Here is a 42,655-nt window from a genome sequence, read left to right as displayed (position 1 = left end):
GTTTTCAGCACGTGCTGGCCCATCTGGACGTTGTCGAGGCCGGTCGGCCCCATCCACCCGATGATTTGCTCGTTGGGGATCTCCTCGTATTGCCGGACCGCCTCCAGGGCTAGGGAGGGGTACCACTCGAAGTTCTGAGTCCTGCCCCCAGCTCCCGGGGTATGGGGCGGTCGCGCGGACGAGGAAGTAGTACACGACGCCGGGCGCCGGATCGTCTGGCGGACTCCAGCAGGTCGCCGTCGTGATCGTCCCCGGGCAAATCCCCGAGAAGCGCGGCGAAGGCGAGCGGACCACCCCGTACTCCGTCGCTCCGGCCTGCGCCTGCCAGCAGAAAGCGTTCTTGTCGCCCGGGACGGAGAACCCGCTGGTCCCGGAGATCTCGTCCACGACACCGTAGCCGGGCTCGCCGGGACACTGGTTGTCCAGGCCGTCGTTCACCTCGGGAGCGTCGGGATGAACGGAAGAGCACACGTCGTCGCAGTCGCCCGCGCACTCGCTAAAACCATCCCCGTCGCCGTCGGATTCATTCGTCCCCGCGAGCGACGGCCAGCCTGTCGAATTGCAGTCGTTGTTGACACCGTCGCAGATCTGGGGCGCGCCCGGGTAGATCGCCGCGTTCGTGTCGTCGCAGTCGTGGCAAGAGTCCGACCCGTCACCGTCGGCGTCTTCGCAGCACGCTACGCGTGCGAAGTAGATCTCCCAGTTTCCGTCCCGATTGAAGAGGGTTCACCGAGGAGTTCAGAGCCGGGGCGGTCCGGTTGGTCGTGGATGAGGGGAAGACCATCGGAGCGGTGTCGCGAGAGCTGGATCTGACCCCTTCGGCGTTGGGGAACTGGGTGCGGCAGGCGCGGGCGGACCGCTCGACGGGGAAGACCGGCCTGACGACCGAGGAGCGCGCGGCCTTTTTCGCCAAGAACCAGGCGTGACGGTTGTCTGGGTCGAAGCGGAGAGGGCCGAGTTTCCGGTCGCGTCGCTCTGCCGGGCTCTGCGGATCTCTCGGAGTGGTTTCTACGCGGGTCGCAACCGACCGGAATCGACGCACGCGACGGACGACCGACGCCAGCTCGGCTCCAACGTCGCCAATCAGGACCACAACTAGCAAGCCAGGTGCAGCGTGCTCACAGGCCGAATAGCAGTATGCGCAGGACTACGATCACCCCTCCCCACCCGGAGATGAGGAGCGCTCCTCGGCCGTACTTCGCAAGGTAGTAGGACGGTGAGCCCGTGTCGTACCGGGAGGGTTTTGCCCGCAGACCCACATAGATCGCCACGGGGCTGGTCAGGAACACCAGACAGTGAATCGGCTGTAGTTTATCCACCGTCTTTGACCGTGCGCCGACCCGGCCTGGGCCTGTGCTCCTTCCCACTGGTAGCGCCCGTACAGGGGTTCATCTTAGCCCCAGCCGTGCTTCCGGTTGTGCGGGAACCGTGCGGGAACGCCTCCCGGCGGGCCGCTACTCCGCCGGGAGGCATTGCCCGGAATTGTTGTATCTTTTCGGCCGTCTGTTGTGACGCGGCGGCTATGGGGGCCGGAAACGGGTTCGACTCCCACTCGCTTCCGCCAAGCTCGCGCCCCGCCGCCGCGGAGCGCTTCCCAAGGAGGACGACGTGCCCCTCGCCCTCGCGATCCACGGCGGTGCCTGGAACATCCCCGACGACGCAGTGGAAACTCACGCGGAGGGGATCGATCGCGCGATCCGGCAGGTCTGGCCGGAGATGGGCCGCGGCATGAGTGCGCTCGACGCGGTGGAGCTCGCGGTCCGCCTCCTCGAGGACGATCCCACGTTCAACGCCGGGCGGGGCGCCCACCTGAACCGGGACTTCAGGGTCGAGCTGGACGCGTCGATCATGGAGGGAACGAACCTCGATGCCGGGGCCGTCGCGGTCGTCGAGGGAGTGCGACACCCGGTGAGCGTCGCGCGGCTCGTGATGGAGCGCTCGGCCCACGTGATGCTGGCGGGCGCCGGCGCTCGCCGGTTTGCGCGGGAGCAGGGAGCGGAGATGTGCCGCACCCGGGACCTCTTGGTGGGGCGCGAGCTCGTCCGCTACGTCCGCGTGCGCCGGGGCGAGCGCGATCTCGTCAACTACGAGTTCCGCGCGAAGCGCAAGAGCGCCCCGTCCGACACCGTGGGCGCGGTCGCCCTCGACCGGCTTGGACGAGTCGCCGCGGCGACCTCCACCGGCGGAACCCAGGACAAGTCGCACGGGCGGGTCGGCGACTCCCCCGTGATCGGCGCCGGGACCTACGCGGACGACCGGGCCGGGGGGGCGTCGTCCACGGGATGGGGTGAGGGGATCCTGCGCGTCGTGCTCGCGAAGGCGGCGGTGGACCGGATGGCGGCGGGTGCTGTGCCGGCGGCCGCGGGGCGCACCGCGCTGGCGTCGCTCAGCCGGGTGCGCGGAACCGGCGGCCTGATCCTGGTGGACCGGCGTGGACGGGCCGCCGCCGTCTTCAACACGCCCCGCATGGCCCGCGGCATCGCCAGCGAGACGGGCGGGATCAGGGTCCGGGTGGACCCGGCGGGCGCGGGGCGTTGAGAGTCCCGGCCTGGCTCGCCTGGATCCTCCTCGGGATCACGTTCCTGACCGCCGGGTTGCTCCGCCAGTTCCACTCGGAGATCCCCCGCTCACCTTACGTGAACCCGCTGGTCGGCAGCTTGCTGTTCGCTGCAGTCTTCTTCCTCCTTCTGGTCGCGGCGCGCGAATGGCGGCTCGGACCGCTCCCGGGCCACGGCATCCGAATGGGAAGCATCACGCCGATCCTCCTCATGCTCCTGCTCGAGAAGTGGATCTCGCTCGGCCTGTACGGCCCCGTCTTCTATCTGGTCGCCCCCGAGGGCTTGGCGGAGGCGAACCTGGACGCGAGGTATCGCGCGTTCGCCGGCCTCGGGCTCCTCTTGACCTGCGCGCTGCTCTCGGGGTTTTCGCCGCCCGCCTGGCGCCGCACCTGGCGGCGCATCCGGCCGGGGCGATGGCCGGCGGGGGTCCTCGGCGTCGCGGCCGTCGTCGCCGGCGTCTACCTCGTCCTGGGGGGGCTCGCCGCGGCGCTCGGGGGCCGCCTGCGCCTCCACTGGCCCGCGCCGGAGGCGCTCCTGGGGTGGATCCTCTGCGGCCAGGCGCTGCGGGCGTTCGCCGAGGAGTACTACTACCGCAGCCTGCTGCTCGCCGAGATGCAGCGGCTCGGTCCGAGGCTGGGCGCGAGGGGCCGAGTGGCCTCGCGCTGGGTCGCGCTGATTCCGACCTCTCTCGTGTTCGGCCTCGAGCACGTCGCGCTCGGACCGCCGTGGGAGGAGCCGCTCCGTCAGGCGGCATTCACCCTCGCGCTCGGCTTGCTTCTGGGCGTCCTGGTGCTCGCGACCGAGAATCTCCCGTTCGTCGCCGGCCTGCACGCGTTCATCAACTGGCTCGTGCTCGGAGCGGCCCCCCGATTCGTCGACGAGACCGGGGCTCCGGCGCTCCCGGTCGGAACCTATGTGGGGCTGGCGCTGGCGCTGGCGTTCGTCCTCGCGTACCTCGCCGAACGACGCCGCGTCAGCCGCGCGCGACGGGGGAGCGCCCGGGCTTCTTGAGCGAGGCGGCGGCGCTGGCCACGTCGTCGTGCAGCTCGAAGATCCGGTCGAGCTTGATCACCTGGAGCACCGAGCGGACGCCGGGCGTGACCCCGGCGAAGCGGGCGTCCCGTCCGTTCTTCCTCGCCGCCTTGAACAGGCTGACCAGGACGCCGACGCCGGTGGAGTCCATGAAGGAAATCCCGGAGAGGTCCACCACCACGTCCGCGTCCCCGATGATGAGGTCCAGCGCCTCCGCCTTCACCTTGGCCGCGACGAGGGTGTCGAGCGCGTCCGTGCCCAGGAAGCGCAGGTGGAGGACTCCGAGCGACCGGTCCGATCGTACGTTCATCACGCGCCCCCCCCCGAGCCCGGCCCGGTGTCGATGCTGAGGACCTTCTCCACGGCCTCCTGACGGCCCTCCTTCACGACGTTCGCCAGCTCGCGGATCAGCTCGGCGATCCGGACCGCGGATTCCTCGATCACCGCCGCGGCCTTCAGGACCTTCGGGTCCGTCCCGGCCGCCAGCTTGAGCATCTGTGCCCGGCCCAGCAACGACGTCAGCGGGTTGTTGATCTTGTGGCTCAGGACGCTGAGCGTGCGCAGGACCTCGGAGAGCTTCTCGATCCGGTGGCGCTCCTCGATCTCGAGGGAACGCCGCGTGATGTCGCTGAGGAGCACCACCTCTCCTCCCTCGCCGCCGTCGAGGTTCCGGCGCGCGACCATGAGCAGCCGACCGTCGCCGCTCTCGCCCGCGACGCGCACCTCGGCGTCGGCGCCCCGGGGAACGCCGTCCAGGAACTTCGTGGACGGCCGGTCCGCGTCTGCGGAATGTCCCAGGGCGAGACGGCGTCCCGCGGGGTTGGCATGCCGCACGGACCCGTCGGCGCCGAGGATCAGGATCCCCGCGTCCAGAGCGGCGAGGACCCCGTCCAGCTCGCGGCGCGCCGCCTCGGCGTCGGCGAGGGCCCGCCCGAGGCTCGCGTTGGCCTCGGCGAGCGCGCCCGCCCGAGCCCGCAGCTCTCCCGCGACCGCCGCCTTCTGCTTGAGCGCCGCGGCCTCCGCCGCGAACGTGACCAGCGCGCGGAGCTTTCCCGCCGCGGCCGGTGAAAGGGTGCCGCGATCCTCTTTCAGCGCCTCGCAGGGGAGCTCGTTATTGATAACATCCTTTCCCGGTTCACCGGAAAAATCATTTACGTTATCAATCTCTTCTGTTTTTTTTGTTTTTAAAGTTGTGCTGATTTTTTTTTGAGTAGAGGTTCTATTCATTCAGTATTTTTTAAAGTTTATGTTCTTGAAAACGCAACATATTTTAGTTTATTGTATAAAAACAACAATTTTTAAATCTATTTATTAAAAACGTCCATCCGTCCTGCCGCGGTAGGAGTGGCGATGGGAGTTGGAGCAGACCTCGCTCAAGGCCACGGCGAGATCGTGGGTCTCCTCCTCGGTGAAGCCCGCGGACCGGGCGACCGCCGCGATCCACGTCCTGGCGTCACGGATCCGCGCGGGATCGCTCCTTATGGACAGCGCCTCCAATCGCGCGCCCTCAGGCACGAGCCACCTCTCCCGGCCCCGCGCCGACGTCCGCCCTGAGCGGCACCAGCAGCCGGAACTCGCTTCCCCCCTCGTCGCGCTTCTGCCACTTGAGCGCCCCGCCGTGCATCCTGGCGATGCGCAGCGCCTCGTGGAGGCCGAGGCCCACCCCCTTGGGCTTGCCTGTCAGCGCGTCGCCCCCCTGCTCGAAGGGTGCGAAGACGCGCTCGCGCTCCGCCGGCGGGATCCCGGGTCCCCGGTCGAGGACCGAGAAGGCCACACCGTCCACCACGCTCTCGCCCCGCCTCAGGCGGGCCGGGCCGATTCGGATCGACACCGGCGAGCCCGCCGGCGAGAACTTCACCGCGTTGTCCACGAGGTTGGCGAGCGCCCGCGCCACGCGCGCCGCGTCGACGGAGACGGGCCCGATCTTCTTCGACGCCTCGACCCGGACGCCACGAGCCCCGGCCAGCTCGATCGCTTTCGCGACGACGTCCTCGGGGGTCGTCTCGCCGACCTCGAGCGGCTCCTCGCCGTTCTCGAGGCGAACGAGCCGGAACAGACCGGTCAGGAGCTGGTCGAGGGACCGCGACGCCTGCACGATCGCATCGAGCATCTCCGCCCTGAGCTCCGGCGAGCCCCCATAATCGCGCAGCGCGGTGGCCGCGCTCAGGATGGCCGTGATCGGGGATCGCATCTCGTGGGACAGATTGGACAGGAAGCGGTCCTTCATGACGTCGAGCTCGCGAAGCTCGTCCAAGGCCTTTCTGAGCGCCGCCGTCCGGAGCCGAACGACCTCCTCGAGCCGGTCGCGGTGCAGCGTCAGCTCCTCGTGGATCCGCGCCTTGTCGAGGCCCGCGGCGAGGTGACCCGCCACGGTGGAGAGGAACCTCACGTCCGCGTCGCCGAAGGAGCCGTCGGGCGCGGGAGCGTAGGCCAGGAGGGTCATCTTCGCGTCGCCCCCGATCGGGGAGGACGCCCCGGCGCGGATGCCGGCGAGCGACGGCGGCACGTGCGTCCCCCCGACCTCCCGAGGAAGATCGTCCACCACCGTCGAGGCGGCGCTTCCGAGGAGCGTCGCGGCGAGGGCCCGTCCCTCGGGGAACGCCAGGAGCGGGTCGGCCGACCCCTTCCAGGTTCCCACCATCCCGGGAACGCCCCCGGGATCCTCGCGGAGGAGCGAGACCTGCGCCGAGCCGAGGACTTCGCCCACCGCGGCGAGCGCGGACTCGACGATCACGGTCCGGTCAAAGCTCGGACCCACCCGACGGAGCGAGTCGCTGAGCCGGCGCAGGGCGTCCGCCTCGCGCTCGAGACGCTCGGCTCGCACGGTCTGGCTGGCGAGGCCGTCCCCGAGCACCAGGCTCGCGCGCACGGACTGCTCCAGCACGTCGTCGCCGTCGAGGACGATGGACGTGGCGGCATCCTTCCCCGGGGAGGGCGCGGCGAGCCCGCCGCGCGCCTCGGCTCGGAGACGCGCCAGGCACGGGGCGAATGCCCGCTCCACTTCCCTCCCCAGTTCCGCCGGATCGAACCGCTCCCGGGTCCCTGCGGCCGCGAAGGAGGCGAGGCGCTCGAGCATCGCCCGCGCCGCCGCGACGAAGGTCTCCACGACGCCGACCGCCTTCACCGCCACCGCGGGAAAGCCGCTCGCCGGATCGGCGTTGAGCCAGCCCGCGACTTCCGCGGGCGGCGCGGCATCCGGCAGGTCCTGCTTGTTGAACTGGAAAAGGAGTGGGACGTTGACGGGATCGAGGCCGTTGGCGCGAAGGTTGATCCTGAGGTTCTCGAGGGAACCCCGGTTCTCGACCTCGCGCTCGCGGCGGGAGTCGGCCACGAAGACCACCGCGTCCGCGCCCGACAGCACGATCCTCCGGGTCGCGTCGTACCGGACCTGCCCGGGGACCGTGTAGAGCTTGAGCGCGACCCGGTAACCCAGGATCTTCCCCAGCTCCACGGGGAGCAGATCGAAGAACAGCGTGCGGTCATCCGAGGTCTCGACGGAGAGGAGCTTCGTGGTCGACCGAGGGTCGATCAGCCGGTGCAGCTCCCGGAGGTTCGTGGTCTTTCCCCCGAGCGCGGGCCCGTAGTACACGAGCTTCGCGAAGAGCGTCCGACTGCCGTGACTCCACTGGGCCACGCGTTCCCCCGGTCAGTTGTCCGCGGTGAGCCGTCGCATCCGGCCGGTCAGCGCGCCCACCGGGATGAGGCGCGGGCGGAGCGGATCCTCGGGCCCCGCGCCGCCTTCCCCCACCCCCGTGTCGATCGCCGCCCCCAGGTCGCGCAGGATCGCTTCGATCCGCCGGTCGATTTCCTGCTTCGAGAGCGGCCGGAGCGGCGCCCGTTCCTCCCGCTTCCGCCGCTTCGCGCTCATGTCCCCACGCTCCCCGACGTCCGTTCCGACAGGATCTCTCGCACGCGCCGAAGCAGCTCCGACGGGGAGTAGGGCTTGCTGATGAACTCGGTGGCCCCGGCGGCCAGCCCGCGATCGCGATCCCCTTCCTGACCCTTGGCGGTCAGCATGATCACCGGGATCGAGGAGAACCGCGGGTCGGTCCTGACGCGGCGGCAAACGGCGAATCCATCCATGCCCGGCATCATCACGTCCAGGAAGATCAGGTCGGGCCGTCCGCCCTCGAGCTTGGCGAGCCCGTCTTCCCCGTCCACCGCGGTGACGGGCAGGAACCCCTCTTCGCGCAGGATGAACTCCAGCGGTCGCCTGATGAAGGCGTCGTCGTCGATGATCAGGATCTTCTTCTCGCTCACTCGACCCTCTCCTCCTGCACTCGCTTGACCACCACGAGCGTCACATCGTCTCCGGGCGGCACGCCGGCGCAGTGCTCGACCATCGCCTGGAGGAGTCGCTCCCGGATCCGATCGGCGCCGGCGGACCGCGCCCGCACGGAGGCTTCGATCAGCCGCTCGATGCCGAACAGCCTGCGGCGCGGGTCTCTCGCCTCGACGAGCCCGTCGGTGTAGACCACCAGCACGTCGCCGGGATCGAAGTCGCGCTCGTCCTCCTCGTACGTCATCGCGGGAAAGAGGCCGAGCGCCGAGCCCCCCCGCTCGAGCCGCTCGACGCGTCCGTCCCGTCGAATCAGCAGCGGCGGGTTGTGCCCCGCGTTGCCGTAGGCGAAGCGCTCTCCCCCCGGCGGGAACCGGAAGAGCACCGCGGTAGCGAACACGTCCGAGTCGGAGAAGTCCGCCGCCAGCACCTCGTTGGTCCTCTCGAGCACGGTCGCCGGGGAGGGCTCACGCCTAGCTTCCGCCTGGAGGGCCCCTTTGGCGGCCGCCATGTAGAGCGCGGCCCCGACACCGTGCCCCGAGACGTCGGCCATGGCGAGTCCGAGCCCGCCGGGCAGCGACAGGTAGCCGTAGTAGTCGCCGCCGACGTTCTCGGCGGCGCGGTGGCCGCCGGCGATGCGGAGACCGTGCACGGTGGGGTCGCTCCGCGGCAGGAGCCCGAGGTGGATCTGGCGGGCGATCTCGTCCTCGCGCTTCCGCCTCTCGGCCCGGCGCACTTCGGCGGCGAGCCTTGTGTTCCGGATGAAGGCGGAGGTGAGGGACGCCAGCGCGGCGAGGAGCTTGACCTCACCGGTCCGGTACGACCGTTCGCCGGGCCGTCCACGAAGCACCAGCGCCCCCATCGGCTCGCTCGACTCCGAGGGGAGCGGCACCGATACGATCGCTTCCTGCTCCGGGGCCGCCTCCGCGAGAAAAGTCCGGCCGGTCTCGGCGGCGATCCGGGGAGCGTCGTCCCACGTCATGCCGCTCGGCGAGCGGTCCCGGGGAACCGCCGCGACGAGTCGCGGGCCGTCCGCCCCGCGGAGCCAGATCTCGCCGGCGCGCGCGCCGAGGGTGCGGGAAGCGTCGTCCAGTACCAGGCGCGCGATGGACTCCTCTCCCAGCACGCTGCCCAGGCGTTCGCACAACCGGTAGACGAGGGTGACCTCTTCGTATCGGTCGAGCAGCTCCACGCAGAGACTGCGGATCTCCTCCTCGTAGCCCTCGACCGGCGGCGCGACGCTCATCCCAGGACACTCCTCCACCCGTCGCTTACGCTCATGGAATCGAACAGCAATACATGAGCCATTTTATGAATATGCGTCTCAAGTTTATGTAATAATTCAACTTGATCGGTACGGGTGCCATCCTCACACGTCATTCCGATGACATCCCTTGGAATGCCGGGGCGACTCACGCGGCCGTCTTCCGCGAGTTTCTCGCTGAGACGGAGCTAGCAAGCGAGCAAGTCTTTTAAAATCAGCGGAACCGCGGCTGACAGTTTGGGGCGTCGGGCCGGGGTAAGATGGACGACGATTGTCGGGCCGGATCGCTCGATGCGACGCGGGGGAGGGTTCGGCTCCGAAGATTCGAGCGAGTACGCGCTTTCTCTCGTCCAAAGGGAAGCCTCGCGCGTTTCAATGTCGGGGTCCCTGGTGGAGGACGCGTTGGGCGCGCCGAGCGACGAAGACCTGGTGCTTGCGGTCCAGTCGGGCGACACCGATTCCCTCGGCGTGCTCGTGGCACGTTGGGAGCAGCCTCTCTTCCGCTTCGCATTCCGGCTGCTCCAGCGAACGGAGGACGCGCGCGACGTCTGTCAGGAGACCTTCCTCCGGATCCTGACCCGTTCGGAGCGATTCCGGGTCGGCGCGAGGTTCTCGACCTGGATGTACCAGATCGCGCTCAACCTCTGCCGCGACCACGTCAGACGACGGAAACGCTGGCGCTTTCTCACGTTCGAGGCGGACGAGGGGGCCGTCGAGCACCGAGTTCGGGAGCGGGTGGAAGGCCCGGTGTCGGCCGATCCGGCGGCGTCGCTCGAACGGGACGAGATCCGCCGGGCGATCCACAAGGCGCTCGGGACGCTGGCGCCGGAGCAGCGCGAGGTGCTGGTTCTCAAGGAGTTCGAGGGGCTCAAGTTCCGGGAGATTGCCGAGATCCTCGGCTGTCCCGAGAGCACGGTCAAATCCCGGATGTACTACGGCCTTACGGCCCTCAAGGGCGCCCTGGCCCGCCAGGGCGTCGAGGCGCCCTGAGAGGACGGGGAGTCTGGCCATGGCGTGCGAAGCTTATAGGGATCTCCTGGTCGCCCGGCTGTACGACGAACTGGACCCAGCCGACGCCGGGCGGCTCGACGCACACCTCGAGCGATGCACCGCTTGCAGGGACGATCTCGCGCAGCTCGCGTTCGCGCGAGAGCAGCTGCGCCGGGCCGAGTCTCTCTTCCCGGTATCGCCGCGCGTGGTTCTCCTGTCGCCGCGCCCCTTCCGCCGTCCGATTTGGGCGTTCGCGGCGGGCTTCGCGTGCGCGATGATCGTCCTGGCCGCAGGGCTCGGTGCCGGCTGGACTCTGAGGGACCGCGAGACGCCTGTCGGCGCCGGCTCGAACCCGCTCGCGGCCGGGGTCACGCGGGCGGAGGTGGAGGGACTTCTCCGTCAACAGGAGGCGACCCTCGACCACCGCCTCGAGGCGGCGCGAATCTCCGCGCCGGCGTCGCCGGCTGCAGCGCTCACCCGCGAGGATCTGGACGCCGCGTTCTCCCGCCTCGAGAAGAAGATCGAGGGCCGGAGGGCGGCGGACATGGGCTACCTTCTCGATGCGATCTCCGCGTCGGAGCTGCGGTCGAACACCCGGCTCGGCCAGACGCGGGAAGCGCTCCGGTACGTCGCGCTCGCGAGCGACCCGAGGGTCAGCGCCCAGTAGGTTGAGCGGCCGGCTCGGGCGCGACGCCGAGATCCGCGAGATGATCCGCGGCCGCCGGCGCCACTTCCAGCCCGTCGTCGTCCGGCGCCGTGGAGAGCGACGCACGAGCCCGCAAGAATGCGGTCCGCGCATCCGCCTCGAGGCCCTGGAACTCCAGCTCCCTCCCCAGGAGGTAGGCTCCCGTTCCCGCACCGACCCCCTTGCGCTCCCCCCATGGGATCCGGCGCAGGACATCGGCCGCGAGATCGTGGCGGCCGGCGCCGGAGAGCAGCAAGGCGAGATTCGCGAGCGCCGACGGCGCCGCGCCTCCGGCCACCGCACCGTCGGCGGCCGCCCAGGCGGCGACCACGGCAGGCGAGCGCGCACCGTCGTGACGGACGGGGATCACGGGAGTCGGGGCCGTGCGGACGCGGACCGCCCTTGGAGCCCCTTGCGGCCCGGCGACGTGGACCTCGATCTCCGATCCGGGCGCGGCGTCCCGAAGGGCGGCGGCGGCTTGTCGAGAGCCGTCGACGGCCGATGATCCAACGGCCAGGACGCGGTCCCCGACCGAGATGTTCGCGGCCGCCGCGGGACCGCCCGGCGCAACTTCCACGACCACCGCTTTCCCCCAGACCGAGCTGTCCGCCAGTTTCATGCCCGTCGAGCTCTCGAGCCACGCGGGGCGGGAGGGGTCGGGAAGCGTGCCCTCGATCCGCTCCACGGTGCGAAGAATCGGGCTATAGAGCGCGCCGCGGTCTGCGGGCCCGCCGCCGGGCGCCGGGGTTACCGTGACCGCGAGGTCGGTGCCGCCCGGGAGCTGGACCGCCTCCCAGCCGTGGGTCGAGGACAAGTCGGCGCCGGGCGGAAGCGGCAGCGGAGGCGCCGCGCTGAACGACTCCGCGAACGGCGAGAGCGCTCGGGGCCACTCGGCCACCACGCGAGCGAGGTTCGGCCGCGGGCGGACCTCGACCTCGAGCCCACCCTCTTCGGGCAGCTCGACCCTGGCCCACCAAACCACCCGACCACCGGCGCGGACCTCGACGTCCCGCGGTCCCGGGCAGAGCTCGAGGGGCTCGATCGGCAGGGTTCCCGCGGGATTCCCGTCGACTCGAACTTCGCCTCCCTCGATCGAGCCCATGAGCTTGAGGCGGGACCGGACCGGGTCGAGCGCCACCGTCTCGATGGCGAGGGGCGCGTGATCCATGAGATCCACCGTGATCATTCGCCGGTGACGCACGGTTCGATAGCAGGGCTTCCTCAACGTGATCGCGTGCTCGCCCGGAGCGAGATCGTCGATCTCGAGCTGCGCCGGGGCGTCGGGCGCGCCCGATTTCGGCCTCGCCGTCTCGCCCGAGGGTTGATCGTCCACCGAGACCAGGACGCCATCCGGCTCGGTACGGACGACGATGCTGCGGACATTGGGGACCAAACGGACGACGAACGGGGTCTCGTGTCCCGGCTGCACGTCGATCGTCCGCTCGAGCGGATCGAACCCCTTCCTCTCCAGGCGAAGGGTCCGGCTCCCGGCGAGCGCGGGGAGGGTGCCGTCGGCCAGGCGGCGCGCCGGCCGGCCATCCACCAGCACGGTGGCGTCTGAAGGGTCGAGGTCGATGCGCAGCATGCCCACACGATCCGCTCGGGCCTTCTCGAACCGGGCGATCGCCTTCCTCGAGGCGACCGCCGGGTCCGGCTCGAACGCCGGGTCGAGATCGAGGACTTCCCGGTAGTCCTGTTCCGCGGCGTCCAACGCGCCGCTGGCGGCGTGAGCCTGCGAGCGAAGCACCAGCGCGTCGAGCCTCGTCGACGCAGGCAGCGCGGGATCGCGGAGCATCGCGTCGATCGCGGCCAGCGCGGACTCGAACCGAAGCGCGAGGAGGTCGTCGCGGATCGCGTCGAGAGGCGAGGACGGGCGCGCCGGGGTCGGCGGGGGCGGCTCCTCGGCGCGCGGAACGGCCGGGCTCATGAGGCAGACCGAGACGGCGAGCGCGACGAGCGCGATGCTTGCCTGAGTTTTCACGGGAACCTCGCCGTCGTCCCGCCCCCCTCCGCCTGGAGGTCGAGGGAGCCGTCCGCGCCCAGGACGATCGTGTCGGCCCGCGGGAGGCCCGCGGCCCGGATCGAGACGCGATCGCGGACCTGGCCGTCCGGGCCGAGCAACAGGACCTCGTCCGCCTTCGAGTCGAGCACGGCCACCTCCCCCGCCGGATCCGCTGCGAGCGCCTCGGGCCGCTCGCACGGGACCGCGGCGATCGGTCGCAAGCTCCCGTCGGCGAGCACTTCGACGAGCCCCTTGGCCCGCGCATCGAGGCTCACGAGCCGCGCTCCGTCCCAGACGAGACCGGTCAGCCGAGGAGCCTTGGCAACCCCGGCGAGCGCCGCGGGCGACGGAGCGCCCGGCTCGAGCACGCCGATTCTCTCGCCGTGCCGGTCGAGGAGATAGAGCCGGCCCCACCCGTCGGCGGTCATGGCCGAGGCCGGCGAGAAGGCTCCCAGCTCGGCGACGGCAACGGGTCCCGACGGCAACAAGCGGTAGAGGCGCTCGCCCGCCGCCGCGAACCGGCGTCCCATCGAATCCTCCGTGAGCGCCTGCACCCCGTCCAGCGCGAAGCGCGCGCCGGTCTTCCCGTCGGCTTCGATTTCGATCACCGCTCCCGTGCGCCGGTCGGCCAGGAGCAGTCCTCCGTCGCGGAGGCGTGCCGCCGCGGCGACACCCTTGAGACCGGATGGCGCGGTCACGGCGGTTCCGCCTGTCCAGCGCCCCCCGACGCCCGCCTGCCGCAGCGTGCTCCGCACGGCCAGGTCCCGGAGCGCCAAGGTCTCTCGCTCACCGCCTTCCTCCGCGTTCTCCTCGATCAGCGCCGCGGCGCGTCCGGGCTTCCCGTCGCGCAGCAGCATCCTCGCGAGGCGGGCACGACTCCTGTCGCCGGCCGGGGTCGTCGCCCCGTCGATCGCCAGGCGCTGGTAGGCCGATCTGGCCCGCTCCCGCTCTCCCGAACGCTCGTCGATCCAGGCGATCCCGAACCGCGCGGAGGAGCGCCAGCGCTCGTCCACTGCGCCCGTGGCCACCCCGAGCAGATCGAGGCGAGCGCGCGCGGGGTCGCGCCCCAGCAGCGGCTCCAGGCGCAGGAAGGCGCGGAGCACCCTCGCCTCGCTCGCGCGGTCCCCACCCGGGAATCCGTCGATCGCCCGATCGAGGAGCGCCGCGGCGCGGAGAGCCTCCGGCGCCGCGATCCGGCCGAGATCCCCGGGCCACGTGGCGACCGGCAGCAGCAGCGCCTGCTCCACCAGCGCGTCGTCGGCGAGCGGTCCGGCCGGGTCGAGATCGAAGACCTTCGCCAGCGCGGCGGCCGCGTCCGCCGATCCCTCCGCCACCAATCGTCGCGCGATCCTGTACTGCCGTGCCGCGCCCTCCGGATCGCGAACCGGGGCCGTCTCCGCCGCCTTCGATAGGAGCGTCACCACGAAAATCGCGACGATCAAGGCCGGCGTTCGCCGAGGTCGGGTCATCTCCTGCCCCCCCTTTCGAATCCGAAGCGGAGCGGAGGGTTGTTCGGCCCGGCGACGAGATCCACGTCCTGCTCCTTCGACTCCCCGGTGGGTTCGTACTCGACCTTGACTCGGTAGTGCCCGGCGCCCACCTCCCGCTTCACGGGAGTCTCGTCGAGGAATCGCCATTCGGTACCGTCGCGCCGAAGGTACACCTTGCAGTTGCCGGGAAACGCCTGGACCGTGAGCACGGCCATCCCCGGAATCTCCAGTCGAGGGGTCGTGGTCACGCCTCCACCCACCTCCGCTTCGCCGTGGACGTCGATCCAATGTTCCTCGTCCACCGCGCGGATCGAGTGCTTCCCTTCCGGCAGATCGATGGCGCCTCCCCCCCGGTCGACGCGGCGCCCGTCCACGAAGAACGTGACCGGGAAGGGCGTAGCCGGGAGTTTCAACCGGCCGGTGGGGATCGCCGCGAGCCGCAGTCCCGCCGCGGCGGTTCGAGCCTCGAGGGGCGTGGCGCCGGATGGGATCGCCACGCTCGCGGCGTGGTGTCCCGGCGCCGACGCTTCGAGCGCGTTCTCCCGGCACAGCTCGAGCGTCAGGTGGGCCGGCGCGGGGATCGCCGATCCACCGTTCAAGCGCACTCGCGCGCCGGAAACGCCCGGGTCCACGACGACCTCCGCTCGCACGGGGTCCAGAACCAGGACGATCTCGCGGCCGCCGTCCGCGGGAGCCAGCGTATGGGTCGCCTTGCGGCAGTCCTGCGCCGCGGATAGGACGCCGAACGGCTCCATCGACGTGAAGCGGACGCTGTTGCCCGTCACCGGTTTCCCGTCGAGGGAAACCGGGACTCCCACCGGTTCGGTCTTGACTCGGGCTTCGATCCACACCTCAGCTGGCTTCGGCGGCGCCCCTGGCACTCCGCGGAACACGACGTAGGCGGCCGCCGCCACCGCGAGAACTCCGCCTGTGGCGCCGAGCGCCGCCACGACGCGCCCTCCGCGCCGTCTCGGCTTCGCCGGCTCCGGCGCGTCCGCCTCAGGGAGGCGCGCCCCGCGCGCGCGCCTGGGCGACGGCCCTTGGGCAGGCGGAGCGGCGGCCGCGCCCGGAGCGGCGGCGTCCGTGGCAGCCCGGCGGAGCGACGCGGCGAACGCCTCGCCGTCGGGGAACCTGTCGTCCGGCTCCTTGGCCAGTGCCTTGCGGAGGAACACCGACAGGCCGGCCGGAAGCGTGGGCCTCTGGATGAACGCGTCGGCCGCGTCCTCGTTCACGATCCTGTAGAGCACCGAGGAGACCGACTCGCCCCCGAACGGCTTCTCTCCGGTCAGCATCTCGTAGAGGACGACCCCGAGCGAGAACAGGTCGCTTCGTCGATCGAGGGTGGCGCCGCGGACCTGCTCCGGGGACATGTAATTCGGCGTCCCCATCAGCGTCCCGTCGTGGGTGAGCTGGGACGCCGGGTTCTTGGCGAGGCCGAAGTCCATGATCTTCACGGAGGTCTCGCCGACGCGCATCAGATTCGCCGGCTTCACGTCCCGGTGAACGATGCCCGCGCGATGCGCGTAGGCGAGGGCCTCGGCGGCGCGGGCGACGATCTCCACAACCGTTCCGATGGGCAGGAGGCCGTCGGCCCCGCAGAAGCCGTCGAGGGTCTGGCCCTCGACGTACTCCATCGCGAGGTAAGGAACGCCTTCGGCCTCGCCGACGTCGAAGATCGTGACGATGCCGGGGTGGAGGAGCTTCCCCGCGGACCTCGCCTCCCTCAGGAACCGCTCGCGCGCGGAGGTCTGGTCCTGCTCCGGAAGCCCTGCGAAGACCTGGATCGCCTTGATCGCCACCGGCCGGTCGATCTCCGGATCGTGTGCCAGGTACACCCGGCCCATGGCGCCGCGACCCAGCTCCTTGACGATCCGGTAGCGGCCGAGATTCTGGAGCTCCATCGCTCGGGGTGGCCCCGGCGCGCGGCTCGATTCAGGACGGCAAGGAGCCCGACGGACCGGCCTGACTCTCCAGGTCGGCCAGGTACTCCTCGACGAGCCTGCGCTGCGCGGATTCGTCCAGGCTCGAGGCCACGAGCTTCGAGGCGGCGCGGACCGCCAGGTCCGCCGCCGCCGCCCTCAGCTCACCCTGCGCCTGCCGCAAGGCGGTCTCGACCTGCGATTCGGTCTGCTTCAAGGTCTGCTCGCGCTGGCGGCGGGCGTCGTCGAGGATCTCGGCCTTGAGCCGCTCCGCGTCCTTCCGGCCGGCCTCGACCGCCTCCAGTCGTTCCTGGCGTGCCTTCCCGAGGATCTGCCGGTGCTGCTCGAGCAGGGCGGCGGCCTCCTCGCGATCCTGTCGGGCCTGGTCCTGGCTCTCGCGGATCATCCGCTCCCGCCTATCGATGGCTCCCAAGAGAGGGTTCCAGGCGACGATGCGAAGGAAGATCGCCAGCGCGAGGAACGTCACCACCGTCCAGAAGACGGTCCCGATCTTCGGAGTGATCAGGGCGCTGCTGCCCCCTCCCCCCTCCGCCTCCGCGGCGGCCGTCGCGGTGGCGAGGCACGCCAACGCCAGCGGGACGAGGAATCGACGCCACATCGCCGGTTCTCCTACTTGAACGCGAGGATGATGCAGATCACCAGCGCGAAAAGCGTGGCCCCCTCGATCAGCGCCGCGGAGACGATCATCGCCGTCTGGATCAGTCCAGCGGCCTGAGGCTGGCGCGCGATGCCGTCCATCGCGCTCGCGGCGAGGCGGCCGATGCCGGCCCCCGCGCCGATGATCGCCAGTCCCGCTCCCAGACCCGCTCCGAGGAACGCAAGGGCCAGATTCAGATTCAGATGCTCCATGTCGGCGGTCCTCCTTTCGATCTCTCGATGCCGGCCCGGTCAGTGCGCCGGGTGCACGGCCATACCGATGAAAAGTGACGTCAGCATCGTGAAGATGTACGCCTGCAGAAAGGCCACCAGGATCTCGAGCAGGTAGATGAACAGCGCGAACGGCACCGACACGGTCGCCATGAACGCCGTCTTCATGATGAAGATCAGGGAGATCAAGCTCAGGATCACCACGTGCCCCGCGGTCATGTTGGCGAAGAGCCGGATGCACAGCGCGAACGGCTTGGTGAACATCCCGAGGAACTCCACGGGGAGCATGATCGGAATCAGCCAGACCGGGAGGCCGTGGGGCAACAGGTTGCGGAAGTGGCCGAGGAACCCGAATTCCCGAATCCCCGAAGCCTGCACCATGACGAAAGCCATGGCCGCGAGGCCGGCGGTGACGCTGATCCCCGAGGTGGGCGTCGAGAATCCGGGGACGAGCCCCAGCAGGTTGCACGTCAGGATGAAGAAAAACGTGGAGAGGAGGTATCCCACGTACCGATCGGCATGACGTGGGATGTTCTTGTGGGCGATCTCGTCCCGCACGAACAGGACGAGCATCTCGAGGAGACCGCGGAGTCCCCGGGGGACCGGGTCCTTGGACCGCCTCGCCGCGAGGCCGAGGATCGCCAGGAGCAACACCCCGGCGATCCACATCATGACCACGTTGCGCGTGATCGAGAAGTCGTAGCCCGCGATCTCGATCCGCGGCAGGTGGATCACCGCCTGTGTGAAGGGGACCTCGATTTCGTTGGAGTCGAGGATGTGGTGCAGGATGTGCTCGCCGGCGTTGAAGGTCGCCGGCGCCTGCTGCGCCGCGTGCGCTTCGGCTCCGCTCATGCCTGCCGCACCGCTCCGTCCGGGCCGGTGCGCCGCCGACCCGCCCTGTAGAAGAAGATCGCCTCGTAGACCTGCAACGGCACGAAGCCCGCCCCCAGGCCCACGAGAAACGCGGAGAGCGCACCACGTCCCGCTCTCGCCGCCCCCAGGGCACCGCCCAGGGTGGCCGCGAGCCTGCTCAGGATACCTGCAACGATCGCCACAAGAAAGCCCGTACCGGTCTTGCCGTACGCGGCGGCGAGCCCGGCGCCCGACGCCAGGCCGATCGCGGCCATCACCCCCCAGCCCACCGCTCCCCATGCGAGGCCGACGGATGCATCGGGCCGGAACGTCGCGAACGCCGCCACGGCGGAGGCCACGGACACCGCCGAGGCCCCGGCGACGAAGCGGAGGGATCGAGTCCGAATCATCGCACTCCGTCCCCCGCTCCCCCTCGCGGGGGCAGCACCGTCCGGAAGAAGGCCAGGAAGCCCGCGGCCATCCCCAGCGCCGCTCCGACGAGGAGCAGCCACGGCCCGGTCCCGAGCCACACATCCAAGCGGCGCCCGAGCACCACCCCGAGGAGCAGCGGCACGGCGATCTCGAACCCCAACCCGACGTAGGACCAGGGCGAAGGCCCCGACGATCCCGGCTCGACCTCGACCGGTCCGCTCACGGCGCCCCTCGTGCCGCCCGGGTCAATGTAGCAGCCCTGTCAAGGCTACGGTGCCGCGAGGGGCAGCAGCGCGTACTGAGCGAAACGGATGAATGGCTGGGGGTACACGCCGATGATCAGCGTGAAGGCGAGCGAGACCGTGAGCGCGGCGGCGAGCGGGACCGACACGACCACCCGGTGCTCGGTCTCCGGCGCGGTCATGTACATCGCCACCACGAGACGGGCGTAGTAGTAGAGGGAGATCGCGCTGTTCACCACGGCGATGACGGCGAGCCACGCGTAATCCGCCTTCACCGCAGAGCCGAACAGCCACCACTTCCCGATGAAACCTGCCGTGGACGGGATGCCGGCCAGTGAAAGCAGGAACACCAGCATCGTGACCGCCGCCAGCGGGTTGGTGCGCGCGAGCCCCCGGAAGTCCTCGACCCGGTCGCCGACGATCTCGCGCCGCCTGAGCATCGCGACCATCCCGAAGGCACCCATGTTGGTGAATGTGTAGACCAGGAGGTACAGGACCACCGCGGTCATCCCGTAGCGCTGGGTGAGAGCGTCCCCGCGTGCTGCCCCCACGGCGATCAGGCCGAGCAGCATGTAGCCCGCGTGGGCGATGGACGAGTACGCCAGCATCCTCTTGACGTTGTCCTGGAGGATCGCCACGACGTTGCCGAGGGTCATCGACGCGATCGCCAGCACGACCAGGAGCGGCGTCCAGTCCGCCGCGAGGCCGTAGAACCCGCGGAGGAACACGCGGAGGAACATGGCGAACGCGGCGGCCTTCGCCGCAGTCGAGATGAACGCGGTGACCGGCGTCGGCGCGCCCTCGTACGCGTCGGGGGTCCACATGTGGAACGGTACCGCCGCGACCTTGAACGCCATGCCCACCAGCACCAGGATCGCGCCGATCTCGAGCAAGCTCCGCGGCCCCGTCTCCCCCCCGGCGATCGCCATCGCGACGCCGTCCAGGTTGTAAGTGCCGGTCGTACCGTAGACCAGCGAGACGCCGTACAGGAGGATCGCCGAGGCGAACACCCCGAGGAGGAAATACTTCAGCGCGGCCTCGTTGGACTTGCGGTTCCCCTTGGTGAACCCTACCAGCACGTAGACCGACAGCGCCATGGTCTCGAGGCCGATGTAGAGCACGGCGAAGTCGTTCCCCGAGGCGAGCAGCATCATGCCGAGCACCGCGAACACCACCATGGCGTAGAACTCCCCCGACTGCGCCCCCTCGTCGTCGAGGAATCGAACCGCCATCAGGATCGCCAGTGCCGCCCCTATCAGGAAGATGATCTTGAAGACGATCGAGAAGCCGTCGGTCACGTACGCCGATCTCCCCTCGGCGTCGATGAACGTGCGCACACCGGGACCGGCCAAGACCTTGGGTCCCGCCCCCGGCACCGCCGGCCCGTACGCGGCGAGGAGCACGGCGACCGCCACCACTCCGACGAGGGCCACGGCTGCGATGGCGCGGCGGCGATCCTGAGGCAGCACGACCGACAGCCCGAGGAGCACGAACCCCACCACGACGAGGAGCAGCTCGGGCTTGAGCCAGGTGAGGTTCTGGACGGCCGCGCCCGGGTCGAATCCGCCCATCACCGAGCCTCGGTCGCACCGTCCCTGGCCGGGACGCCCTCGGGAGCGCGGTCGCGGAGCACCCGGGCCACGTCGGGCACCGCGGGGAAGATCCCCGCGATCCCTTGCGGATAGACTTGGGTCTTCTCCACCTGCTGGACCACGCGGTTCACCGGCTCGTCCAGGATCCTGAAGAACGGCGCGGGATACAGGCCGATCCAGAACGCCGCGATCGTCAGCGGGACGAGGGTCATGATCTCGCGGAAATTCAGGTCCTTGAGCTTGAGGTTCTCCGGGTTCTCGATCTTGCCGAACATCGTCCTCTGGTAGAGCCAGAGCATGTACGCAGCCCCCAGCACGATGCCGGTGGCGCCGAGCACCGCCCAGTACTTCTGCGGGAGGCGGAACGCCCCGAGGAGGATCGTGAACTCGCCGACGAAGCCGTTGCCTGGGATCGCTGGCATGCCGATGGACGACAGGGTCATCAGCATGAAGAACACCGCGAAGACCGGCATCACCTTCGAGACCCCCCCGTAGTCGGCGATCAGCCTCGTGTGCCGCCGTTCGTACACCAGGCCGACGATGAGGAACAGCGCGCCGGTGGACAGCCCGTGGTTCAGCATCTGGAGCACGCCGCCTACGATCCCCTGGTAGTTCAGGGCGAACACGCCGAGCATGCAGAAGCCGAGGTGGCTCACCGAGGAGTACGCCACCAGCTTCTTCCAGTCCTTTTGCACCATGGCGACCATCGCCCCGTAGATGATCCCGACGACGCACAGGCCGAGCGCCCAGGGGAGGAAGTACCGGGTGGCGTCGGGCAGGATCGGCAGGCTGAACCTCACGAACCCGTAGGTTCCCATCTTCAGGAGGACGCCCGCCAGGATCACGGACCCCGCGGTGGGGGCCTCCACGTGGGCGTCCGGGAGCCAGGTATGGAACGGGAACATCGGGACCTTGATGGCGAACCCGACGAAGAAAGCGAGCCAGACCCAGTACTGGAGATCGAACCAGTCCTTCCAGGCCCCCATGGCCTGCAGTACGCGCACGTCGAACGTGTAGGTTCCGGTGACGCTGCCGTGGTAGAAGTAGAGCGCCAGGATGCCGAGGAGCATCAGGACCGATCCGAGCAGCGTGTAGAGGAAGAACTTGATGGCGGCGTAGAGCCTGCGAGGACCTCCCCAGATCCCGATCAGGAAGTACATCGGGACCAGCATGACCTCCCAGAAGACGTAGAACAGGAAGAAGTCGAGGCTGACGAACACGCCGATCATCCCGGTCTGCAGCAGGAGCATGAAGAAGTAGTACTCCTTCACCCGCTCCGTGATGGCGGTCCAGGACGACAGGACCGAGATGAACCCGAGGAGGGTCGTGAGCAGGATCAGCAGCATCGAGATCCCGTCGACGCCCACCACGTATCTCGCGCCGATGGATTCCACCCAGCGGGCCTCCTGGACGAACCGGAAGCCGAACGCGTCCTTCGGCGCCGCGCTCCACGCGAACCAGAGGGGAAGGCTGACGAGGAACCCGAGCCCCGCCACGACCGTCGCGAACCTCGCGATCAGCTCCTTCTTCTCCTTGTCGAGGAAGAGGAGGAGGACCGCCCCCGCGAGCGGGAGGTAGGTGACGACGTTGAGCAGCTGATTGCCGAAAGGGTTCATCGCGGAAGACTCCTCTCCGGGGTCGCGCTACCGTGCCAGCGTGTAGATGATCAGCAGAAGGAACACCCCGAACACCATCATCGCGGCGTAGCTCTGCACCACGCCGGTCTGTACCCTGCGGAACACGAAGGAGGCCCCGCGCACCGTGGCCCCGACGAGGTTGACGAGGCCGTCGACGAGCCAGCGGTCGTTCGCGTTCGAGACGTGGCTCAGGCCGACCGTCACGTGCCGGACGCCGTTCACGGCGCCGTCCACGATCCCCACGTCGAACGCGCGGGCCGCGCGGCAGAGGGCGTAGAACGGCCGGATGACGAGGGCGTCGTAGAGCTCGTCCACCCAGTAGAGGTTCCGCACCAGCCGGTACGCGGGACCGAGCGCCTCCGCGAGGCGCTCCGACATCCCCTCCCGCCTCCGGTACAAGACCGTCGCCAGCCCGATCCCGGCCAGCGCCACCGCCACCGCGAGCGCCATGAATCCCAGCTCGACCCCGGCCCCCGCGTGCTCCGCCGCCGCCTCCCCCGCCCCCGCCGCCCCTGCCCCCACGAACACCGGCGTAAGCCACCGGCCGAACACGTTCACGTCCGCTCCCAGCGCCAGCGCTCTCGGAATCCCGATCCAGCCCCCGATCACCGACAGCACCGCCAGCACCATCAGCGGCACCGTCATCACCCTGGGCGACTCGTGCACGTGGTGCGCCTGCTCCTCCGTCCCCCTAAAGCTCCCGAAAAACGTCAGGTAGAGCAGCCGGAACATGTAGAACGCCGTCACACCCGCCGCCGCCGCCAGCACCGCCCACACCCCGCGGTGCCCCGACGACCACGCCCCCCACAGGATCTCGTCCTTCGAGAAGAATCCCGCGAGCCCGGGGATCCCCGCGATCGCCAGCGTCGCCACCAGGAACGTCCCGTACGTCGCCGGCATCTTCCGCCTCAGTCCCCCCATCCGCCTTATGTCCTGCTCCCCCGACATCCCGTGAATCACGCTCCCCGCCCCCAAGAACAACAGCGCCTTGAAGAACGCGTGCGTCATCAGGTGGAACATCGACCCCGCGAACGCCCCCACCCCCGCTCCCGCGAACATGTACCCCAGCTGGCTCACCGTCGAGTACGCCAGCACCTTCTTGATGTCCGTCGCCGCCAGTCCCATCGAAGCCGCGAAAATCGCCGTCAACGCCCCGATCAGAGCCACCACCGCCATCGCCGCGGGAGCGTGCACGTACAGCGCCGACATCCGGCACACCATGTACACCCCCGCCGTCACCATCGTCGCCGCGTGGATCAGCGCCGACACCGGCGTCGGCCCCGCCATCGCGTCCGGCAGCCACACGTATAGCGGCACCTGCGCCGACTTCCCGCACGCCCCCACGAACAGCAGGATCCCCACCCCCGTCAGGACCGCCTGCGGCATCCCGCCCCCCGCGATCCCCTCCGACACCCGACGGAACTCCAGACTCCCGAACGCCGTCGCCAGGTACAGCATCCCGATCAGGAACGCGAAGTCCCCGATCCGGTTCGTCAAGAACGCCTTCCGCCCAGCGTCCGCGCAGCTCATCCCCGTCCGCGCGTCGAACGGCCGGTCGTAGAAGAATCCGATCAGGAGGTAGGAGCACAGCCCCACCCCCTCCCAGCCCACGAACATCACCAGCAGGTTCGACGCCAAGACCAGCGTCAGCATCATCCCCATGAACAGGTTCATGTACGCGAAGAACCGCGCGTACCCCTCCTCGTGCGCCATGTAGCCCGTCGCGTACACGTGGATCAGGAACCCCACCCCCGTCACCACCAGGAGCAGCACCGCCGACAGCGGGTCCAGCGCGAACCCCCAACCGATCCTCAGCCCCTCCCCCCCGGGCCCCAACGACCCGAGCGGCAGCCACGTCCCCAGCTCGGTCTCGTAGTGCCGCCCCGACTCCGGCAGCCCCGACAGCTCCGTCACCGCCCCCAACGACAAAAGGAGCGACAGCAGCACCACCCCGCACGCCACCCAGGCCACCGCCCGCCGCGACATGAACCGGCCGAACAGGCCGTTCGCCGCGACGCCCAGGAGCGGAAGGACCGGAATCAGCCAGATCAGCTTCAGCATCGCCGCCCTACCACTTCAAGAGGTGGATCTCGTCGACATCGGTGGTTTCGCGCAGCCGGAACAGCGCGATGACGATCGCGAGCCCCACCGCCGCCTCGGCGGCGGCGAGCGTCATGACGAAGAAAGCGTAGATCTGCCCCTCGGACTGCCCGAGCTGGCGGGCGAACGCGATGAACGCCAGGTTCGCCGCGTTGAGCATCAGCTCGATGCTCATCAGGATCAGGATGGCGTTCCGGCGGAGGAGCACGCCGACGACGCCGATGGAAAAGAGGATCGCCGAGACCAGGAGGACGAGGCGCGGTTCCACTACAGCCTCCTCTTGGCCAGGAGCACGGCTCCGACCATCGCCACGATGAGCAGGAGGGAGATGACCTCGAACGGGTAGAAGAACCGGGAGAACAGCTCCCGGCCCACCGCCTCGACCGTCCCGAATCCAGCGGGCCGCGCCGGGAACGGCGAGACGGCCCCCTCGAGGAGCGCCCGGCCGAGGAGCACCGCGAAGGCCAGCGCGAGGAGCGGGCCGACGACGCGCTGGATCGAGCCCGATCCGGCCCGGCGGGCCTCGTCGCGCAGGTTCAGCAGCATGATCACGAAGACGATCAGGACGAGGATCGCGCCGGCGTAGACGATCACCTGGAGGAGCGCGATGAACTGCGCCCTCAGGACCAGGTAGAACCCGGCGATCGAGATCAGGTTGACCCCCAGCGCCAGCGCCGCGATCACCGGTTTCCGATGGGTGATCGTGACCAGCGCCGAGGCGACCGCCAGGACGGCGAGGACGAAGAAGGCGATCAGCTCCATCGCGCCCCTCTCACCCGCGGATCCAGCCGAACGCCGAGAGCACGGCGGTCAGCATCAGGTTCGCCAGCGCCAGCGGGAACAGCCCTTTCCAACCCAGGTTCATGAGCTGGTCGTAGCGGAACCGGGGGAGCGTCCAGCGGACCCAGACGAAGAGGAACTGGAAGAACGCGAGCTTGGCGAGGAACGTGAGGATCTGAAGCGCGCACAGCGGCCATCCCGTGACCGAAACCGGGAATCCGAGCTGCCAGCCGCCCAGGAACAGGGTGACCAGGAGCGCCGACGAGGTCGCCATGTTCATGTACTCGGCCATGAAGAACATCGCGAACTTCATCGACGAGTACTCGGTGTGGTAGCCGGCCACCAGCTCCGACTCGGCCTCGGGCAGGTCGAACGGGAGCCGGTTCGTCTCGGCGAACCCCGCGATCAGGAAGATCAGCAATCCGAGGAGCTGCCAGCCCCCGGCGAACGCGTTCCAGTTCCAGAACCAGCCGGCCTGCCGCTCGACGATGGCCATGGGCCGGAGGGTTCCGGAGACCAGGAGCACGCCGATCACCGACAGCGACAGCGCCAGCTCGTAGGAGATCATCTGCGCCGACGACCTGAGGCCTCCCATGAGCGCGTACTTGTTCCGCGAGGCCCAGCCGGCCGTCACGATCCCGAGGACGCCGAGGGCGCTCGCGGCGAACGCGTAGAGGATCCCGCCGTCGAGGTCCAGGACCGCCAGCGCGACCCTCCGCCCGAACACGGTGACGGTCGGGCCGAACGGGATCACGGCGAAGGCGAAGAGCGCGGGGACGAGGGACATCGCGGGGGCCAGGAGGAACGCCGGACGGTACGCCTCCGCCGGGAAGACCTCCTCCTTCATCAGGAACTTGACGCCGTCCGCGATCGGCTGGAAGAGCCCGAAGGGACCGACGCGGTTCGGGCCCCACCTGAACTGGATCAGCCCGGAGAGCCGCCGCTCGACCCACTCCATCACGACCACGATGCCGAACAGGCCTCCGGTCGCGATCGCGAGCTTCCCCGCGGTGACCAGAAGGTTGAACAGGAGGTCGCTCACGTCACCCTCGGGAAACGCCCAGGAGACCGATCGTCGTGGCGTCCAGCCCCCGGAACCGCTCGACCGACGCCGCCAGCGCCTCGAGGACCTCGTCCGACGACGTCCACTGCGGCATGTCCCCGCCGGCCGCCTGGGCGAGGTCGCACGCGATGCGCCAGCCGGGGCGCCCCTCGCCTCGCGGGAGGTGGCAGCGGCGGACCCGCTGGGCGCGCCCCTCGAAGTTCACGAGGGTCCCATCCTCCTCGGCCCAGGCCGCGGCCGGGAGGCGGACGTCGGCCCCCTCGGCGGCGCCGGAGACGAACGGCCCGACGAAGATCACGCTCGCCACCCTGGACCGCACCGCTGGATCGGGCGCGGCGGAATCGGCGGAATCGAGCGGGTCCCCCACCACGAGCAGCGCCGCCACCTCGCCCCGCGCCGCCGCCTCGAGGACCGCCGCTTCCGTGGCGGACTCTCCCAGGATCCAGGCGGCGCCCGTGGAGTTCGCCCCCTTGTCGGCGCGCACCAGCAGGGCGTCATCCGCACCGCGAGCGATCCGGCGGACGCCGATCCGGCCGCCGCCGAGGGCCTCGAGGAGCCGGCGCCAGGCGAACAGGTCCTCCGCGGTGAGGCGCGGGGACAGGATCGCCGCGAGCCGCCCCGCCCGCGCCGCGTCCCCGAGGAGCGCTGCCGCCCGCGCGACCGCGTCGTCCCAGTCCGCGGCGGTTCCCGCCGGCGCCTCTGCGGTCTCGAGGCGAGGAGCGGACGATAGCGTTCGGTACGAGAGCCGACCCTCGTCGCACATCCAGTGACCGTTCACGTCCTCGTTCGGGCGGGGAACGATCCGCTTGATCCGGTCGTCGGTCTGCCCCTGCGTCGTCATCAGCACCTGCTGCTGGCCGACGGCGACCAGGACGTTGCACCCCCGGGCGCAGGCCGCGCAGACGGTCGGCGTGTTCTTGAGGTACCAGACGCGGGTCGCGAACCGGAACTCCTTGAGGGTGAGGGCGCCCACGGGGCAGATGTCCACGACGTTGCCGGAGTAGGCGTTGTCGAGGGGACGCCCGGGATAGATTCCGATCACGGTCCGCTCGCCGCGGCGGAAGAACGCCAGCTCGGACGTGCCGGTGATCTCATCGCAGAAACGGACGCACCGGCTGCACTGGATGCACCGCTCCTGATCGAGGAGGACGTGCGGGCCGATGTCCACGGCCTTGTTCAGCGTGAGCTTCGCCTCGACGAAGCGGCTCCTCCCGGCCCCGTGCTCGACCGCGTACTCCTGGAGCCGGCACTCCCCCGCCTGGTCGCAGATCGGGCAGTCCAGGGGATGGTTGATGAGGAAGAACTCCATCATCGCCGCGCGGGCCTTCTTCACCCGATCGGTCTCCGTCCGGACCACCATCCCGTCGGCGACCTGGGTGGCGCAAGCGATCACGAGCTTCGGCGACCTCTCCACCTCCACCAGGCACATCCGACAGTTCCCGGCGACGGAGAGCCCCGCGTGCCAGCAGTAGTGCGGGATGTCGCGACCGCGGGAGAGGGCGGCCGCGAGGACGGTCGTCCCCGGCACGATCTCGATCTCCTCGCCGTCCAGGATCAGCTTCGGCATCTCATACCCTGCACGCGCGGTGATCGACGTGGTGCTGGAACTCGGAGCGGAACTTGGTCACGAACGAGGCCACGGGCATGGCCGCCGCATCGCCGAGGGGGCAGATCGTGTTCCCGAGGATGTTGGAGGCCACGTCGAGAAGGAGGTCGAGGTCCTCCTGTCGCCCTTCCCCGCGCTCGAGGCGGGACAGGATCCTCTCCATCCAGCCGCACCCCTCGCGGCACGGCGTGCACTGGCCGCACGATTCGTGGGCGTAGAAATGGGCCAGGCGCTCGATCGCCTTCACCATGCACGTGGAGCTGTCCATCACGATCACGCCGGCGGATCCGAGCATGCTCCCCTTCGCCGCGAGCGAGTCGAAGTCGAGGTCCACGTCGCACTCGTCCGCCCGGAGCACCGGCACCGACGATCCGCCGGGGATCACGGCCTTGAGCGGCTTGTCGTCCCGGAGCATGCCGCCCCCGAGGTCGTGGATCAGCTCCCGGAGGGGGAGCCCCATGGGGGCCTCGTAGACGCCGGGGCGCTTGACGTGCCCGCTCAGCGCGTACAGCTTCGGGCCGGTGTTCTTCGGGGGCTTGCCGATCGAGAGGAACCAGTCGGCACCGCGCTCGAGGATGAACGGGACGTTGGCCAGGGTCTCGACGTTGTTGATCGTGGTGGGGCATCCCCAGAGCCCCGCCTGCGCGGGAAACGGCGGCTTCAGCCTCGGGTAGCCGCGGTCCCCCTCGAGGGAGCTCATCAGCGAGGTCTCCTCCCCGCAAATGTACGCCCCGGCCCCGACGTGGAGGACCAGGTCGCAGTCGAAGCCGCTGCCGAGGATGTTCCGGCCCGCGTACCCCGCGGCGTAAGCCTCCCCGATGGCGCGCTCGAGGGCACGCGTCGCGTGCACGTACTCGCCGCGGACGTACACGAACACCGCCCGGGCGCCCATCGCGTACGCCGAGACCAGGCAGCCCTCGAGGACCAGGTGCGGGTCCCGCTCGAGCAGCAGGCGGTCCTTGAACGTGCCGGGCTCCGACTCGTCCGCGTTGCAGATCAGGTACCTCGGCTTCGGGGAGTCCTTCGGCATGAACGACCACTTGAGGCCGGTGGGGAACCCGGCCCCCCCGCGTCCCCTCAGCCCCGATCTCTTGACCTCGTCGACGACCTTCTCGGGGGACCCGGTTCGCAGCGCGCCGCGGAGCGGCTCGTACCCTCCCCCCGCCGCGTACACGGCGAGGGTGTGGGAGCCCTCCTTGTCCACGTTGCGGGTCAGGATCCGTTCCATCCGCTCTCCGTCAGGGAAGGCCGTCGAGCAGCCGGTCCAGGCTCTCGATCGTGAGGTTCTCTTGGTAGTCGTCGTTGAGCTGGAGCATCGGAGCGGTGCCGCAGGAGCCGAGGCACTCGACCTTGACCAGGGAAAAGCGGCCGTCGGGCGTCGTCTCTCCCGGCTCTATCCCGAGCTTCCGCTCGAGGTGCGCGACCAGGTCGTCCGAGCCCCGGAGCATGCACGACAAGGTGGTGCACACCTGGAGGTGGTACCGGCCCATCGGACGCCGCTTGAACAGGGTGTAGAAGGTCACGACGCCGTGGACGTGCGCGGGAGCGAGGCCGAGGCGTGCGGCCACCCAAGCCTCGGAATCCAGGTCGACCCACCCCTTCGTCCTCTGGACGAGCCAGAGCACGGGGAGGAGCGCCGCCTTCGGCTCGGGGTAGCGCGCGACGACCTTGTCGACCTTCGCCGCGAATCCGGGATCGGGCGCGACCGCTCCGGCCGGGCCGCCGCTCATCGATCCACCTCGCCGAGCACGGGATCGAGGCTCCCGATGTTCGCGATCACGTCCGCGACGAGGCCTCCCTCGCAGAGAAGCGGCAGCGTCGCCAGGTTGTTGAAGCTCGGGGACCGGATCCTGAGCCGGTACGGAGCCTTGCCGCCGGTGGAGATCACGTAGAAGCCCAGCTCCCCCTTCGGTACCTCGGTGGAGTGGTACACCTCGCCCGGCGGGCACAGGAACCCCTCGGTGACCAGCATGAAATCGTGGATCAGCTCCTCCATGCTGGTGAGGATCCGCTGCTTCGGCGGAGGGAAGATCTTCGGGTCGTCGACGTTGACCGGTCCGTCGGGGAGGGTCCTGAGCCCCTGGTCGAGGATCCGGACCGACTGGCGCATCTCCTCGATGCGGACGAGGTACCGGTCGTAGATGTCCCCTTCGGCCCCCACCGGGACCTCGAAGTCGTACCGCTCGTATCCCGAGTAGGGGCGGGCCTTTCGAACGTCGTACTCGACGCCGCATGCGCGGAGGCTCGGCCCGGTCACCCCGTAGGCGATCGCGTCGGCGGCCCGGAGCACCCCGACGCCGCGCGTCCGTCCGAGCCAGATGGCGTTCCGTGTGAGGAGCGACTCGTACTCGTCGATCCGGCCGGGCATCGCGTCCACGAACTCGCGGAGCTTCGTGAGCCAGCCGCGATCCGCGTCGCGCGCGATGCCGCCGACGCGCGTGAACGAGGTGGTGAGCCTGGCGCCGGTCAGGTCCTCGACCAGGTCGTAGTGCCACTCCCGGTCACGGAACGTGTGGAAGAATACGGTCCCCGCGCCGAGGTCGAGGGCGTGCGTCCCCATCCAGACCAGGTGGGAGCCGATCCGCGCCAGCTCGCAGCACAGGACGCGGATCGCCTCGCACCGCGGCGGGACCCGGATCCCGAGGAGCTCCTCCACCGCCAGCGCGAATCCGACGTTGGCGGACAACGGGCTCAGATAGTCCATCCGATCCGTGTACGGGATGAACTGGAGGTAGGTCCGGTTCTCCGCGATCTTCTCCATGCCGCGGTGGAGGTAGCCGATGTGCGGCACGGCGCGGACCACCGTCTCGCCGTCGAGCTCGAGCACGATCCGGAGCACCCCGTGCGTCGCCGGATGCGACGGCCCCATGTTGAGCGTGACGATGTCGGGCCGCTCGTCCGATCGCTCGTAGGTCGCTGGCATCGTCCGTCCGGCCGCCCCGCGCTCAGCCGCGGTAGAGCGGGAACTCCTTGCGGAGCGGGAAGTCCGTGTAATCGTCGGGCATCAGGATGCGCCTCAGGTCCGGGTGCCCGTCGAAGACGATCCCGAACATGTCGAACGCCTCCCGCTCGTTCCAGTTGGCCGAGGCCCAGAGGTCCGCGAGCGTGGGAGCGGTCTCCCCGTCGCGGAGACGGACCTTGAGCCGCAGCCGGTCGTTCCGGGACGTGCTGTAGAGGTGGTAGACCAGCTCGACCGGCTCGGCGTCGTCCGGCCAGTGCACGGCGGTCACGTCCAGGAGGAGGTCGAACGCGCCGCCGGTGTCGTCTCGTAGACGGCGGCAGACCTCCCTGAGCCTGTCCTTCCGGACCGCCGCCCAGTGCTGTCCGCGGCACTCCCCGGCCCCTGCGACCGCGTCGGGAAACCACTCCCGTATTCGCCCGAGGGCCGTCTCGCCGTCGGCCATCCTCAATCCCACTCGAGGGCGCCGCGGCGCCAGACGTAGACGAAGCCGGCCACGAGGATCCCGAGGAACACCGCCATCTCGCCCAGCACGAACGGCTTGTCGTCCGCGAATCCGCGGAACGTCACCGCCCACGGGTAGAGGAACGCCGCCTCGATGTCGAACAGGATGAAGAGCATCGCCACCAGGTAAAACTTCACCGAGTAGCGGTGGGACTGCGCAGGGGTGAAGGGCCGGACCCCGCACTCGTAAGGCGTCCGGTCCACCTGGGACTTCCGCGGGCGTCCGAGCAGGTGGGTCAGGAGGAGGAGAACCGCAGCGACGGCGACCGCCGCACCCAGGGCGAGGAAAACCGGCACCAGACTGTCGCTCACGGGACTCCCCTCGACTTGCGGGACTCGGCGGTGCGTTCCGGCGCTCCCCGGCTCACGGATGGCCGTCCTGGTTCGTCTCGAGGATCTCGCGGCGCCGGATCCTCGACTCTAACACAGCGGCCGAAAATGTGTCAATTTGCGGGATCTCAAGGCCTTGGCGCGTCAGCGACTTGGACCGACCGGGCGGGAGGCGCGATCCTTCCGAGCGGGCCCGTCGCGGCGGGCCTCGATCTCGGCGCGCACCGCCTCGATCCCCGCGCGGGCGGCGGCGGAGGGCTGGAGCGAGTTGGCGCGGAGGAACGCGTCCAGCGCCTTGTCGAAACGCATCTGCCGGAAGTAGACGCGACCGAGCCCCTCGGGCACCTCCGCCATCGAGGACGCGCACCGGGACGCACCGTCGAGCGCGGCCTCCGCGTCACCGGCCCGATCGAGACCGAGAAGGGCCCGGGACAGGTCGATCAAGACGTGACACGCCCCGGGATGGACCGAGAGCACCGAGTTGAACGCCGATTCTGCCGCCGAGAAGCGGCCCGCGCCGAGGGCGGCGCGCCCCAGGAGGCCCACGGCCTCGGGATCCCCGGGCTGGATCCGCATCAGCCGCTGCGCGGCGGCCATCGCCTGCGTGTAGATCTCCCGCTTCCGGGTCGGATCCTGACTGGCGGCGGCGATCCTGAGCAGCGACTCCGAGAGCATCCGGCAGGGACGCGCATCGGCCGGCGTGGCGTCGGACGCCGAGGAGAACGCCGCCGCCGCGCGGTCGTAGCGGCCCATCGAAAAGTAGGCCTTGCCGAGGAGGTCCAGGAGGATCGGGTCCCGCTTGAGCGCGAGCGCCCTCTCGAGGTCGCCGGTCGCCTCACCCCAGCGCCGGAGCGCGGCGAAGAGGTAACCGCGCAGGGCGAGGAACGCGTAGGCGGTCCGGCGGTCGCGGACGAGCCGCTCCTCGTTCGAGAGCACGCCGAGGGCCATCACGTACCGGCGCTGGTCCTTGAACGCCACCGCCAGGCCGTGAACGTACTCGGCCTTGTCTCCACGCATCTCGATGGCCTTGCGGAAGCTGCGCTCCGCGTCGGCAGCGCGCCCCACCCGGAGCTGGCACTGCCCGAGCATGTACTGGCCGTAGTCGTACGTCGGCGCCGCGTCCACCATGCCCTGGAACTCCGCCGCGGCCTCGAGGAACTTGCCTGCTTTGAAGTAGCCCATCGCCTGGTCGAAGTCCGCGTGGGCCGCGCCGGCCCCGCCGAGGAAGAGCGCGGCGAGCGCGACCGCGGGGATCGAGCGCCGGCCGGTCACGGGACGAACTCCACCTTGACGGTGATCGAGACCTGCGCAGGCCGCCCGTCCTGGAAGCCCGGCCGATAGCGCCAGCGCTTGACCGCCCGCACCGCCGACGGGCAAAAGCCGAGGTCGGGCGGCGTGCACCGCAGCACGTTCACCTCCCCGACGGTTCCGTCGGGGAGCACGCTCACGTCCAGCACCACGTCGCCGCGGACGCCGAGCTGCCGCGCCCGCGCGGGATAGACCGGCTGCACCCGGCTCTCCGGCAACAGCTCCGGATCGGCCGCGCGCCCGGCGTGCTCGGGCGACGGACCCGCGGGCGGCGGCTCCGGCTCGCCCAGGAGAATCTCGGCGTCCCGCGGCAGGTCGTCCGGCGCCATCTCGGGCTCGGGCTCGACCAACGGCTCGAGGAGGTCGGGAAGCGGTCTCGCGGCCGGGGCCGCGGGGAGGCTCGAGGCCGCGGCCGCGGCGGGTGCGCTCCGCACCGGAGCGGCCCCGGTCGAAAGAGCGGGGCGCTCGGCTCGCGACGGGGCCGCGGGAATGATCGCGTGCGCAAGCGTCGGCCGCCGCGCGGCGGAAGAGCCCGCGCGCCCCCGCGACGTCCCCACCGGCCGGGGGAGCGGGAGAAGCGCCCCCGCGACGTGGAGCACGAGAGCTCCTGCGAACGCCGCAGCGAGCAGGCGGCCCTCGCCGCGGTGCAGCAGCGACACGTGGAGTTCGCCGCTCGCCCTCAGGTGGTCCTCGAGCCGCAAGCCCCCGGATTCCGGGGTCATCGCCGGCCCCCGCTCGCGCCGATCCCCTCGTGGGCGAACGGATCCCGCCCCAGCGACCGGGACCACGCCATGACCTCCGCGTGGGTCGGCACCAGAAGCCGCCGCACCCTGAAACCCGATGAGCCTTCCCCGGCGGCGAGGAGATCCACCACCGCGACCATCGCGGCGTACGGTGCGTCGTCGCTCACGTGGAAGACGACCGGCCTCGACCCGTTCCGGCCGAGCTTCGGCTCGAGCCGCGACAGGAGCCGCTCGATGGCCACCGGCTCTCCGTCCAGGACGAGCGACGCGTCCGGGAGCATCGAGAGAAACGCGGCGTCGCCCGGCGCCGGGAGCGCGACCCCCTCCGAGCGGCCCGGGAGCTTCACGAGGAGCCCTCGCGGCGCGGACAGCGTGGAGGAGACGGCCACCAGCAGGATCAGGATCAGCGACAGCCCGCCGGCCGGCGCGACCGGGATCTCCGCGCGGGTCCCACCCGTCCTGAGCCTCATCGCACGTCACCGGCCCGAGGGGCCCGGGTCAGGAGCGTCAGCTCCCGGACCCCGGCCTTCCGGAGCTGCTCGAGGACGTCGTCCACCAGGCCGTAGCGGATTGCGGCGTCCGCCTTGACCACGAACGGCCGGTCGGGATGTTCCGCCACCACCCGCAGCGCCGCGAGGAAGATGTCGGTGGGCCCGCCGAGGCGCCGGCTCGCCTCTTTCCCGTCCGAGAAGCGGTACTCCAGCGTCCCCCAGCGCTCCTCCCGTGCCTCGCGAGCGATGACCACGCACGCGGCGCCACGGCCGGCGTCGAGACGGACGCGGGATGACGGCAGCACGAGCCGGGTCCGGTCCACCTCCGCGGCGAGGGCCAGGAGCAGGAACGGGGCGAGCAGCGCGCCGAGCGTCGCGAGCGGGACCGCGGAGACGCCGCCGCCGGCGCCCGTCGCCCGCCGGAACCGGCGACTCCGGCCTACGCCCGGATCCGCTCCATCTCGGAGAAGGTCTCGACGACGGCGCACGCGGCGACCTCCATCTCACGGGCGCAAGAGCCGACGCGTCCGGAGAAGTAATCGTGGAACGACTTGGTCACGAGCGCGACGACGAGCCCCCACGCCGTCGTGTGGAGCGCCACCGAGATGCCCTGCGCAACGACCCCTGGATTGCCGAGCCCTTGGTCGGCCACCGCGTCGAACGCGACGATGAGCCCGATCACGGTGCCGAGGAAGCCGAGGAGCGGCGCGACCGCGGTGATGCTCGCGAGGAGGCCCAGGTACCGCTCGAGGTAGGCGATCTCCTCGATCGCGGCGTGCTCCATCGCGCGGTCCACCGCCTCGGGCGGCGAGCCGTGCTTCAGGAGCCCGGCCTTCACCGCGACCGCCACGGGGCCGCGGTGAAGGCCGCATGCGGCCACCGCCTCGGCGACCCTGCCGTCGAGGAGCGCCGCGCGGATGCCGAGGAGGAACTCGCCGGTGTCCATCCGGATCCGGCGGAAGACCGCCAGCTTGTAGACGATCGCGGTGAGCGCGATCAGCGAGCAGAACGTGATCGGATGCATGGCGGGGCCGCCGGCCAGGTAGTGCTTCCACACCACCCCCGACAGGCCGCTGACGAAGTCCACGTTGTCTCCTCCGATGCCTCCTCGGATGGTATCCCGGGGCCTGGGGGCTGTCAAAAAGCCCTGCGATGCGGCGTCCTGTTAAGATGGCCCCATGAAGCGACTCGCCGCCCGCTTCCACCCGGAACTGGCGCTCTTGATCCTCGTTGCCGTGCTGACACGCGCCCTCGCTCTCGCCCGTCCCGCCGCCACGGTCTTCGACGAAATCCACTTCGGGCAGTACGCCGCGTCCTATTTCACCCATCAGTTCTACTTCGATCTACACCCGCCCCTCGGCCAGCTGCTTTTCGCCGGCTGGGCCTGGCTGTTCGACGCCGGCACGAGGCCTGCGGTCGATGGGCCGGCGACGGTGTTGCGCCTGCTCGCCGCCCTGGCCGGCATCGCCATCGTCGCTCTCGTTTACGGCGTGCTTCGACGGCTCACCGGATCACGGCTGGCTGCGTTCCTCGCGGGACTGGCGATCGCGCTCGACGGAGCCTTCGTCGCCCAAGCCCGATTCGTGCTGGTGGACAACTTCCTGATCGCCTTCGGACTGGGCGCCGTCTACGCCGCCTTGCGCTGGCGAGGACACCCCCGTGCGGGTTGGCTGATCCTGGCCGGCCTTATGGCCGGCGGCGCCGTCTCGATCAAGTGGACCGGTCTGAGCGCGCTCGCGCTCGTCCTCGTGATCGTGGTCCGGGAGGAGTTCGCCCGGGCGCGAGCAGGGTCGCGCCGCTCGGTCGAGCTCGCGGTGGTCGTGTTCCTGGCGGCCCTCGTCTACGTCGCCCCGTTCCGGATCCACTTCGGGCTGCTCACCCGCTCCGGCACGGGAGACGAGTTCATGCCCGAAGACTTCCAGGCCGCGTTGATCGGCAATCCGGACTACCTGCCCTCGGCGGGACCCGGATTCTGGACGAAGTTCCTCGAGCTGAACCAGGCGATGTACGAGGGCAACGCCACGCTGACCGCCACGCATCCGTATGGCTCGAGGTGGTACACCTGGCCCGCCGAGGCTCGGCCGATCCACTACTGGGACGGGCCGTATCGGTTGGCCGACGGCCGGCAGGGGAACATCTACCTGATCGGCAACCCGCTCGTCTGGTGGCCTGCGTCGCTGAGCGTCATCGTCGCGATCGTGCTGTTGATCAGGAACTGGCGGGCACTGCGGAAACGGAGCCTCCTGCAGGCGCTGGCGTTCCTGATCCTCGCCTATCTCCTCAACTGGCTTCCGTTCGCGGCGATCGGCCGGGTGATGTTCCTCTACCACTACCTGTTCGCCGCGATCGCGAGCGTCATGATCCTCGCCACGTTGATCGGATCGGCGCTTCCCGAAGATCCGAGATGGACCCGATCGCCGCGCCACTGGGCTGCCCTGGGCTTCATCGCTCTCAGCGTCGGAGGATTCCTCTTCTTCTCGCCGCTCACGTATGGCTGGCCGATGACTCCCGCCCAGCACGACGCCCGGGTCTGGCTGAGCGGCTGGCGGTAAAGGCGGAGGCGGGACCTACTCGTACCGCAGCGACTCGATCGGGTCGAGCCGTGCCGCCTTGGCGGCGGGGTAGATCCCGAAGAAGAGGCCGACGGCGGACGAGAAGCCGAACGAGAGGACGACCGCCCAGACCGGCACGAAGGCGCCGGGCCAGTTCGGGATCAGCTTCGCGGCGAGCAGGCCGGTCAGGACCCCCAGCAGGATGCCGGTGATCCCTCCCATGAGCGCGAGCACCACCGCTTCGATCACGAACTGCACCATGATGTGCGCGCGCCGCGCGCCCACCGCCTTGCGGACGCCGATCTCGCGGGTCCTCTCGGTGACCGACACCAGCATGATGTTCATGATCCCGATCCCGCCGACCAGGAGCGCGATCGAGACCACGCCGGCGACGACGTAGGTCACGCCGTTCGCGAACTTGCTGAACGACTTCAGGATCTGGGTCTGGGACGTGATCTCGAAGTCGTCGGGCTGGTCGGAGCGGAGGCGGTGCCGGATCCTGAGGAAGTTCTCCATCTCGTCCGTCGCCCGGTCTACGTCCGCGGCGTTCTTGACGTGGACGAGGAGGGCAACCTGTTTCGCCACCTGCTCGCCGTACACCCCGACCGCGGTGCTGAAGGGGATCAGCACGAACTTGTCGAAGTCCTGTCCAAGGAGCTGTCCCTTCGGCTCCATGACGCCGATGATCCGGTACGCGTCGCCTCCGATCGTGATGGTCTTGCCCACGGGGTTCCGCGGCAGCTTCAGCTCCTTGAGGACGCCGTTCGCGATCACGCAGACCTTCTGCCGCTCCCGGTCGTCCACGGGGCTGAAGAAGCGGCCGAGCTCGACGTAGTAGTTCCTCAGGTCCTGGAAGATCGGCGTGGTGCCGATGACGGGGTAGTCGCCCGACTCCTCGCCCACCTTCATGTGGCCGAACTGCTGGATGATCGGCGCGACCGCCTCGACGTAGTGGCTCGCCGAGACCAGCGCCAGCCCGTCCTCGTACGTCAGCTCGACCCTCGCGAGCTTCTCCCCTTCCTTCCCCGGCGGCCTCCTCGGCCCGATCACCACCGAATTGGAGCCCAGGCTCTCGATCTCCGCGGTGATGACCTGCGAGAACCCCTGCACGATCGACACGACCGCGATCACCGCCCCGACGCCGATGACGATGCCCAGCGTGGTCAGGAACGACCGCATCTTGTTCGACCAGAGCGATTTCAGGGCGAGGATGAGGTTCTCGAGGAACACGGATCACGCCTCCGCGGGCGCGGCTTCCCGGCGATTCTGCGTGTCCGACACGATCTGTCCGTCGCGGAGGCGAATCACGCGCGCGGCCCGGCGGGCGAGCTCCTCCTCGTGGGTCACGAGGATGAGCGTGTTCCCCTCGGCGTGGAGCTGGTCGATGAGCACCATGATCTCGTCGCCGGTCTTCGAGTCCAGGTTCCCCGTGGGCTCGTCGGCGAGGAGGATCGAGGGGGTGTTCACCAGCGCGCGGGCGATGGCGACGCGCTGCCGCTGGCCGCCGGACATCTCGTTGGGACGGTGGTGCATCCGGTCGCCGAGCCCCACCGCCTCGAGCGCGTGCTTCGCGCGCTCGTGCCTCTCGCGCCTCGTGACCCCCGAATAGATCAGGGGCAGCTCCACGTTCTGCAGCGCGTCGGTCCTCGGGAGCAGGTTGAACGTCTGGAAGATGAACCCGATCTCCCGGTTCCGGATCCGGGCCAGCTCGTCGTCCCCCAGCGTGCCGATCTCCTGCCCCTTGAGGCGGTACGAGCCGGACGTCGGCGAGTCGAGGCAGCCGATCAGGTTCATGAGGGTGGATTTCCCGGAGCCGGAGGGGCCCATGACCGCCAGGTAGTCGCCCTTCTTGATCTCGAGCGAGATCGCGTCGAGCGCCTTCACTTGGGCCTGGCCCATGTCGTACGTCTTGTGGACGTCCTTGAACTCGATCAGCTCTTCCATGGGTGCCCTCGTCCGGCCCGGACGCCGTCATTCGACGGTGATCTCGACGCCCGACTCCTTCGCCTTGGAGGTGCTCTCCTTGACCGCGTCGCCGTCCTTCAGCTTCTTGACCTCGCGGTAGGGTCCGGTGACGACGGTATCGCCCTCGGCGATCCCGTCGAGGATCACGACGCTGGTCTCGTCGCTGATCCCGGTCTTGACAGGCACGAGCACCGCCTTCACGTTCACGACCTTGAGCACCACCTCGCGCTGGTCGGATCCGGCGAGGCCGGGCTTGGAGGGCACCGGGGCCGGCCCGCCGACCTTCGGATCGGTCACGGCGGCCTTCGCGCCGCCCGCGGCTTCCGCGACCTTCGGTCCCTTCGCGTCGTCCTTGGCCCCGCCCTTGCCGGCCTTCGCCCGCTGCACGAGGATCTTCTCCACGTCCGCCGCGGGCCGGAGGAGCACGGATTGGATCGGGACCGTGACCGCGCGCTCCACCCGCTTCGTCTCGATCCGCGCCTTCGCGGTCATGCCGGGCCTCAGGGACGGGTCGGGCTGGTTCAGGGCGACCTTCACCGGGAAGACCAAGACCTCCTGCCCCGTCCGCTTCGTCGCCGTTCCCCCGATCTCCGTGACCTTTCCGTCGTAGGGGTGGGTCTCCCCCACCGCGTCCACGGTGACCCGGGCGGGCTGTCCCGGCCGAACCTGGACGACCCGAGTCTCGTCCACGTCCACCTCGGCCAGCACCTCGCCCATGTCCGACACCACCATGATCACGGTGCCGGGGTTGTTCATGGTGCCGGTGAGCGTCATCTCGCCCAGCTCCGCGTTGAGCAGGGTGACGATGCCGTCGATCGGCGAGATGATGGTGGTCTTGCGCAGCTCGTCCCTGGCGGTTGAAAGGCTCGCCTCGGCCTGCGAGATCTGCTCGTTGAGGCTTTTGAGGTTGATCTCGCCGGTCTTCACGTCGAGCTCGTTCTTCTCGAGGACCTCGGGGGAGATCAGTTTGTCCGCGTAAAGCGAGCGGTTACGGCTCAGCGTGCGGCGGCCGTTCTCGAGGGAGACGTTCTGCTGCTCGAGGGCGATCCGTCCCATCCTCAGGTTCGCCTCGAGCCGGTCCACCTCGGACTTGTACTGGTCGGGCTTCAACTGGACGAGGAGATCGCCCTTCTTGACCGGGTCCCCTTCCTTCACCGGGAGGGTCACGATCTCGCCCATCACCTGCGACTGAACGTTGACCTTCATGCGCGGCTGGATCCGTCCCGAGGCGGTCACGGCGGAGATCACGTCCTTCTTCTCCGCCTTGGCCATGTAGACCTCCTCCCCCTTGGCCTGCTGCCGGCTCAGGAGGGAGGTGGCCACGATGGCGCCGAGCACGACCACGGCGGCGCCGCCGATGAGCGACTTCTGGAGTACGGTCAACTTCGCCTCGTCTCAACCGCCGAAGGCGGCGCCGATCAGCGCTCCGATCATCTTGATGCAGACCCAGACCACCCACAGGCCGCCCACCGTGAGCGCGGACGCCTTGGGCGTCAATCGGGTGATCCGCGACAGGGCGATCACGCCGACGACGATCGCCCAGATCTCGAAGAGGTCCACGTTCAGCGCGAGGCTGTAGAGCGGCCGGCTGGCGGTCTCCGGGTTCATGAGCGCGCCGAGGTTGGACTTCAAGAGCGTCTCCACCTCGAGGATGCTGATCGATTTCCGTGGCGCCGCGACCGCCACCAGCAGGACCCCCTTGAGCGCCTGCACCATCTGGACGTAGGCGTATCCGGCGACCACCGAGAGGTAGCTCGTGCTCTTCCCCCAGGCGGCGGCGATGCCGTGATAGAACGCCGGGACGAGGAACAGCGGCACCAGGAACAGGACCGACCAGACGAACCGGATGGGTCCCTGGGTCATCTTCGTCATCTGCCCGCGGATCGCCTCCTCGATCTTCGTTCGGTCGGCGTCGGTCATCCCGGTCCGGACCTTCTCCATCCTCTGCATCTGGACCCGGACCGCTTCGTCGACGTCGAGCTTCGGCGAGACGAGGATTGCGCCGGCGATGCCCAGCAGGATCAGGATGGCCACCGGGACCATCCAGTCCCGTCCCCGCTTCCTGGCGATCGACTCGAAGACCTTGGACGGCGAGAAGAAGACGTTGAGGAGCCGGGAGCCCGCCCCCATCTCGCTCCCGGCGCCGACCGATCCCGGAGTGCTCTCCATGTTCATTTCCTCGTTCCGGACTCCATCCGGAGGTTGCGGGCCTCGAGGAGCGTTCCCTGCGCACGCTCCAGGGCGGCGAGCGCCTTGTTGTAATCGGTCATCGCCTGGATCTCCGCCTGCTGGGCGTTCGCAAGGTCGGTCTGGAACGTCAGCACCTCGAACGAGGTGCTCATGCCGTTCTCGAACTTCTTCTGCTCCGCCTCGAGCTTCTTCTGCTGCAGCAGGGTGTTCGAGCGGGCCGCGGTGACCCGCTTCACGCCGGACTCGATGTTGCGAACCGCGGTGCGGACGTCCACGCGAACGGTCAGGTCGGTGTTCACGAGGGACAACTCGGCCTTCTCACGGGTGAGGGTTGCCGTGGCGTAGCCGGCCTGCTCCCGCCGATTCCCGAGCGGATACGTCAAGACGAGACCGACGCTCCAGTCGTAGTTCCGGAACTTGGGGATCTCGGTGAAGGAGTCGCTCAGGCCCCCCACGATCGGCTGGACGTCGGTGCCGACGACCCTCTGGCCGATGATGTTGTTGCCGCTGGGAGTGACCCCGGCGGTCAGGTCGAGTTGTGGCCGCAGCCTGCGCCGCGCCACCTGCTCCGCCAGCTGCTTGTTCTGGAGATCGAGCCGGGCGCTCGTCATCTCGCCCCGCGACTCCAGCGCCTTCTCGATGGCGCGCCCGAGGTCGGGCGACCGGGGCTCGAACGTCGGCTGGTCGGTGGGCACGATCGGCTGGTCCCAGAGGCGGCTGTCCTTCGGGACGGCCAGGAGCTGGCGGAGGTTGTCCTGGGAGCTGGCCAGGCCCGCCTCCGCGAGGATGACTCCTTCCTCGCGCGATGCGACGCCCGCCTCGGCTTGAGTGATCTCGATCGGGGCGAGCGTTCCGACCTCGACCTTCCTCTTGTTGAGGTCGTAGAGGTCCTGCGCGAGCTTCAGGGACTTCTTCGCGACCGCCAGCGTCTCGCCCGCGGCGACGAGGTCCCAGTAGGCGTCCTCGACGGATTCGATCGTCAGTTGAGCCTGGCGCTTGAGGTCCGCATCGCTCATCTCGACGCCGCGCTTGGCCATGACGAGGTTCTCGGTCGTCGCCTCGCTGCCGTACCCCTTGAGGAGCGGCATGCTCCAGCCGAAGGTCAGCCCGGTGTTGATGGACGGGTTGTACGAGCGAAACGACGGGGACTGGTCGCTTCTCGACGAGTTGAGCCCGACCTGGTAGGTGCCGCCGAAGTTGAGCAGCTGGGTCCAGGTCGCCCCCGCGTTGTCGTTGGTCGTCTTCGAGCCGATGGAGACGAACTGCAGCGTGCCCGTGGAGAAGTCCGGCTGCAGGATCTCCTCGGTCTTCGAATACGAGTGCTGGAACGTCCCGCCGAGCACGGGGTCGAAGACCGCCTTCGCCAGGTCGACGTTGAGCGCCGCGATCCGCGGATCCCGCCTTGCGATGACCAGGCCCAGGTTGTTCTCGAGGGCCGAGCGAAGGGCGTCCGCCAAGGAGAGACGGACCCCCTCCTCTCCCTTCGCCTCTTCCGCCCGGGCGGGCTGGCAGAAGAGGACGGCGGCCAGGAGGCACACCGAGACCGCCATCAGCATCGTCCGCGTTCTACTCACCTCGTGACCTCCCTATGTTTCGGTCGAGGAGCTTGATGTTGTCTCATTTATTACGAGCCGCCGCAACCGGCGGTTTCAGGTACCGTCGGACGAGCCGCCGTCGGGATGGACGCGGTGGCAGGCCACCTTCCGCCCCTCCCCGGCGGGGAGCAGCACCGGCGCCAGGCGCGAGCAGGTTTCGTCCGCCACGGGGCAGCGCGGGTGAAAGGCGCATCCCGGGGGCGGACGGGTCGGCGACGGCGGCTCTCCCTCGAGGGCCGGAGGGGCCGGAGGGCCCGGCGACGGCCTGGGCGCGGAGGCCAGGAGCGCCTTCGTGTAGGGGTGGAGCGGCTCCCGGTAGAGCGAGGCCGCGTCGGCTTCCTCGACGATCCTCCCGAGGTACATCACCGCGACCCGGTCGCTGATGTGCTCGACGATCCTGAGATCGTGGGCGATGAAGAGGTACGCGAGACCGAGCCGCTCCTGCAGCTCCACCATGAGGTTCACGATCTGCGCCTGCACCGGCGGATCGAGGGCCGAGACCGGCTCGTCCGCGACCACGAACCGCGGGGAGCAGGCGATCGCCCTCGCGATGCCGATCCGCTGCCGCTGCCCGCCGGAGAACTCGTGCGGGTACTTCGCCGCCGCC

General features: G+C 69.6%; 45 protein-coding genes and 1 pseudogene. 6 read left to right on the top strand and 40 right to left on the bottom strand.

Annotation, left to right across the window (positions count from 1 at the left end; genetic code table 11):
- Together LAO51_09250 and LAO51_09245 are read right to left on the bottom strand one after the other, a co-directional pair.
- On the bottom strand, window positions 1-471 hold a 471-nt coding region (locus tag LAO51_09250; protein MBZ5638925.1), incomplete at its 3' end, for a hypothetical protein.
- Window positions 472-552: 81 nt separating this feature from the next.
- Window positions 553-696, bottom strand: a pseudogene (locus LAO51_09245) (putative metal-binding motif-containing protein).
- Window positions 697-758: 62 nt separating this feature from the next.
- On the opposite strand from LAO51_09245, the gene LAO51_09240 reads away from it, so the two are divergent.
- The 3 genes from LAO51_09240 (at window position 759) to LAO51_09230 (ending at window position 3,569) form a co-directional block, all read left to right on the top strand.
- On the top strand, window positions 759-926 hold the full coding sequence (locus LAO51_09240; protein ID MBZ5638924.1) for a transposase: 168 nt from the start codon (window positions 759-761) through the stop codon (window positions 924-926).
- A 682-nt stretch (window positions 927-1,608) separates the two neighbouring features.
- Window positions 1,609-2,538, top strand: a complete 930-nt coding sequence (locus LAO51_09235; GenBank protein ID MBZ5638923.1) for an isoaspartyl peptidase/L-asparaginase — start codon at window positions 1,609-1,611, stop codon at window positions 2,536-2,538.
- Window positions 2,535-3,569, top strand: coding sequence for a CPBP family intramembrane metalloprotease (locus LAO51_09230; protein ID MBZ5638922.1), 1,035 nt, complete (start codon window positions 2,535-2,537; stop codon window positions 3,567-3,569). Before LAO51_09235 ends, LAO51_09230 begins: the two co-directional genes overlap by 4 nt.
- On the opposite strand, the gene LAO51_09225 is transcribed toward LAO51_09230, so the two are convergent.
- The 7 genes from LAO51_09225 to LAO51_09195 form a co-directional block, all read right to left on the bottom strand.
- Window positions 3,532-3,900, bottom strand: coding sequence for an STAS domain-containing protein (locus tag LAO51_09225; protein ID MBZ5638921.1), 369 nt, complete (start codon window positions 3,898-3,900; stop codon window positions 3,532-3,534). The genes LAO51_09230 and LAO51_09225 overlap by 38 nt on opposite strands.
- Entirely contained in the window at window positions 3,900-4,817 is a 918-nt protein-coding gene (locus LAO51_09220; GenBank protein MBZ5638920.1) for a hypothetical protein, read from the bottom strand. Before LAO51_09220 ends, LAO51_09225 begins: the two co-directional genes overlap by 1 nt.
- Before the next feature lie 84 nt (window positions 4,818-4,901).
- Entirely contained in the window at window positions 4,902-5,105 is a 204-nt protein-coding gene (locus tag LAO51_09215; GenBank protein ID MBZ5638919.1) for an ATP-binding protein, read from the bottom strand.
- Window positions 5,098-7,224 carry a hypothetical protein gene (locus tag LAO51_09210; protein MBZ5638918.1) on the bottom strand — a complete coding sequence of 709 codons (2,127 nt, stop codon included), beginning with the start codon at window positions 7,222-7,224 and terminating at the stop codon, window positions 5,098-5,100. Before LAO51_09210 ends, LAO51_09215 begins: the two co-directional genes overlap by 8 nt.
- A 12-nt stretch (window positions 7,225-7,236) precedes the next feature.
- On the bottom strand, window positions 7,237-7,458 hold the full coding sequence (locus tag LAO51_09205; protein ID MBZ5638917.1) for a hypothetical protein: 222 nt from the start codon (window positions 7,456-7,458) through the stop codon (window positions 7,237-7,239).
- Complete coding sequence (locus tag LAO51_09200; protein MBZ5638916.1) at window positions 7,455-7,850, bottom strand: response regulator; 396 nt, start codon at window positions 7,848-7,850, stop codon at window positions 7,455-7,457. Before LAO51_09200 ends, LAO51_09205 begins: the two co-directional genes overlap by 4 nt.
- Window positions 7,847-9,115 carry a SpoIIE family protein phosphatase gene (locus LAO51_09195; protein ID MBZ5638915.1) on the bottom strand — a complete coding sequence of 423 codons (1,269 nt, stop codon included), beginning with the start codon at window positions 9,113-9,115 and terminating at the stop codon, window positions 7,847-7,849. Before LAO51_09195 ends, LAO51_09200 begins: the two co-directional genes overlap by 4 nt.
- 420 nt (window positions 9,116-9,535) lie before the next feature.
- Between LAO51_09195 and LAO51_09190 the strand changes: the two genes are divergently transcribed.
- Complete coding sequence (locus LAO51_09190) at window positions 9,536-10,123, top strand: sigma-70 family RNA polymerase sigma factor (GenBank protein ID MBZ5638914.1); 588 nt, start codon at window positions 9,536-9,538, stop codon at window positions 10,121-10,123.
- 19 nt (window positions 10,124-10,142) lie between these two features.
- Window positions 10,143-10,790: a zf-HC2 domain-containing protein gene (locus tag LAO51_09185; protein ID MBZ5638913.1), complete on the top strand. Its 648-nt coding sequence runs from the start codon at window positions 10,143-10,145 to the stop codon at window positions 10,788-10,790.
- On the opposite strand, the gene LAO51_09180 is transcribed toward LAO51_09185, so the two are convergent.
- From LAO51_09180 to LAO51_09060, 25 genes are all read right to left on the bottom strand, one after another.
- Window positions 10,777-12,789, bottom strand: coding sequence for a PEGA domain-containing protein (locus LAO51_09180; protein ID MBZ5638912.1), 2,013 nt, complete (start codon window positions 12,787-12,789; stop codon window positions 10,777-10,779). The two genes, LAO51_09185 and LAO51_09180, sit on opposite strands and share 14 nt — an antisense overlap.
- Window positions 12,786-14,279: a hypothetical protein gene (locus tag LAO51_09175; GenBank protein MBZ5638911.1), complete on the bottom strand. Its 1,494-nt coding sequence runs from the start codon at window positions 14,277-14,279 to the stop codon at window positions 12,786-12,788. Before LAO51_09175 ends, LAO51_09180 begins: the two co-directional genes overlap by 4 nt.
- Window positions 14,276-16,201, bottom strand: a complete 1,926-nt coding sequence (locus LAO51_09170) for a serine/threonine protein kinase (GenBank protein MBZ5638910.1) — start codon at window positions 16,199-16,201, stop codon at window positions 14,276-14,278. The genes LAO51_09175 and LAO51_09170 overlap by 4 nt, the downstream gene beginning before the upstream one ends.
- A 31-nt stretch (window positions 16,202-16,232) precedes the next feature.
- Entirely contained in the window at window positions 16,233-16,838 is a 606-nt protein-coding gene (gene atpF, locus LAO51_09165) for a F0F1 ATP synthase subunit B (protein MBZ5638909.1), read from the bottom strand.
- Window positions 16,839-16,849: 11 nt separating this feature from the next.
- Window positions 16,850-17,089, bottom strand: coding sequence for an ATP synthase F0 subunit C (gene atpE, locus LAO51_09160; GenBank protein MBZ5638908.1), 240 nt, complete (start codon window positions 17,087-17,089; stop codon window positions 16,850-16,852).
- A gap of 39 nt (window positions 17,090-17,128) precedes the next feature.
- The gene (atpB, locus tag LAO51_09155; protein MBZ5638907.1) at window positions 17,129-17,959 is read right to left on the bottom strand and encodes a F0F1 ATP synthase subunit A; all 831 of its coding nucleotides are present in this window, start codon (window positions 17,957-17,959) and stop codon (window positions 17,129-17,131) included.
- A complete protein-coding gene (locus LAO51_09150) occupies window positions 17,956-18,369 on the bottom strand; it encodes a hypothetical protein (GenBank protein ID MBZ5638906.1) in 414 nt (137 codons plus the stop codon). Before LAO51_09150 ends, atpB begins: the two co-directional genes overlap by 4 nt.
- Window positions 18,366-18,614: an AtpZ/AtpI family protein gene (locus LAO51_09145; protein ID MBZ5638905.1), complete on the bottom strand. Its 249-nt coding sequence runs from the start codon at window positions 18,612-18,614 to the stop codon at window positions 18,366-18,368. Before LAO51_09145 ends, LAO51_09150 begins: the two co-directional genes overlap by 4 nt.
- A gap of 45 nt (window positions 18,615-18,659) precedes the next feature.
- Window positions 18,660-20,204 (bottom strand): NADH-quinone oxidoreductase subunit N, encoded by a 1,545-nt coding sequence (locus tag LAO51_09140; GenBank protein MBZ5638904.1) that lies wholly within the window; start codon window positions 20,202-20,204, stop codon window positions 18,660-18,662.
- Entirely contained in the window at window positions 20,204-21,841 is a 1,638-nt protein-coding gene (locus LAO51_09135) for an NADH-quinone oxidoreductase subunit M (GenBank protein ID MBZ5638903.1), read from the bottom strand. Before LAO51_09135 ends, LAO51_09140 begins: the two co-directional genes overlap by 1 nt.
- A 27-nt stretch (window positions 21,842-21,868) precedes the next feature.
- The gene (nuoL, locus tag LAO51_09130; protein ID MBZ5638902.1) at window positions 21,869-23,923 is read right to left on the bottom strand and encodes an NADH-quinone oxidoreductase subunit L; all 2,055 of its coding nucleotides are present in this window, start codon (window positions 23,921-23,923) and stop codon (window positions 21,869-21,871) included.
- 7 nt (window positions 23,924-23,930) lie between these two features.
- On the bottom strand, window positions 23,931-24,230 hold the full coding sequence (gene nuoK / locus LAO51_09125) for an NADH-quinone oxidoreductase subunit NuoK (protein MBZ5638901.1): 300 nt from the start codon (window positions 24,228-24,230) through the stop codon (window positions 23,931-23,933).
- Window positions 24,230-24,724: an NADH-quinone oxidoreductase subunit J gene (locus LAO51_09120; GenBank protein ID MBZ5638900.1), complete on the bottom strand. Its 495-nt coding sequence runs from the start codon at window positions 24,722-24,724 to the stop codon at window positions 24,230-24,232. The genes nuoK and LAO51_09120 overlap by 1 nt, the downstream gene beginning before the upstream one ends.
- A gap of 10 nt (window positions 24,725-24,734) precedes the next feature.
- Window positions 24,735-25,784 (bottom strand): NADH-quinone oxidoreductase subunit NuoH, encoded by a 1,050-nt coding sequence (nuoH, locus tag LAO51_09115; protein ID MBZ5638899.1) that lies wholly within the window; start codon window positions 25,782-25,784, stop codon window positions 24,735-24,737.
- Window position 25,785: 1 nt separating this feature from the next.
- Entirely contained in the window at window positions 25,786-27,372 is a 1,587-nt protein-coding gene (locus LAO51_09110; GenBank protein ID MBZ5638898.1) for a (2Fe-2S)-binding protein, read from the bottom strand.
- A gap of 1 nt (window position 27,373) precedes the next feature.
- Complete coding sequence (gene nuoF / locus LAO51_09105) at window positions 27,374-28,639, bottom strand: NADH-quinone oxidoreductase subunit NuoF (protein MBZ5638897.1); 1,266 nt, start codon at window positions 28,637-28,639, stop codon at window positions 27,374-27,376.
- 10 nt (window positions 28,640-28,649) lie between these two features.
- Window positions 28,650-29,141, bottom strand: coding sequence for an NADH-quinone oxidoreductase subunit NuoE (gene nuoE / locus LAO51_09100; GenBank protein MBZ5638896.1), 492 nt, complete (start codon window positions 29,139-29,141; stop codon window positions 28,650-28,652).
- Entirely contained in the window at window positions 29,138-30,334 is a 1,197-nt protein-coding gene (nuoD, locus tag LAO51_09095) for an NADH dehydrogenase (quinone) subunit D (protein MBZ5638895.1), read from the bottom strand. The genes nuoE and nuoD overlap by 4 nt, the downstream gene beginning before the upstream one ends.
- A gap of 22 nt (window positions 30,335-30,356) precedes the next feature.
- Window positions 30,357-30,815 carry an NADH-quinone oxidoreductase subunit C gene (locus LAO51_09090; protein ID MBZ5638894.1) on the bottom strand — a complete coding sequence of 153 codons (459 nt, stop codon included), beginning with the start codon at window positions 30,813-30,815 and terminating at the stop codon, window positions 30,357-30,359.
- Between the two features lie 2 nt (window positions 30,816-30,817).
- A complete protein-coding gene (locus tag LAO51_09085) occupies window positions 30,818-31,186 on the bottom strand; it encodes an NADH-quinone oxidoreductase subunit A (protein MBZ5638893.1) in 369 nt (122 codons plus the stop codon).
- A 162-nt stretch (window positions 31,187-31,348) separates the two neighbouring features.
- Entirely contained in the window at window positions 31,349-32,476 is a 1,128-nt protein-coding gene (locus LAO51_09080; GenBank protein MBZ5638892.1) for a tetratricopeptide repeat protein, read from the bottom strand.
- Entirely contained in the window at window positions 32,473-33,234 is a 762-nt protein-coding gene (locus LAO51_09075; protein ID MBZ5638891.1) for an energy transducer TonB, read from the bottom strand. The genes LAO51_09080 and LAO51_09075 overlap by 4 nt, the downstream gene beginning before the upstream one ends.
- Window positions 33,231-33,725, bottom strand: a complete 495-nt coding sequence (locus LAO51_09070) for a biopolymer transporter ExbD (protein MBZ5638890.1) — start codon at window positions 33,723-33,725, stop codon at window positions 33,231-33,233. The genes LAO51_09075 and LAO51_09070 overlap by 4 nt, the downstream gene beginning before the upstream one ends.
- Window positions 33,722-34,234, bottom strand: coding sequence for a hypothetical protein (locus tag LAO51_09065; protein ID MBZ5638889.1), 513 nt, complete (start codon window positions 34,232-34,234; stop codon window positions 33,722-33,724). The genes LAO51_09070 and LAO51_09065 overlap by 4 nt, the downstream gene beginning before the upstream one ends.
- A complete protein-coding gene (locus tag LAO51_09060; GenBank protein ID MBZ5638888.1) occupies window positions 34,186-34,833 on the bottom strand; it encodes a MotA/TolQ/ExbB proton channel family protein in 648 nt (215 codons plus the stop codon). The genes LAO51_09065 and LAO51_09060 overlap by 49 nt, the downstream gene beginning before the upstream one ends.
- A 91-nt stretch (window positions 34,834-34,924) precedes the next feature.
- On the opposite strand from LAO51_09060, the gene LAO51_09055 reads away from it, so the two are divergent.
- The gene (locus LAO51_09055; GenBank protein ID MBZ5638887.1) at window positions 34,925-36,298 is read left to right on the top strand and encodes a phospholipid carrier-dependent glycosyltransferase; all 1,374 of its coding nucleotides are present in this window, start codon (window positions 34,925-34,927) and stop codon (window positions 36,296-36,298) included.
- Window positions 36,299-36,313: 15 nt separating this feature from the next.
- Here LAO51_09055 and LAO51_09050 read toward each other — a convergent pair whose 3' ends face one another.
- The 6 genes from LAO51_09050 to LAO51_09025 all read right to left on the bottom strand — a co-directional run.
- A complete protein-coding gene (locus LAO51_09050; GenBank protein ID MBZ5638886.1) occupies window positions 36,314-37,528 on the bottom strand; it encodes an ABC transporter permease in 1,215 nt (404 codons plus the stop codon).
- Between the two features lie 3 nt (window positions 37,529-37,531).
- Window positions 37,532-38,233 carry an ABC transporter ATP-binding protein gene (locus tag LAO51_09045; GenBank protein MBZ5638885.1) on the bottom strand — a complete coding sequence of 234 codons (702 nt, stop codon included), beginning with the start codon at window positions 38,231-38,233 and terminating at the stop codon, window positions 37,532-37,534.
- 36 nt (window positions 38,234-38,269) lie between these two features.
- Window positions 38,270-39,646 carry an efflux RND transporter periplasmic adaptor subunit gene (locus LAO51_09040; protein ID MBZ5638884.1) on the bottom strand — a complete coding sequence of 459 codons (1,377 nt, stop codon included), beginning with the start codon at window positions 39,644-39,646 and terminating at the stop codon, window positions 38,270-38,272.
- 12 nt (window positions 39,647-39,658) lie between these two features.
- Entirely contained in the window at window positions 39,659-40,432 is a 774-nt protein-coding gene (locus LAO51_09035) for a YIP1 family protein (protein ID MBZ5638883.1), read from the bottom strand.
- Between the two features lie 2 nt (window positions 40,433-40,434).
- Window positions 40,435-42,027 (bottom strand): TolC family protein, encoded by a 1,593-nt coding sequence (locus LAO51_09030; protein ID MBZ5638882.1) that lies wholly within the window; start codon window positions 42,025-42,027, stop codon window positions 40,435-40,437.
- A 75-nt stretch (window positions 42,028-42,102) separates the two neighbouring features.
- On the bottom strand, window positions 42,103-42,655 hold a 553-nt coding region (locus tag LAO51_09025), incomplete at its 5' end, for an ABC transporter ATP-binding protein (GenBank protein MBZ5638881.1).

It is taken from the genome of Terriglobia bacterium (assembly GCA_020073205.1).
Taxonomy (GTDB): domain Bacteria; phylum Acidobacteriota; class Polarisedimenticolia; order Polarisedimenticolales; family JAIQFR01; genus JAIQFR01.
The sequence above is the reverse complement of the archived record's forward strand: the minus strand, read 5'-3'. Positions and strand labels throughout refer to the sequence as shown.

Bases quoted from the DNA above. Each gene is read 5' to 3' on its own strand.
- LAO51_09225 (MBZ5638921.1), bottom strand. From the start codon at position 3,900: ATGAACGTACGATCGGACCGGTCGCTCGGAGTCCTCCACCTGCGCTTC.
- LAO51_09220 (MBZ5638920.1), bottom strand. From the start codon at position 4,817: ATGAATAGAACCTCTACTCAAAAAAAAATCAGCACAACTTTAAAAACA.
- LAO51_09205 (MBZ5638917.1), bottom strand. From the start codon at position 7,458: ATGAGCGCGAAGCGGCGGAAGCGGGAGGAACGGGCGCCGCTCCGGCCG.
- LAO51_09195 (MBZ5638915.1), bottom strand. From the start codon at position 9,115: ATGAGCGTCGCGCCGCCGGTCGAGGGCTACGAGGAGGAGATCCGCAGT.
- LAO51_09185 (MBZ5638913.1), top strand. From the start codon at position 10,143: ATGGCGTGCGAAGCTTATAGGGATCTCCTGGTCGCCCGGCTGTACGAC.
- LAO51_09175 (MBZ5638911.1), bottom strand. From the start codon at position 14,279: ATGACCCGACCTCGGCGAACGCCGGCCTTGATCGTCGCGATTTTCGTG.
- LAO51_09170 (MBZ5638910.1), bottom strand. From the start codon at position 16,201: ATGGAGCTCCAGAATCTCGGCCGCTACCGGATCGTCAAGGAGCTGGGT.
- atpF (MBZ5638909.1), bottom strand. From the start codon at position 16,838: ATGTGGCGTCGATTCCTCGTCCCGCTGGCGTTGGCGTGCCTCGCCACC.
- atpE (MBZ5638908.1), bottom strand. From the start codon at position 17,089: ATGGAGCATCTGAATCTGAATCTGGCCCTTGCGTTCCTCGGAGCGGGT.
- atpB (MBZ5638907.1), bottom strand. From the start codon at position 17,959: ATGAGCGGAGCCGAAGCGCACGCGGCGCAGCAGGCGCCGGCGACCTTC.
- LAO51_09150 (MBZ5638906.1), bottom strand. From the start codon at position 18,369: ATGATTCGGACTCGATCCCTCCGCTTCGTCGCCGGGGCCTCGGCGGTG.
- LAO51_09140 (MBZ5638904.1), bottom strand. From the start codon at position 20,204: ATGGGCGGATTCGACCCGGGCGCGGCCGTCCAGAACCTCACCTGGCTC.
- LAO51_09135 (MBZ5638903.1), bottom strand. From the start codon at position 21,841: ATGAACCCTTTCGGCAATCAGCTGCTCAACGTCGTCACCTACCTCCCG.
- nuoL (MBZ5638902.1), bottom strand. From the start codon at position 23,923: ATGCTGAAGCTGATCTGGCTGATTCCGGTCCTTCCGCTCCTGGGCGTC.
- LAO51_09120 (MBZ5638900.1), bottom strand. From the start codon at position 24,724: ATGGAGCTGATCGCCTTCTTCGTCCTCGCCGTCCTGGCGGTCGCCTCG.
- LAO51_09110 (MBZ5638898.1), bottom strand. From the start codon at position 27,372: ATGCCGAAGCTGATCCTGGACGGCGAGGAGATCGAGATCGTGCCGGGG.
- nuoF (MBZ5638897.1), bottom strand. From the start codon at position 28,639: ATGGAACGGATCCTGACCCGCAACGTGGACAAGGAGGGCTCCCACACC.
- nuoE (MBZ5638896.1), bottom strand. From the start codon at position 29,141: ATGAGCGGCGGCCCGGCCGGAGCGGTCGCGCCCGATCCCGGATTCGCG.
- nuoD (MBZ5638895.1), bottom strand. From the start codon at position 30,334: ATGCCAGCGACCTACGAGCGATCGGACGAGCGGCCCGACATCGTCACG.
- LAO51_09090 (MBZ5638894.1), bottom strand. From the start codon at position 30,815: ATGGCCGACGGCGAGACGGCCCTCGGGCGAATACGGGAGTGGTTTCCC.
- LAO51_09075 (MBZ5638891.1), bottom strand. From the start codon at position 33,234: ATGACCCCGGAATCCGGGGGCTTGCGGCTCGAGGACCACCTGAGGGCG.
- LAO51_09070 (MBZ5638890.1), bottom strand. From the start codon at position 33,725: ATGAGGCTCAGGACGGGTGGGACCCGCGCGGAGATCCCGGTCGCGCCG.
- LAO51_09055 (MBZ5638887.1), top strand. From the start codon at position 34,925: ATGAAGCGACTCGCCGCCCGCTTCCACCCGGAACTGGCGCTCTTGATC.
- LAO51_09035 (MBZ5638883.1), bottom strand. From the start codon at position 40,432: ATGGAGAGCACTCCGGGATCGGTCGGCGCCGGGAGCGAGATGGGGGCG.